The sequence below is a fragment of the Lysinibacillus sp. NPDC093216 genome, from assembly GCF_050280325.1.
Classification (GTDB): domain Bacteria; phylum Bacillota; class Bacilli; order Bacillales_A; family Planococcaceae; genus Lysinibacillus.
In genome coordinates, this window is the sequence record NZ_JBNNVB010000020.1 from 57672 (window position 1) to 105269 (window position 47598).

A 47598-nucleotide genomic window follows, 5' to 3' on the forward strand; every position below is an offset into this window, starting at 1 on the left:
GTTATTTTCATCACGATTAATACCAACATCTATAACAACTGCTCCTTCTTTAACGTGTTCCTTCGTAATAAAGTTTGCACGTCCAACTGCCGCAATTAATATATCTGCTTGTTTAGTGAATGAAGGTAGATTCGGTGTTTTGGAATGCGTATATGTAACGGTTGCATCTTTTTGTAGTAGTAGTTGTCCCATTGGTTTACCCACGATATGACTACGCCCCACGATGACCGCGTGCTTTCCTGCTACTTCAATTCCTGAATATTCAAGAAGTTTCATTACGCCAAACGGTGTACAAGGCAAAAATGTTTCTTGGCCAAGCATCATTTTCCCAACGCTTACTGGTGAGAAGCCATCAACGTCTTTTTCCACAGCAATTGTGGCAATAACAATATCCTCATCAATATGTTTTGGGAGTGGTAATTGTACTAAAATACCATGAATATCTTCACGATTATTTAATAATTCGATTTGTGCTAATAATGAATCCTGTGTAGTTTCTTCTGGCAGTTTGATTAACTCAGAAAACATACCAATCGCTTCACAAGATTTTTGCTTATTTCTCACATATGTAGCCGAGGCTTGGTTGTCTCCTACTAAAACAACCGCTAAGCCTGGTGTTAATCCTTGCTCTTTTAAACGCGTTACTCGCTCTGCTACTGAATTACGAATTTCTTGACCAATTTCTTTACCATTAATAATTGCACTTGACATAGACCTTAGTTACTCCTTCCAATTCAACACATTTTATTGTTCTGTAAATTTAGAAAGTACGCCATTAACAAATTTCGACGAGCCATCGTCGCCAAATGTTTTGCATAACTCGATTGCTTCATTAAGTACTACTCTTTTTGGTGTTTCTGGCATGTATAAAATCTCGTATACAGCTAGACGTAAAACCGTTCTTTCAATTTTAGGTAAACGGGCAAGTGACCACTTTTCAAGATGCTGCTCTATAGTAGCATCGATTTCCTCTAAATGTTCAACTGTTCCAGTAACAATCTTTTCGTAGAAGACATTTGTTGGTTGTCCTTTAATATGACCCATTGCTTCTTCTACTGTTAGTTCAGTATTGTCTAGCTGAAACAAAACTTGCAACGCTTTTTCGCGTGCCTCATGTCGTTTCATGTAAAGCTCTCCTTCTTAAGTGGCATTAAGGTTTATAATAGCATAAATTCGTGAGAGAAACACGAATTCAAGCAAGTTTTAAATAATCTGATACCTTTTTCAAGCAACTTTTTGCTTATTTTAACACCCTGCAATTAACTTTTCTAAGAAATATATTGAAATTAAAAATCAACCTTTATTGTTTAAATACCAAGAATGTTATAATTAAGGAAATTAAACATCATTTTTCAGGTGTTCATTACGCATTATGAAGTTATATGTACAAGCCGTAAAAGAACGAACGCAAATCCCGCCTATTTTACTGCGATATTTGTAAATATAAAATTCATTTTGATGCGATATAAAACTTCTTTAGCTCTTACCAGTAAGGGCATTTTATGAATGAACGTAGAGAAATAAATATGCCTGCTCCATTGACATCGTATGAAAGAAATATATAACACTTTGTATAACCGCGAACGAATACTTCCACACTTATAAAAAGTTAAAACAAATCTTTTGACTCTATAGTTACTATAGGGTTTATTGTATTACTTGGAAATATTCTAGTAGACTTTGATTCATGTATCGTGAAAGATTGAAGGAGAACAATATGAATAAGCAACAACTTTTAACTTTAAGTATTTTATTATCGAATTTATTCATTGCCTTTTTAGGTATTGGTTTAGTTATACCTGTGCTACCAACACTTATGAATGAGCTGAAAATTTCAGGCTCTGTCGTTGGTTATATGGTGGCCGCATTTGCTATCACTCAACTTATCGTCTCGCCGATTTCTGGTAAAATGGTGGATAACATTGGCCGTAAAATTATGATCGTTGCGGGTCTTTTTATATTCGGTTTTTCAGAGCTATTATTCGGGCTTGGACGCACAGTTGAAATACTCTTTATCTCACGTATGTTAGGTGGTATCAGTGCTGCTTTCATCATGCCTGCGGTAACTGCATATATCGCTGACATTACAACCCTGTCACAACGTCCAAAGGCATTAGGTTACATGAGCGCAGCGATTAGTACTGGCTTTATTATCGGACCAGGTATCGGTGGATTTTTGGCCGAATTCGGAACGCGCTTACCGTTTTATGCTGCTGGTATACTCGGATTTTTAGCAGCGCTCTTGTCATTCTTTTTACTAAAAGAACCGACACGTGCTGCCGATGATGAACAGTCTGCACCATCAATTTTAGGCAGTATGAAGCGTATTTTTAGCCCACTATACCTTATTCCATTCGTGCTTATTTTCGTATTATCATTTGGTTTAGCTGCATTTGAATCGTTATTTAGCCTATTTGTGGATCATAAATTCGCATTTACACCTTCAGATATCGCGATTATTATTACGGGAAGTGGAGTAGTCGGGGCTCTTGCTCAGCTAGTTTTATTCGATTGGCTAACAAAGAAAATGGGCGAGATTAATCTTATCCGTTATTCACTCGTCCTATCTGCTGTTTTAACATTTGCTATGACATTTGTAAGCCACTATTTCGCAATATTATTTGTCACATTCTTTATTTTCGTCGGCTTCGATTTAATTCGTCCTGCCGTTACCTCTTATTTATCAAAAATAGCTGGTAATGAACAAGGGTTCGTTGGTGGCATGAACTCCATGTTTACAAGTCTTGGTAATATCTTCGGCCCTATTTTAGGTGGAGTATTGTTCGATATCAATTTGAACTACCCATATTACTTTGCGACAATTGTTTTAACACTCGGTGTTATCCTTGCTTTGTTCTGGAGAAAACCAAAGCATATTGAAATATAATAAAATAGCAATACTAATCACTGCTGATCAATTTCCATTAATAACGTAAAAAGAAGGATTGCCCTATAGGCAACCCTTCTTTTTATTCTTGTACGGCTACTTCTTCTTTTTCAAAGTGAATACCTGTAATGTGTACATTCACTTCTGCTGTTTCAAGTGCTGTCATATTATAAATCGCTTGGCGAATTTGAGTTTGTACTTCCTTCGCCACTTTCGGAATTGTATAGCCGTATTTTACAGAGCAAAATACATCAATGGCAATCTCACCAGTTTCAGTAACACCCGATTTAATGCCCTTATTGTGAACTTTTTTACCGAAGCGTTCTACTACGCCAGTAGCAATATTACCACGAGTGGCCGCGACCCCTTCTACCTCGTTCACTGCGATTCCAGCAACAACCTCGATTACTTCCGCTGCTACTTCAATTTTCCCAAGTTCTTCTTTTCCAGAAGGCGTTGGTTGTACGAAAGATTGTCCTACTTTCTCTGCCATACAAATATCATCCTTTCCCTTACACATCACAAACAAATGCTGTACTTACGCTTATTATACTATAAAAAGGGAGGTTTGGCTTCGTAAAGCAGATTTAATTTATATGAGACAGATTTATGTCTATATATTTAAAAAGTTGGGCGATAAAAATGAAAAGCGAAAACAACCGCTACCTCACAATGAATTTTCCACTTCCCTCTTTGTAAAATAATCAAATTTAACTTACAGAAGATTGAATCCTCCTACTAGCCATTTTTCACTCGGAAACCTGACGTTGATTTTATCACCTACGACTTCTTATTCCGATAATCAACATCCCAAAATATTTCATTTTTTCCATTTTGATTTCAATAAACAATCATAATACACTATAATTCTCTTATATACGGATTTTCTGAATAATTAAGAAATATGTAGGAGAAGGAATTGAACAACATGGATATTTTTACGTTTATATTAGTATTAATTTTAGTTTTCACAGGTTTAGCAATAGAAAGAATTATGAAGGATATACGGGAACAAAATAAAGAAATTATTGAAATATTGAAGAAGAACAACCGAGATACAGAAGAAAATACAAGCAATTAAATTGAACATTTATTCTAAGTTTCTGCGTATGAAATTAACTCTAGAAAATTTAAATAAATTGCAGAGTCAATGTATTTTCACAAACAAAACCGCTTTTAAGCGAGATCGATAAATATAAAAAGTTGGGCGATAAATCCAAAATTTTAATCGTTAAATTCAAATAACCTCTCGATAAAAATTGAAAAGCGAAGAAATCTTCGTAGGTTTCTTCAGTATGGGGGAATTAGATTTGTTTATTGTCAATGTTGAAGGGGCTATAAGAAAAGATGATAAGTGGATAATTGTTGAAAGAAGTAAAAAAGAAGAACATGCGGGTGGATTACTTTCACTTGTTGGAGGAAAAGTAGATATTGAAGGAATTTCATCAAATATATTAGAAAAAACTTTAAAAAGAGAAGTTTTTGAAGAAATTGGTATTAAAATTAAAGAGAATTTAAAATATATACATAGCACTTCATTTGTAACAAATAAAGGTGAAAACGTTGTTGATATTATTTTCCTCTGTGAATATGAATCAGGTGATATTTTTGTTAAACAACCTGAAGAAGTAGAAAAAGTATTTTTATTAGCTACGGAAGAAATACTTAACAACCCTCAAGCTCCTAAATTTTTAAAAGAGTATATCAAATATGCTGAATTAGCACTGTTCTAAAGTAGGTGAAATAATGGGGAAATAAAAGTAGCAGTATAAAAAACATAATGTTTTCGAATTACTCTAAAGGGAGCAATTTTTTCCTTACGTTGTGCAATAATAGCTCCCTTTAATGAACTACCTAATCTACTTCTAAAGCGAAGGCGTAGAAAGCGTCGCCACGAGATAAATTCGCTTCCTTTTCATCCTTCCACCATACACCATATGAATAATAATAAACTCCACGTTGTGTTGGTGCGGTAAAACGATTGTCTTTCACCATTACTTCAGTTTCCTTTTTATCACTTATTAGGACAAGATTAAATTCATTTGGTTTTGGTTCGTATTCCATCACAAGAGTTATATTTTTACCAGATTTAACTTTTATAGGTTTTTTACCTTCTAATAGTTCAACTGGTCCAGCGGTATCAACGCATTTATTTGGCCAACAATAGGTACCGAGTGTAGTTTCAAATTTTTTATTATCAATTTCTATATAGACTTTTGGAGGCTTTCCTCCTGGCAATCCATTAGTATTTGAACACCCCATTAAGGTGAGTCCAAAAAGAGCTGCTAAATATAAAAAATATTTCTTCTTCATGCACATCCCCCTCAATATTTGGCGAACTCATTTATACTACGTTACAAAACAATTTTTATATTTTCTGATCCGTTTCATATTTTTTTGTTTTATCACATGGACATGTATCATTTCTTCGATATATGCATTTTTATTAATTTGATTCATATATTGTTAATTTGTAAACAATCAGCTTTTTCCCCTTTCTTTTTCTATATATTCTCTAATTGCAATAATCGTTCGTCTAAAATAATCTCGTCCTATAAATCTACGCCTGAATAAAACCTCCTGACTAGTAAAAGTCAGAAAGTATAAGAAATAGACGTTAGCGCTTTATTCCGTTGTTAACGAATCAATTCCTTGCTTGTCCCCAAAACATCATTCTCTTCTAGGAAATTCGTATTGAATTGAGCTGATTTAAAGACGTCATTGTTCATTAATTCTGCTTTCTGATACTTATCAAAGACTGATTAAACTTGACTGACTCTTCCCACTGGGGAAAATGACTTGAGTTTTCGAACCAAATGAGTTTTTTTGTCGTTTTTATCGTGTGATAGTAATCCTCTACTAATGAAGAAGAAACATGCTGATCATGACGCCCCTCAAAAAACGTAATAGGGACATCGAAACTCTTGTATTCTCTAAAATCAATTTCCATGAGCTCTTGCCACAAATATTGTATAGATTGTAGACTACCTTTTTCGCGATTGATTAAATCTTTAAATGTGTACTTTGATGAAAAAATGAAATCCCTTACCAGTTGGTTGTAATTGCTTTTCCCATATAAAGAATGTCTGTATCGAACCACTAATTTAGTAACAAATAATAAATCGTTTAACCAATCTTTTTGAGTCAATGAAAGGTCAATATTTTCCAATCGCTGAACAATCTTTTTTTTATTTTGTTCTCGACTTTCTTTCAAAACAAAATCATATTGACACTGCAATCCTTTTTTCATGTTAACTACTTGACCACATCCAAAATAACTATGTACTAATTGTGGATATTTTTTAATGAAAATTAAGCCTAGGACACTTCCCCATGAGTGACCTAAAAGGTAAACTTTCTCTTGTTTAAACGTTTCTAACAAATAATGAATTAAACTGTATAAGTCTTCTATATAAGTTTCAATAGTTATTTGTTCCTCTTCCGAAAAAGTATAGTAAGATTTCCCCGCCCCTCTTTGTTCCCAGACTACAACATTAAACGTTTTTCCAAGTTCTGAGTTATATTTATAAATCAGTGGTAAAGCGGCATCACCTGGACCACCGTGCAAATACACTAAAAGAGGCAGATCGTTATCTTCACCAAAAATAGAAATAAATTGTTCTGAAGAGCCTATTTTTATATAGTTTGACACTTGAGTTTTCATTTTCTTCTCCTTCCTTACTATCGATTTGTTCCAACTTGTAATTACCGCGTTGTTTAAAATAAGGAACAATTTAGTTTTTGAATTATGGCTCTTCATCAAAATGTATGCTTGACTGTATATTCCGTTACAGGTGAATGCTTTCCGTCGGCACAGCTTTGCTTTCGGAACTAAAACTCGCCACCATTGCAAGTACATATTTTGATGTTGGCCTGAATTATATTTATTGTATCATTTTTCCAAAAAAAATATTTTATTTAAGCGTTAAAAAGTACATTAGTATATAAAAAATAAGCCGATCAATAATCGACTTATTAAACACCCTAATTGAATAAGTGAGAGTCTACATTACCACGCTTCTCACTTTATTAACTTATATAAATTATTGTGAATATGTAGTGTTACTGTCTCTTTTCAACAAATAACAAAATTAGTGTTGCTAATGGGCCTAACAAAAGAGAAAGTAAAAACCAATTGAACCCTGTTCTATTCTTCCCTTGTGCAAGTGCAGCATTTATCAACGCCAATGTACCCCAACCTACGACATATTGATTATCCATCATCTGTCCCCCTATTTCATTTAACCATACTGCACCGTTAGTGTAGATTTCTTCATAAATTTGATTATAACACATCCAAATAACATGCTTCATAAAAGGTGGCAATACTGTTAAATCAAATAAGCCTGACCTCGAATTCTGCTTACGAGTAATATAAACCATTACAACCTCCATAACTACCTAGCCTCTCACAATTCCGATATCTCCAAGACAAAAGCATTCTTATTAGTATGTAAGCCTAGCTTTATGCGTACTTGGTCTACTGATAAATTTCGTGTATGCACCGTCAATCACTCTCCTTAATTCGGAGTATAATGCCCTTGACACAACATGATAATCGGCTGTCATGACTTTTATTTTGGGCTATTAAAACGAGTTATGAGCTTGTGGGGATTCCTGCGCTTATTTTTTTAACGCAAAACTGACGTAAGTTAATCGGGATAACTAAATTCTATATATTGCTCATGACTACCAACTATCCACTTAAACGATCTCGATACGTCTGACAGCGTTGAATAAGTGAGGTAACTAAAGAATGATAATTTCACCAGAGTATTCTCTTAAATGTTCAATGGCTAATGTCACTGCACCTTCTTCTGTCTCAATTAAACTCAATCCTATCTTTATTGGACTCCAAAATTCATATCCGCAGTCTTCTTGCCACATATATACTTCTGTTGTATAAAGACCATCCCTCCTTTTTATAATTTGAACTTTATATTGATTACTTGGAGACATCATTTCCTTTATCATCTGTTCCATCGTTTCACCATCTTTACAAATATTAATGTGTATATTATAACTATTATTCTTCAAAATGTTTAAAAGCTGTGCGCAAGTTCCGAACACCAGAATGCACCTGTCAGAATAAAGGGCTTTGGGGTCACGCTCTTTCAACGCAAAAAAGAACGACCAACAAACGAGATTTAATTCTTTCGTTGATCGTTTTGTTATCGTTTTATTCCTTCACGTCCAAGCAATCGATAAATTGTTCCTTTTCCGGCTTTGTAAGTCTTGCGAATGTCAACAATTGAAACGCCGTATTGATAATCCTTAATGATTGCGTTGCGTCTGACTTCTTCTTCTTCGCCTTCAACTAACTTCGTTTACGCTCTTTAAACTTTCCTTTAGCTTTAGACCCCTTTATTCAAATTAATCATGAATAATAATCCTGTTTACCTTGATAAGAATAATACGATAAAATATGTTAGGCCAACTTCAAATTTGCACAAGGAAATATTCAACAGTTATACATAGGAAGTGAAGAATTGTATTATATAGTACTCTCAATAGGATTAATACTCGCTCTCTCGCAAGCTATATCATTAATTTTTATGTATCAAGACAAAGAATTGCTATCTTTCGATGGATTTAAGTCTCTTTTTGGTTTTTTAGTAGGTGTTACGTTATTAGTGATTACCCTACCGAGTCTAAAATCTATTATCCAAAAAGATTATGACGTTATTAGTGGAGAGTGTACGATCGAAGTTGGTTCATTCGGACGCCGTACATCAGCAACTTTTGAAATGATCGAAACTGGTGAACAATATACCTCATTCGATATTCCTGAACTGGATGCTTATGGTATGTCAATTCCTTACTATTGTAAGGTGTCAGTTGCAAAAGAAAATATGTTTACAAAAGACAATATGTTTACTATGGGTTACGAAATTTACGATGTAAAATCCCGAAAATTAATATTAAAAAATGACTAGAGACGAATGCAAACGTCTCTAGTTTTTTTTAATCACTATTGGCACAAAGACCGTGTATGGGATTGTTGGCAAATGAAATGCTTGGAGATAATTTTAAAAAAGAGCAATGCATTAGCGATTTTGATGCCCTTCTCCTGACTACTCCCACAGCTAAAGCAGTGGGGTTCTTATGTACTTAAGAGAAGCGTTACAAAGCTCTCCACAGATGGTGTTGCCATGTCCTGTGTACAACATCTTTGATTTATCCTCTGTTCCATAAGACTTTCTTATTTACACAACCGATGTTGTGTTGGCAATAAGTTTTAACGAAGGCAGGTAGCTCTACCTACGAAGGAATACCCCTCAATTACAAACAAATCTTGTTTGCGAATACGCACAGGAAGGGTTAATCCATTCCAATAGACAATATTCTCTTTAAATCGAATGCCTGCTTTATTAGATTTCCCTTCTACAGAATGAAGCATTCCGTAACGTTTAAAGTGTTCTTTACTCCCTTTAAATAGAACATCTTGAACCGCTTTCCAGACAGTAGAGGCGATCTTCTGAGAAGTATTGCTATCTATATGTTTTTTATAGTTATGTTGATGCTTTTTAATATACGCATGCAGTTGATATTCACTTAACCCAAAAGATTGACGAATGTTATCTAATTCTTTTGCAGTCTGCTTCAACTCTTTTGAATCATTCGATTTTTTCGCTTTTTGGTAGCAACGTAATTGTTTTCGATAGTGTTTTGATTCTTGCATTAAAGTATATTGTTTTACTGCATAAGACAAAGTTGTATTATAGAGTGTACGGGCAATTTCAAAACGTTTTAATAGAATATCCTTTTGCCATGTATCTATAAGTAACTTGAGTTCTATAACAAAACAATCTTTCTTCCCTTTCGTCATTACCCGTCACTCCTTTCTTTTTTTGATTATTTACAATATACAATATAAACATATGTTCTATAAAGAAAAAAGCACTTCATTCCTTCCAATCTCTGAAGAAGTGGGCTTCCAGAAGCTCAATTCTGTGACGTCCACTAAAAATTTTGGAGGTGCAATTAGCTCTTTGTCATCCTGTTGAAATGCTCCATTAAAGTTTGGTATCTGTATGCCTCCTGTAAAGTCATTCAAATCAAATATCCCTGTTCTCTGTATATTTTGGGACATAAAAAAACCTCCTAACTAATAAAAGTTAGGAGGTAATAAAATTAAGAACTTTGATGGGTGTTCTATTCCCTAAATCCACAAATCACAATTACTTGCTTTTCCCCAAAACATCATTCTCTTCTAGGAACTTCGTATTGAATTGCGCTGATTTGAACACGTCATTGTTCATCAATGCTTGGTGGAACGGAATTGTTGTATTGATCCCAGGACCAGATACTTCAAATTCGCTAAGCGCACGATTCATTTTCGCGATCGCTTCTTCACGTGTATTGGCATGAACAATTAGTTTCGCAACCATTGAGTCATAGTATGGTGGGATTGTATAGCCAGCATATACAGCAGAGTCAATACGTACACCGTAGCCACCTGGAGTTACGTAAGTATCTACAGTACCAGCTGATGGCATGAAGTTTTTATAAGCATTTTCTGCGTTAATACGGCATTCAATTGCCCAACCATTTAATTGTATATCATCTTGAGTGAAAGGAAGTTTTTCACCAGATGCAATTTTTAATTGTTGTTGTACAAGATCCACACCAGAAATCATTTCAGTTACTGGGTGTTCTACTTGGATACGAGTATTCATCTCCATGAAGTAGAATTTATCTTCTTGATAGTCATAAATAAACTCGATTGTTCCGGCACCTTCATAGTTACAAGCTTCAGCAGCTTTAACGGCAGCGGCACCCATTTCAGCACGACGCTCAGAAGATAGCGCTGGAGATGGAGCTTCCTCTACTAATTTCTGCATACGGCGTTGAACGGTACAGTCACGTTCACCTAAATGTACAACGTTACCATAGCCATCCGCTAATACTTGGATTTCACAGTGACGGAAGTACTCGATGAATTTTTCTAAATATACGCCTGGGTTACCGAATGCTGCAGCAGCCTCTTTTTGCGTAATTTCAATGCCTTTTACAAGGTCTTCTTCTGTACGAGCTACACGGATACCTTTACCGCCACCACCAGCAGTTGCTTTGATGATCACAGGGTAACCAATTTTAGCAGCCCATTCTTTACCTGTTTCGATATCTGGAACAATACCAGTACCCGGAACAAGTGGAACACCTGCTGCTTCCATTGTTGTACGTGCAACGTCTTTAATACCCATAATTTTAATAGAATCAGATGAAGGTCCAATGAACTTAATGCCTGCGTTTTCACAAGCCTCAGCGAAGTCAGCGTTTTCAGATACAAAACCGTAACCTGGGTGGATACCGTCTGCACCAGTTTTTTCTGCTACGCTAAGTAAAGCTGGGAAGCTAAGATATGAATCTTTTGAAAGCTTTGGCCCGATACAATATGCTTCGTCTGCTAATTTCACATGTAATGCGTCAGCGTCTGCTTCTGAGTATACGGCAACAGATTGAATGCCTAACTCTTTACAAGCACGAATAATACGCACAGCGATTTCGCCGCGGTTTGCAATTAAAACTTTTTTCATGGTTGTGCACTCCTTACTCAGCTTTTACAAGGAATAATGGTTGACCGTATTCTACTAATTCACCGTCTTTAACAAGTACTTCAACGATTTCCCCTTGAACTTCTGCTTCAATTTCGTTGAATAGTTTCATAGCTTCTACGATACATACGATTGTTTCATCACCAACTTTGTCCCCCACTTTAACGTAAGCTGGTGAATCTGGATTTGGAGATTGATAAAAAGTTCCAACCATCGGTGACACAATTTTATGTAACGATGGGTCGTTATTTGCTGGTGCTGCAGCTGGTGCTTCTTCAGCTTTTGCTGGAGTAGCTGGTGCTACAGGAGCTGCTACAGGCGCAGACTGTTGTACAACAGGTGCAACTACTACTTTTTTAGGTGCTACAGTATCAGTAACAACAACACCATTCTTTTTTAATTTAACTTTTGCGCCATCTACTTCGTAAACGAACTCGTCAATCGAAGAAGAATCTACTAATTTAATAATTTCGCGAATTTCTTGAATTTTGAACATTTCTAACTCTCCTTATGAAATAAAATCTACTACAAATACTATTTTATATTTTTTTCGAACAATTTGAAATACTTTAATGCAAATTAAGTAAATATGAACAAAATAAAAGGCTTTCCTTTACTAAACGAAAGCCTTTTCATTATACTGATATATAACAACAGTTTCAAATAAACAGAAAATTCCTCTTTTTCTCTCTATTTTTAATAGTTATTCGCGCTGAATTTTACTTGGACGTCATTTGCGCCTTCCATCTCTGTTTTTACCAAGTAAATAATTTCATTTGCTTGAGCTTTTGATAGCTCCTCAGCCATAACAGTTACCTGTACTTTATCACCATCTGCTCGAACAAACGCATCGGAGTAACCTGAAGATTTAATAAGCATTTCTAACATTGCTTCAGAGGATTCTTGTTTTATAAGGTTATCCATTTCATTATAAGCTTCACTTTTTTGTTCTGCTGTGTAATCTTTTGAACCGATCTTCTGCTCTAATTGCAAACGAAGCTGGCTTCTTTCATCACTAACTTGCATGCGCATTTCTTCAAATAAATGACTTGGAGAAGATACTTCCTTCGTCTCTCCCTCTTTCGTTGCTTCTTGATCAGTCACACCCGTTACCGCAGTTTGCTGTAATGCGTCATCTGTGAAAATAGTTAGTCCATTAAATTGTTTTGCTGGATCAACCAAATAATACACTGAGATAACCGCTACTAGACTTAATAATGTCATAAACCAAACTGTTCTTCTACGTACGCGCATTTACTTTTCCTCCTTATTCTCCATTGGAACGATAATAATTCGATGAATCGGCAATTGCATTACTTGACTAACAACAGCACGAATTTCATTTTTCACAAAGATATCTGATGCTCCTTCTGAAACAATTAGCATCCCTGTTACTTCTTTCGTGCCTTGTTCAGTTCCTCGAAAATATTGACTGAATAGTTTATTGTCATCCTTCTCAGCTGTCATATCTCCGTAATAAAAATAGACTTTAACCTCCCCAACACCTTTCATAGCCTTTAGTGTTTGTTCAAGTTTTTCTTCACTGGTCATCGAAGTTACTTGCCCATTCGTTGTACCCGTTTGATACATTGGTAAAATGATGAAAATTCCCACGGAGGCAGCAATAAGCATTAAGACTAGAAATGACGTTGATTTTTTTCGTTTCTTTTCCACATCACTTGTACATTGCCTCCTTTCATCTTCTCTTTTTCAAGTGTATGTACGCTTGTTTCCTCCTATGAATTGATAAATGGAATCTTTAATAGCAATTGCAAAAATACTAACGTAATAACAAGCTTTGTAAGTGAAATTATTTCTTTATCTTCTGTTAAAAACACAAATATCTGACAGATAAAGAGCATCGCTAATAAAAGAATCAATCTATCTCCCCCCAGCCATAACTTGCACAAAAACGATGAGGAATAAACAAGAAAACATAAATGAAAAAGCAATTAGAAATGATACAGCACATAAGGTAAATAGAGATTTACTAACATGATCAAGTAGTTTACAAATATCATCAAAAGCAATCGGTTCTAAAATAGCAGCTAACATTTTCAACGAATACGCACTGACAACAAGCTGAACTGTTGGAATAAACGACACGGTAATAACCGCTATAAAAGCAGAAATACTAGTAATAGAAGAGGAAAATTGTGTCATATGCTGGAACATCGAAAAACTATCTACTATAAAGGAACCAACAACCGGAATATTTTCCTCTATTAATTTCTTCACAGGCTCTGCAACAGCTGCATTGACACTAAATGCGGCCACGCCACTCGCCGACATTAAAATGATGTAACAAATTACAGATGCCGAGACGATGCTCATAATGGTAAAACGAATCAATTCGGCAATTCTCGTAAACGAAATTTCTTTAACAATGACACTGCAGACATCAAACACAATGGCAAAAAGCACTCCTGGAATAAGCCATTTACTACTAATAATCGTTAAGACTTGTACAAAGAAAAGTAAAAAAGGCTGCCAAGAAGCAATCGCTGTAATACTGCTAGATAAAAGAAAACTTGAAGTAAGAATGGGATAAAATGCAGTAAATATATGTGCAAGTCCCTGTGCTATTTCGTCTATCAAATTAAATGAACTCACAACAACTGGTCCTATAGTCGCCAGTACAATAAGAAAAAAAAGTATCCTTGTCCCTTTTTCAAATTCTGGTAAAATCATATTAACAATCAAAATAATAATGACATAGCCACACAAAATAAGCGTCATCTTCAGCAATAGAAAAAATGGATCCGTTAAAAACGAAAATATTTGCTCCAGCAATGTCTTCGCCCCTTAGTTTAGCCGTTGTAAAATGGCCGACACCTCCTGTAAAACAGCCAAAAATTCCTTAAACCAGTACAACAAAATAACAATCTTGACCCCATCGTAGACAATATGCCCGAGTACTTTATAGCTTTGTTCTACAAGTAAAAAAGACACCCATTGCCCTACATAAAAAAGGCTAGCACTTACTACAATTGCTTTTGCATAAGGCAAAAAAGCTAATGTCTCAAGCAATTGCTTGATGAATGGCAATAGGAGTGTAGAAAACAGCATACTAAACAGCAAAAACGAAAACATTACACTAATCAGCGCATGGAGTGGCTTTATGACTTCTTTTATAAGCAATAATAAAAGCAGCATGACAACAGCTACAATGACAATTTCCATTTACATTACCCAGAAGAGGTCAGCCATTGAAAGAATGTAAGGATTTCATTGAAAAATAGACGTAAAAATCGCAGTAATTCCGCTGTCATATATAAGTAGGCAATGAAAAATAGGAAAAATGAAAATTCTTTTTTTCCTGTTTGATCAAAGAAGACATGAAGAAGCGCAACTACTAGTCCCACTCCAGCGACTCTTAATACGTCTTGTAATTCCATTTCATACGCCCCCTCGTGTACAGCAATATATGTTGCTACCCCAAAAAAAAGACCTCTATACATACGTATAGAGATCTTAGTATTTTTATGAAATTAATGATGCCTTGGCAAACCTACGTCCGGGATTGGAAATAAGTTACAGTAGCTTTTCAATGATGCTTTTCACAGAACCTGGTTGTTTCACTAAATAGCTCTTTTCACCCATCCACATCGATAAATATTCGGCTTTGCTCTGTTTTGCACTTTCTTTACGAATAGTTGTAGTTAGATCATTTTGCAATGGATAAGGTGCTACAACAGCATCCTTCATACGTTCCGTAAAAGCATTTGCTAAGCCTCTTGCTGGTTTACCAGAAAAAGCACGAGTAATCGTCGTCTGCTGCGCTTTCGATTCAAGCAAGGCATTTTTATAAAGAGGTGAAATTTCACACTCATCTGCTACTAATAACGCTGTACCAATTTGAACCGCTTGAGCACCTATTGCTAGTGCTTTACTTACATCTTCCTTTGTGACAATGCCCCCAGCACCAATAATCGGTATGGAAATTTGTCCTACTACTTGCTGCAGTAAATCATGCAAATCAATTAATTGCATTGGTTCAGTGAAAGAACCACGATGACCACCGGCTTCACCACCCTGAAGGACAACAGCTTGCATCCCTGCTTGTTCTACACGCTTCGCTTCCTCTAATGTAGTAGCTGTACCAATAACATAAACATTGTTGTCCTTTAAACGATGAATCACATCTGCTGAAGGAATGCCAAACGTAAAGGAACAAATGGCTACATTTTCATCAAGAACAGCTTGTACTTGTTCTTCAAATACTTCCTTGGACGTGACACTTTGTACAGGCGAAAGCCCAAGCTCATCATAAAACGGTTGTAAAGCCATTCGAGCTTTTTGAAGTACATCGATATCAATACGTGGCTCTTCCTGTACAAATAAATTAACAGCAAATGGCTTTTTCGTTAGCTTTTTAACTTCCTGAATAAAACTTTTTGTTTGCTTGCCATCTAAATAGCCTGCTCCAATCGAGCCTAAAATACCTTCCTCTGCACAGGCAGCCACAAATTTTGGCGTAGTTACACCAGCCATTGGCGCCTGTATTATTGGAGACGTGGTCTCAAAAATTGTTTGTAACATAGCATTCACTCCTTACTATTATTGTAAACAACTTTTCCAAATATGACCACATACCAAATGGTAGAAACTACTTTTTATAAAAATAGTAAAGGTCGCTATTTCTCTATCTATTGTCACAAAAAATAACTTTATATGTATAGAATACGAGCAGATATTTTTTGTACCGAAAGCGTAGCGACAGGTACAGATGTTTTGACACCCCTGAAAGAAGTTAAATAAAAACCTACCCTTTTGTTAAAAAAGAGTAGGCTGAATGTTTTTATTTATTACGCACGAGAAACGTAAGAAGCTTCTTCTGTATTGATGATTAACTTGTCACCTTGGTTTACGAAGAATGGCACTTGTACAATAAGACCTGTTTCAAGAGTTGCAGGTTTTGTACCACCAGAAGCTGTATCACCTTTAATACCAGGCTCTGTTTCTGTTACTTCTAGCTCAACAGTATTTGGTAATTCAACACCTAGCATTTCACTTTGGTATGATTGAATATGAACTTCCATGTTTTCTTTTAGGAATTTTAATTCATATTCAATTGCAGCTGAAGCAAGTTCAGTTTGCTCATATGATTCTAAGTCCATGAAAACATGCTCGTCACCTTGTGCATAAAGGTATTGCATTTTACGGTTATCGATTTGTGCTTTTTCAACTTTCTCACCAGCACGGAAAGTTTTTTCATTTACTGAACCGTTACGTAAGTTACGTAATTTAGAGCGTACGAACGCAGCACCTTTACCTGGTTTAACGTGTTGGAAATCTAACACGCGATATAATTGGCCATCTACAACAATTGTTAGACCTGTACGGAAATCGTTTACTGAAATCATTTGTGTTCCTCCATAGTTTATAAAATAATAAGTTCTTTTGACGAATGAGTTAGCAGTTCATTACCTGTCTCTGTGATTAAAATATCGTCCTCGATACGTACACCACCGATTCCCGGTAAATACACTCCTGGTTCAATCGTTACGGCCATACCTGGCTCTAGCACCGCTTCTGAACGCATTGATAAGCCAGGGCCTTCATGTACTTCAAGACCAATCCCATGTCCTAATGAATGACCAAATGCCGTGCCATATCCTTTTTCTGTTAAGTAGTTACGTGCAATCGCATCTGCTTGTATCCCTGTGAAGCCAGGCCCAACCTTTTCAAGTGCTAAGAGCTGGGAAGCAAGGACTGCGTTGTACATATCCACTAATTTTTCAGATGGCTCGCCAACTGCCACAGTACGTGTAATATCCGAGATATAGCCATTGTACAGTGCTCCATAGTCTAATGTGACAAAGTCGCCTTTTTCAATCACTTTATTCGTTGCAACGCCATGTGGTAAAGCTGAGCGAAGACCAGACGCAACAATTATATCAAACGAGGATTGAGTTGCTCCTTGTTTACGCATGAAAAATTCTAATTCATTCGAAACCTCAAGCTCTGTTTTACCAGGCTTAATGAAGTTTAAGATATGTGTATATGCGTGATCAGCAATTTCACACGCAACCTTAATAATATTAATCTCTTGTTGCGTCTTAATCAAGCGAATTTTTTCAATTAGCCCAGAAATCGGCACTAAATCAGCTTGAATTTTATTTTTATACAGCTCATACGTGCCATAGCTAACAGTATCTTTCTCAAAGCCCAATAATTTGATGCCCATATTTTTTACTTGTGTTGCAATTTCTTCAATGATCGTCGCCTCATGCTTTACAATTCGGAAGTCCTGTACTTGCGCAGCTGCTTGCTCTGTATAACGAAAATCCGTGATAAACACAGCATCATTTTGAGACACAATCGCTACGCCCGCTGTTCCTGTAAAACCAGTCATATAACGACGATTGTACTCGTTTGTAATTAAAATACCGTCAATATTTTGTTCCTGAAGTGCCTTACGTAGCTTTTGTAATTTCATCATAATCAATTCTCCCTCTCAATAAATGTGCGTAGTGCCAGTTCATAGCCTTTCGTACCTAGTCCACTGATTTGACCAAGGCATGCCGGAGCGAGATAAGAATGATGACGGAAAGCCTCACGTTTATGGATATTTGAAATATGTACTTCTATAACCGGCACAGAAATCCCTGCAATTGCATCATGTAACGCAATGCTTGTATGGGTATATGCACCGGGATTAAAGATTATACCATCATATTTTTCGTCCTCTGCTTCATGTACCCAATCAACAAGTACCCCTTCATGATTAGATTGACGAAACTCGACAGTTGCACCTAAAGACGCCGCAAGATTCTGAACATTGTTTTTCACATCTTCTAATGTTTCATACCCATAAATATGTGGCTCTCGTTTACCTAGTCGATTTAAGTTAGGTCCATTCAAACATAATAACTTCACGCATATTCGCCTCTTTCTATGTACTTGCCATTATTTTATCATACAAGGCGCAGACAGCAACTAATTTCCTTTTTGTGCTGTGTGTTCCTTTTGATGAAAATTCGCAGTTTCAAGCAAGAAACGTAATAGACAAATAACAATGACCATGAAAGGGATTGATAGTTTTTTAAAGGAAGAAGATTGTAAAGGCAAATCCAGAACAATCCATTCTAATGTGATGGACAAAAATAGGCCAAGTAGAAAAGAAGATAGCACAGCTGGGATAATATAGACATATCTCAATGTAATAAATAATAAAAATCCAATAAAAAATAAGACTAGGATGAGAAAGCTCCATTGAAATAGTTTTGAGCTACCTTCAAATATATCCCACTTCTTATAAAAACCTATTGGATTCCATTTAATGAGTTGAAAGTATTCAAGTCCCTTTAAACACAATGCTAAAACAAGTGCACTGACGAGCGATGTTATACTAGCTACTTTCAAGTAAAATCCTCCTAACTTGTACCACGAGTTTATTTTCAAACGTTAATCATTTCCTAAACTGTACGATTAGTGTAACCATATAGAAATTTTACTATGCGTAACTCTAGAGGTTTTTCACTAAATTTAGTACAATGGTACAGTTGAAATATATAAAGAGAGTGGTGTTAGCCTTGAGCAATTCACCTGTATACGGGGGACAAGCACAATTAGAAGGTGTAATGTTCGGAGGAAAGGAACATACGGTTACCGCTATTCGCCGTAACGATGATTCCATTGATTATTATCATTTTAAAAAAGTTCAAAACCCTATTTTACAAAAGCTTAAAAAAATTCCATTGGTACGGGGCGTTGTAGCACTGATTGAATCAGCTGGTTTAGGCTCTCGCCACATGCAATTTTCAGGGGACCGTTTCGACGTTACACCTGGCGAAGAAGAAGAGCATAAAGAGGAAGGCTCGAGACTTCAAATGATTTTAGGCGTTGCAGTTGTAGGTATTCTTACCTTTTTATTCAGTAAATTTGCCTTTACATTAATTCCAGTATTTATTGCGGATTTTTTCTCTAAATGGATAGAAGGCAAAACTGGTCAAATTTTACTTGAAAGTGGCATTAAGTTAGTTTTACTACTTTCCTATTTATATTTTATATCTTTAACGCCACTAATTAAACGAGTATTCCAATATCATGGTGCAGAACATAAGGTTATCAATTGCTATGAAGCTGGTATGGACGTAACAGTGGAAAATGTGCAAGCACAATCACGCTTACACTATCGTTGCGGTAGTAGTTTTATGCTGTTCACTGTGTTCGTAGGCATGTTTTTATATTTCTTCGTGCCAACTGATCCACTTTGGTTACGCATTTTGGACCGTATTCTATTAATTCCAGTTGTTCTTGGTATATCATTTGAAGTACTTCAAGCGACAAATGCGTGCCGTAATATTCCCGTGTTACGCTTCCTGGGCTATCCAGGCTTATGGCTGCAATTACTAACAACACGTGAGCCTAAGGATGAGCAAGTAGAAGTAGCCATCGCATCCTTCAATATGCTGCTTCAAGTTGAACAGCAACCAGAAATCGCAGCTACTTTAAATCATGATTAAAAATTAAGGGCAAGTCCAACTGATGAGTTTGGTTGGACTTGCCCTTTTTTATAGTTTTTACAATGGCTGTACAGAAATTATTTGTTGCTTTGCTTTCTCGTACTCCGCTTCCAATGTTATGAGTATTTCACGAACCGATTCTCGCTTGATAACATTTGTGATACCATGACCCGCCGACCAAATATCTCGCCATGCTTTTACATTGACAAGATGTGTCAAATCAACATCCTCTCTTGGCTTCAATGTCGCTGGATCAATGCCTTCCTTCAATAAAGATGGAATTAACACATTAACATGGACACCGCTAAAGGCATCGGTATATAAAATATCAGAGGTATCACTGTCAATTACCATATTTTTGTACTCCTCAGGTGCATTTCCTTCATCACAAGCTAAAAAACGAGTACCCATATAAGCATAGTCTGCCCCCATTATTTGAGCAGCTAATACGTCTGCACCGCTAGAGATGGAACCTGATAAAATAATTGTCCCCGTAAAGAATTTCTTTACGGCAGATACAAAGCCAAATGGGTTCAGTTGCCCACCATGCCCACCAGCACCTGCACAAACAAGAATTAGTCCGTCTACACCCGTTGCAGCAGACTTTTCTGCATGCTTGACGTTCGCAACATCTGCATAGACCCTCCCACCATAGCCATGTACAATGTCCAAAACTCTCTTTGGATTACCGAGTGACGTAATGACAATTGGTGGCTGAAACTGTTCAATTAACTGTATATCTTCCTCAAAACGTGTATTCGCTACAGGATGACATATTAAGTTGACTGCCCATTGCTCAGTCGGTAGTGCCTTTTTTATTTCTTCTAGCCACTCAGCACATGTTGAAGCGGGTCTTGCGTTTAATAATGGAAATGAACCGATAGCCCCTGCTCTACTAGCTTCAATAACCATCTTAGGGTTAGAAACTAAAAACATCGGAGCTACTATAATTGGTAAACTAAACATACACTCTCCCCCTCTATACTTAAATATTTCGAGAGATTTCCTGAAAATCCTACTAAAAAAATTTAAATTTTAGTTCTGACCCCACATCTTACGTTGAAATGACAAGGACCCATCTCCCCTCTCAAAGGTGGGAGACTTCCGTAGCTAGGGTTTGTCTAAATGAAGATAAAAAAAGTACCTATCCGTCTTGTTAACGATATAGATGGTTACTTTGAAATAAAGTTCGATCAAAAATACCCCACAACCAGTATTTTACGATAAATAAAAAGAATCCATTTTGAACATAGATAGATCAAAATGGATTCTTATCCAGAAGAATTAATTATCAGTTTTATAAAAAAGTTTGATCATTTTCTACCTGCGTCCTTCACAATCGCGCCCTTTAATGGATATCATATTATTTTTATTATGTGGTTTTGTTGAAGAACATTGCTTAAGCGTAATTCAACATAAGCACCCGTTGGTGGCAAGATAATCCGTATAGGCAATTTTTAATGACGGTTATGGGTATAGTAAATCCGTTAGACGTGATCTAATTCGAATACGTCAACGTGAAGGAATTAATTTAGCGAAATAGGAAAGAAAAAACCGCAGAAGAGTTAAAAAGTATCTTAGGCATGCCGGGATTAACTATGTATTGAGTCGGATTAAATCAGGTTTTTGATGTGATTAGCGGAAGAGGGAAATCAAGAAGAGACTTGGATATTTTCACCAAGTTCTTTAATATTGCACAAAAACAGACACGAAGATATAATTATATTACAATTGTCGTCTACAAAATGTGCATAGTAATCCTATTTTATAATTTAATTATATCGCACTGGTAAGCTCTTGTCAAATATTTTTTCTCAATAAAATGGTTAGGAGAGATGCAGAATGAATTCTTTAGTTCTTGGTTTTCAGGAAATGGATAAAACACAGCTTTTGCTCGTTGGTGGAAAAGGGTCAAATTTAGGGGAATTATCAAAAATCGAAGGAATACAAGTACCAGAGGGATTTTGTGTTACAACGGTGGGTTATCAAAAAGCCATCGAACAAAACGAAACGTTTCAAATATTGTTGGACCAACTATTAACGCTAAAAGTAGAGGATCGAGATCAAGTTGGCGAAATCAGCAGGAAGATTCGACAAATCATTATGGAAGTAGAAATCCCTTCGGACGTTGTAAATTCAGTTGCACACACACTCTCTCAGCTAGGTGATGACCATGCTTACGCAGTGCGTTCTAGTGCGACTGCTGAAGATTTACCACATGCCTCTTTTGCTGGTCAACAAGACTCCTATTTAAATATCATCGGCAAAGATTCCATCTTGCAGCATATTCGCAAATGTTGGGCTTCCCTATTTACGGATCGCGCGGTAATCTACCGTATGCAAAATGGATTTGACCACAGTCAAGTGTATTTATCCGTTATCATACAACGGATGGTTTTCCCACAAGCATCAGGGATTTTATTTACCGCTGATCCGATAACTTCTAACCGAAAACTGCTATCAATCAATGCCAGTTTTGGACTCGGAGAAGCACTGGTCTCTGGCTTGGTCTCTCCCGATTGTTATAAAGTACAGGAAGATAAAATCGTCGATAAAATGATAGCAACCAAGAAATTAGCTATCTATAGCCTAAAAGGAGGAGGAACAGAGACACAACAGATCGATCCGAATCAGCAAAAGACACAAACACTTACCGATCAACAGATTTTACAACTAGCACGCATCGGCAGACAGATCGAAGCTTATTTTGATTGCCCACAAGATATCGAATGGTGTTTGGTTGATGATACATTTTATATTGTCCAAAGTCGCCCAATCACGACCCTTTTCCCCATCCCTAAAGCGAATGATCAAGAAAACCACGTCTATATATCTGTCGGTCACCAACAAATGATGACCGATCCTATGAAACCATTGGGATTGTCTTTTTTTCTGTTAACGACTTCTGCGCCCATGCGTAAAGCAGGCGGAAGGTTGTTTGTTGATGTTACGCATCAACTAGCTTTACCGGTCAGTAGAAACAATTTATTAAATGCTATGGGACAACACGATCCGCTCATGAAAGACGCACTTATGAACATCATTGAGCGTGGAGATTTTATAAAATCGTTACCGAATGATATTAAAGCACCGAGTCCCAACAGAGGCAATACAGATACGCTAGCACAAATTGAAAACAATCCATCAATCGTTTCTGAATTGATTAAGCGAAATCAAACATCCATAGAAGAGTTAAAACAAAACATCCAAACGAAATCAGGAATAGATTTATTTGATTTTATTCTAGAAGATATTCAGGAATTAAAGAAGTTTTTATTTGACCCACAAAGTTCAGCTGTATTTATGGCTGCTATAAATGCTTCAATATGGATTAATGAAAAAATGAACGAGTGGTTAGGTGAAAAAAACGTAGCAGACACGCTTTCTCAATCTGTACCAAATAATATTACTTCGGAAATGGGTCTAGCACTATTAGATGTCGCAGATGTGATCCGTCCTTATCCAGAAGTAATTGCATATTTACAACACACAAAAGATGATACCTTTTTGGATGAACTAGTTAAATTCAATGGTGGACAGGAAGCTAGAGACGCTTTCTATGTTTTTCTCAACAAATACGGAATGCGATGTGCTGGAGAAATCGATATTACGAAACCTCGTTGGAGTGAAAAACCGATTACACTTGTCCCCATGATTCTTAACAATATCAAAAACTTGCAGCCTAATGCCAGCACTCGGAAATTTGAGCAAGGGCGACAGGAAGCTTTGAAAAAAGAACAAGAGTTATTAGAGCGATTGAAGCAATTACCGGATGGTGAACAAAAAGCCAAAGAAACAAAACGAATGATCAGCCTAATCCGAAATTTCATCGGTTATCGCGAGTATCCAAAATACGGCATGATTAATCGCTACTTCGTTTATAAGCAGGCTTTACTGAAAGAAGCCGGACAACTCGTACAAGCCAACGTTATTCATGAAAAAGAAGATATATACTATCTCACTTTTGAAGAACTTCGTGAAATCGTACACACAAATAAACTAGATTACCAGATCATCAGCGAGCGAAAAGACGAGTACAAATTATATGAAAGAATTACTCCCCCACGCGTTATCACGTCTGATGGTGAAATCATTGTAGGTGAATACAAACGAGAAAATCTCCCAGCCAAAGCTATTGTAGGGCTGCCTGTTTCTTCTGGAGTTATCGAGGGACGCGCTCGTGTCATCTTAAACATGGAAGATGCCGATATAGAAGAAGGAGATATATTAGTTACCTCCTTTACTGACCCTAGCTGGACACCATTGTTTGTATCCATAAAAGGTCTAGTTACCGAAGTTGGTGGACTGATGACCCATGGAGCAGTTATCGCGCGTGAATATGGCTTACCAGCAGTTGTTGGGGTGGAAAATGCCATTAAACTGATTAAAGACGGGCAACGAATTCGCGTACATGGAACAGAAGGGTATATTGAAATATTGTAATAACTAAAAACGTCAAGTAAGAGCCTCTGTCTTAATGGACGGCAATCGGCTTTGTGCTTAGGCCTCCCCCTCAAAGGTGGGGGTACTTCCGTAGTTAGCTTTTGTCTAAATGAAGATAAAAAAAGTGTCTATCCGTCATTTTGACGAGATAGACACTTTTTCATTATTTTATAGGCCACATTTCAACTGTGCAGCACAGTTTGTACATGTATTACAGCCACCAATTTCTTCAACAGTTCCTTTACGGCATACAGGACAAGTATTCCCTACATCCGAACCAATAACTGTTGTCGATTCTAATGCTTGAATCGTATCTACTAATACAACAGGACGCTTCGTTGGTACTTCTACTAATTCTTCTTCAAATGATAGTTGATCCATATCATTTTCTTCAGCTTTTAGTGTCAGTACTTGTGAATCACGGCTACCATCTACATAGACCGTACCACCTTTAGCGCCACCTTTATATAAGCGCTCGTATACTTTTTCAACTTGTTGTACTGTATAACCTTTTGGTGCGTTTACAGTTTTTGAAATAGATGAATCGATCCATTTTTGGATGATACATTGTACATCAGCATGTGCTTCTGGTTTTAACTCCATAGCCGTAACGAACCATTCAGGAAGTTCATTCTCATTAGCTTCTGGATGACGTCCTAAATATTCTTGTACGATTTCTGCTTTTACCTCGATGAATTTACCTAAACGACCAGAACGGTAATATGTGAATGAGAAGTATGGCTCAAGACCTGTTGCCACACCAACCATCGTACCAGTAGAACCAGTTGGAGCTACTGTCAGTAAATGTGAGTTGCGAATACCAGTTGCTAAAATTTGTTCTTTAATGTGTGCAGGCATTTTTTGCATAAAGCCTGTTTCAGTAAATGCTTTACGTAAACGTGCTGTCTCTTCCTCAGTTGCTCCTACAAGGAATGGGAAGCTACCGCGTTCTTTTGCAAGCTCCGTTGACGTCTCATACGCAGTTTCAGCAATCGTTTTAAAGATTTCATCAACTAGCTCATTACCCGCTTCTGAGCCATATTCTTTCTCACAATAAATTAGTAAGTCCGCTAAGCCCATTACACCCAAGCCAACACGACGCTCTCCAAGAGCTTGTACACGGTTTTCTTCTAAGAAGTATGGTGTAGCATCAATAACATTATCTTGCATACGAACACCAACACGAACTGTTTCACGTAGTGCTTCATAATCAATTGTTTGATCTTCCTTATTCGCAAACTGTGCTAAGTTCACAGCCGCTAAGTTACACACAGAATATGGTGCAAGTGGTTGTTCCCCACACGGATTTGTCGCTACAACGCTTTGACCATAAGCTTTTGCGTTTGTCATGTCATTAGCGTTGTCGATGAAGAAAATACCTGGCTCTGCAGAGTATGTTGCACAAACGTTGATTAAATTCCATAATTCCTTCGCTTTAATCGTGCGGTAAGTGCGTACTTTATAGCCCATTTTCTCCCATTCGCGTACATCTCCAACTTTATGCCATTCACTGTTGTAAATAGCCATCTCTTCTTTTGTATATTCTTCAACAGCTGGGAAACGAAGCTCAAAGTCAGCGTCATTTTCTACAGCTTGCATAAATTCTTTTGTTAATGTTACAGAAATATTTGCACCAGTTAAAAACTCTTGATTGTGAACAGTATAAGTACCACCATCACGAAGTTTGTTTTCTGCTTCACGAATAATAGCCGTATCAAAACCGCCTAAGCCTTCGATACCTTTATAGTTAACAATACCTTGGTACATAGCTTCCTCTTGAGATGAAAGAGGCTTAAAGTTTAATTTTTCTTTTGCTAGACGAATAATTGAATTATCCGTTGTATTTTCGATTAGGTATCGAAGAATACGTGGATTTTGCATTTTCGAAATAATAAATTCCACGATATCAGGATGCCAATCTGCCAGCATAATCATTTGTGCCGATTTCTTACGCGGGTTCGCTATACCCACTCTCTATGTCACCATAGAAGTTGAGACCATATCTTACATCTTATTAGATGTCCTCGCACTTCGGAGTGGCTTCACTCCTACTCTACTCACTTCCGCTAACATAGCGTGCTTTCGATGGTCGTTGAACCTTCCTCTCTGAAAGAGGCTTGGCTGCTGATTGTCTTTATCCCACTGCTATTTTCAAGCATTCACGCTTACCGTTTCCAGTTACGTTGTAGCTAGCAGTGCATTTATAATGCGTTTTTTAACATTTTCAAAATCACTTTTTATCTCATCTTCCCAGAAACGAAGTAAAGTGTACCCGTGAGCCGCTGCAATTCGATTTTTTTCAATATCCCTGGCTTTTATCCTCTTTTGAACTTCATAAAAAGTGGAATAAAATTTTGGATTCCTATGCCAAAAATCGCCATCACACTCAATTAGAATATTTGTTCCTAATAGTAGAAAATCAAATTGTGCTCCTTCAAAGATGAAGGAATATTTGTAGGGAATTGATTGTTCAACTAAGAAATGCTCTAAAGCTCTTTCAATACTAGTTTTTCTAAATGTTTCCCTCTCTAGTTGCTTTAATGCAGCTTGTCGAATCTTTTCGATGGTTTCTTCACTATAAACCCCTGTCTTACCGCTATTCCATGAAGGAGTTCCATTTATTTTTCTAGTTTTAGCTGTTTTTGAAATGATATTTTCAAAATGAACCTTCTTTTGTTCATCCGGCATTTCATTATGCCATTTTCCTGTATTTTGTGATCGAAGCCTACTCGCACACTCTTTACTACAAGTTTTAGTCTGCCGATGTTTTTCATCGAATAGTTTTCCACAAATTACACAAGTTAAAGGCTCACCTTTTCCTCGACAGCTTCTACTACAAAATTGATTGGGAATACCACGCCTCAATTTAACCTCTTTATTACATAAAATATATTGGCAGGTAACCATTTCTATTGGATAAAAATAAGATATTAAATAATTATCTAACGTTAAGTTATGCTCATTTTTCAAATGAGACGTATACCAACCTTGTTTATTATGATTTATTGTAAAACCACATATTAAACAAGTCTGTGGCTGTTTCGCATCATAAACATCCATAATTCCCACCTCGATTAAAGTGACAATATTTCCGTTAAAGAGTTTCCAGCAATTCACGAGGTTTGTTTACGCAGAAGCACCTAGATTATGCTTACCTCTGCGGCTACCACCTTGTTCAACAAGATGAGTCAGCTTCGCAATATCATCTAACCATGATACAGAGCCAGATGATTTACCATTTACACCACGTGCTAAAGTGTTACGTGGACGCAATGTCGAACCATTTGTCCCTACACCACCACCGCGGCTCATAATTTCCATTACTTGCTTACGGTGATCACTAATTCCTTCACGTGAATCTGCTACAAATGGCATTACGTAACAGTTGAAGAACGTTACATCTGTTTCAGATCCTGCTCCGTAAATAACTCGTCCAGCTGGAATGAATTTTAATGATACTAACTGCTCATAAAATTTCTCAAACCATTCTTGGCGTTTCTCTGGTGTTTTTTCAACAGAAGCAAGTCCTGTTGCATTTCGTTTTGCGATTTGTTCATAAAATATTTCAAGAGGCTTTTCTAGCACGTCAATTGAACGCGTAATCACACCCGTTTCTTGCTCTTTCGGATCATCTAAAGCACTACGGTAATCTTCCTCAATCAAAATTTCTGCTGTTTTTGTAGACATATCAAGCTTTTGGATTGTCCCTAAACCACGTGCAGGGAATTTTGGATCTGACTTCACTGTTAATACGACGAAATCACCGGCTTTTAACGTTTTCTTCTCCGTATCCTTAAACGAGTAGCGATCGATCATCACAAGTCTAGATACACCTTTATGCGTTATGTGCATATTAGGTGTTACAGGATGAACCTGTGGAAATTGTTCAATATCTTTGTTTAACTGTTCAAATTTGTTTACTTCGGGTTGATGATTTGTAAGTACCATCGTTTTGCCTCCCTTGTTTTCTGCATTACAATAATAAATACACAATATCATGTGTCGTTAAACACTACATATTGTGTATGTTTCTTTAAAAAAGATACTATATATAGTTTTTTAATTCAACTCTTGCAATTTCGAATAGAATCCGAACTGCTTGTTATTACAAGGGTTGAACGATAAAAAAATATTTTTCTTATACCATTTTTTATTTTTTGAAGTTCCAATCATCACATGCATATTTTTTTTCTTCTAGTGCATGTACATATTCTAATTGCTCCTCAGAAAGTGTAAATGGTTTTAAATCAATTTGCAACGATTTTGCAAAACCATCACGAAAAGCTGTCACACATTGTTCAATAGTCACTGGTTCTTTGACAAGGTTATTGATAGCAACCGCTTTCTCTGGCATCTTTCTACGCATGCGGTCCTTCGCTTCTTCACTTGAAAAATTGAAAACAGACAATAATTTCTCCTGATCTAAATCAAGTAAAATAGCTCCGTGCTGTAAAATAACACCTTTTTGACGAGTTTGTGCACTACCCGCTACTTTTTTACCTTCTACAACAAGCTCATACCAGCTTGGCGCATCAAAGCAAACTGCGCTTTTTGGTTTCTTTAAGTCTGCTCTTTGTTCTTCTGTATCAGGTACACTAAAATAAGCATCCATACCTAGATTATGAAAACCTTTCAATATACCTTCACTTAACACTCTATACGCCTCTGTCACTGATTCAGGCATATTTGGATAGCTTTCTGAAACAATGACACTATATGTCAATTCATGTTCATGTAAAACAGCTCTACCACCTGTTGGACGACGAACAAAGCCTAGTCCTTGTTCTCGTACCGCTTCTAGATTAATATCTCTTTTCGCCTGCTGGAAATAGCCAATCGAAAGTGTTGCTGGCTCCCACTCATAAAAACGAATAACTGGTGGAATTAAACCTTCACTATGCCAATCAAGTAATGCTTCATCTAATGCCATATTAAAAGAAGGGCTACATTTCCCTGAATTTAGAAAATACCAAGTTGTCATATTTTCATCTCCTACAAATATTTAATTAAACTTTAGCGAAAGTGTACAAAATAAGTCACCTTATATATGGCATTCATTTTAACAAATGTTATCCAATTCTTTGTTATGAGCCAAAAATAATGCTTCTCAAAATTTTGACACTCTGCTTTAAGTTCTATTCTTTATGAAAGTATCCACCACCCTAATCCAAGAAAATAGTGGAAAGATACTGTGACAGTTCACTAATAAAATCCATATAAATAGAGATAAATTAATTCTAGCCACAATCTAATTTATTTTATCAAACTCATTGGACTATCGCTAGCGCATCTTTTATAATAATAAAGAAGATAGAAAGGGGTAAGAAATTTTGTTGAACATACTTATCACAATCGGTGTTATTTTAGTAGTTGTAATTGCTTATATCGGCATTAACGCCCTACGACTAAAAAAAGCCGTAACAAACCTAACACAAGAACAATTTATTGAAGGCTATCGTAAAGCACAGCTTATCGACGTACGTGAACAAAAAGAATTTGATGCTGGTCACATCCTTGGTGCACGCAATGTTCCTTCAACTACTCTACGTCAACGTCACAAAGAAATCCGCCCAGATTTACCAGTATATTTATACTGTCAAAATACAGGCCGTAGCTCACGTGCTGCTTTATTTCTTAAAAAACGTGGCTACAACCAAATTTACCAACTTCAAGGCGGCTTCCGTACTTGGACAGGTAAAATAAAGTCCAAAAAACAAAATTAAAAAATCAATAAGACATTAGTGACTAATATAAATAAATCTACTCACGGAAACAAAGTAAATTTATTTATATTTACCTATATCACATTGTTTAAACTAAAAGAAACCATCTCAAATGACTATGAGATGGTTTACTTTTTGCAAAAAATTCTGAGTTTCTACTATATTATATATTTTGTTTAATGTCTGACAAGTTAGTTGGAGTAAGTTAAAGCAACGAAAGATACATACTCTCTTTCACATTCCTTTACCAAAATGCGAGCCGCTTCCTAAGCTAGTTCCAATTTTCATCTCTTCCAACTCCATATACCGCGAATTAAAACATTATCCTTAAATTTACATATGTCTAAAAATACTATTTTTCGTAAAGTATTTACCTAGATGAACTCCATTCTTCTTTTTTTCTGAAAATGTCTGAAATTTATCCTTGAATAATTAAGTAGGCACTGATAGGATTTATAATATCTTAAAATAATGTCATACAGACATACAATATAAGCTATGAATGCTATGGATAACACTATAGCAGGAGCAGTTCTGGAGAGAGCGCATTTTGCGTCGCCGAAGGGTTCACTATCTCAGGCAAAAGGACAGAGGAGTAATATCAACTTTCAACATGAAAGCTATACCACACGAATGTTTTCTTTTTTTACATACAACATCCGCAATTGGTATTTGTTATTCTGTCATTTACGAGACTAGTGTCACTACTAGTCTCTTTTTTTATTTTCCAGTCATAGTTTTTACGTATCTTTGAGGGGGATTAACGTGGAACAACAACAATTAAAACGTGAATTAAAAAATCGCCATGTGCAGCTCATAGCGATTGGTGGAACAATCGGTACTGGTTTATTTTTAGGATCAGGCAAAGCCATTGCTTTAGCGGGACCTTCCATTATCTTTGCTTATCTCATTGTCGGAACCGCCTTATTTTTTGTTATGCGGGCATTAGGTGAACTATTATTATCGAATGCTGGCTATACATCGTTTACTGATTTTGCATCCGAATACATAGGACCTTGGGCAGGTTACATCACTGGCTGGACATACTGGTTCTGCTGGATCATGACCGCTATGGCAGATATTATTGCTGTCGGCGTTTATGTACAATATTGGTTTGATATACCACAATGGGTGCCTGCAATTGGCTGTTTAGTACTGTTATTAATGTTGAATTTATTAACTGTAAAACTATTTGGCGAACTAGAATTTTGGTTTGCACTTATAAAAGTCATTACAATTGTGGCACTGATTGTGATTGGAGTATTCATGTTATTTACAGGTTTTCAAACAAGCTCTGGCACAGTTTCTGTTGAAAATCTTTGGGCACATGGCGGGTTATTCCCGAACGGCTTACACGGTTTCCTAATGGCATTCCAAATGGTTGTTTTCGCTTTTGTTGGTGTCGAGTTAGTAGGGGTTTCTGCTGCTGAAACAGCCAATCCTAAAAAAAATATTCCTTCTGCCATTAACAAAATTCCATTACGCATTTTATTATTCTACGTAGGGGCATTATTTGTTATTTTATGCATTAATCCTTGGAATGAAATGTCTGCCTCTAGTAGTCCATTTGTACAAGTATTTACACTAGCTGGTATTCCAATTGCTGCAGGTATTATTAATTTTGTCGTACTTACATCTGCCGCTTCTGCCGGTAATAGTGGTTTATTTTCTACTAGCCGTATGCTTTTTAATCTTGGGAACAACAAGCAAGCTTCGCCAAAGTTTGCAAAGCTCAATAAAAACAGTGTGCCAAGTAACGCACTCGTTGTTTCTGCAATTGTAGTTTCCGCTGGTGCATTACTAAGTAAATTAATGCCTGAAAACGCCTTTAGTGTTGTTACAACGATTAGTGCTATTTGCTTTATATGGGTATGGAGTATTATATTAATCTCTCATATCATTTATAAACGTAAAAATCGCGCACTTCATGAAGCATCGATTTTCAAGGCACCTTTTACTCCGTTCGTGAACTATTTAGTACTTGCCTTCTTTGCTTTTCTATTAGTAGTCATGTTCATTTCAGAGGCAACACGTACCGCATTACTGTTAACACCAATTTGGTTTATCATACTAATGATTATTTATAAAATGAAAAGAAAGAACTAATACGGTAAAATGAATTGTCCCGAATAGTGACACTTTTAAAGAAAGTGTACCTATTCAGGGCTTTATTTATTGTGCGAAAGCGAAGTAAAATCACAAAAAAGATGACTACGTCCATTTACGAAGTCATCTTTCATATTGATTAAAAAATATTCATATTCCACTCGGTAGCAATATGCTTGAGTAAATTCACTCCGGCTACACTGTTCCCAATGTCATCAATTGCTGGTCCATAAATGCCTATACCACAGCCGGTAGGAAAAGGTGAATCTAAGCCTGCGTGACTTGGTACAGCCGCCAAAATTGCCCCAGAGACACCACTTTTAGCGGGTAATCCTATAAATGCCGCAAATTTCCCAGAAGCATTATACATACCGCAAGTAACCATCAATGCCTTCGCTAATTTTGCTACTTGTTTAGGGAAGAGCTGTTTATTTAAATGAGGATGATAGCCATCATTGGCAATGACTAAACCAATCATTGCCAAATCCGAAACATTTACTTCAATAGCACATTGTTTCAAATATACCTCTAATGCTTCTTCTACAGGACAATTTAAAAAGCCCGAATCCATTAAATAATAGGCTAATGAACGGTTTCGATTTGCAGTTTGCCACTCAGATTGATAAACCTCTTCATTAACCTTTAATTCCTTGCCAACGATTTGTTCTAAAAATTGAAGGATTTTTGAAACCTTCTCTTGCGGAGAATTTCCATCAAGCATAGAGGATACTGTAATTGCACCTGCATTAATCATTGGATTAAAAGGTTTTCCAGGTTGATGGCTCTCTAGACGAATAATTGAATTGAAGGTGTCACCTGTAGGTTCAACATCTACTCGTTCTAAAACATAAGGTAGCCCTCGTTCCATACACGCTAAAATAAATGTAACGACTTTTGAAACACTTTGCAGGGTAAATAGTTCAGTTGTCTCTCCGGCTTTCATTTCCTCATTATTAGTACCGATAATCGAAATCGCTAATTGATTTGGATCTTTTTCCGCTAAAGCGGGAATATAGCTTGCGCATTTCCCCTCTTTTGCGTAAGGACGAAACTGTTTCACCCATTCTGCCGCAAGCTGATTATTATGATTGATATGTTCTGTCGGCATTTTGTGATCTCCTTTCAAAAAACGGCATTTTTACGCCATAACTACTCAATAAATACACTTTACTAAGAAAAAAACTTAATAATAGGCAAAAACAGAGTCTCCATAGTTTACCCTACGAAGACTCTATTTGGTATAACTTTTTAAAGACTTTTTAAAGTTTTCGAGGCTTAGCCTTCTGGAATTAGCGAAACATAAGTCTCCCCATCCAGACGTTCCTACCACTCTTTTTTAGCTTCTTCAATAAGTACTGGATTGTCAATTAAATCAACAGCAGTCTATTTCATAAGTTGGTATTCCTAAATCACTAAGTATGTCACCCCTGCAAATGGTTGAACGACATTTGGAGACGATCCTCCTATGTTTGTAACCGCATAATGCGTGCTTCTGGAATGATATGCTCATGTAAATAGTTTACCCCAACATTCATGAGTTCAACTGCATCTAATGCACTTCTTCCTAAATGTGATGTGGCTGCTTCTCGCTAAGCTTAAAAGTAGCTGCATAGTTTGCTAGAGAGGTGTAAGTCAAAACAGATGTAAAAGTACCAGGATGATAAGATATTGCATCATTGACATCATCAAAAATACCAGCTTTCTCCATATAAGCTTTACCTGAACCATTTTCCTCTCTCCAATCAACTTATCCACATGACATCCTTTTAACATAATGTCATTCAACTTTTGAATTTCATCGGAACATTTTTTTGTTTTATCAACCAACTTTTGAATTTTATCGACTAACTTTCACGTTTTATCACCCAACTTTTAATTTTTATCGACATCCACCTTCCAGGCACACACACTAAAACCCCGAATAAATTCGTTATTCGGGGTTTTAGTTTAAACTATTTTTTATAAATCGTTTGCATACATTTTATTATATAAAATTTCTAATTTTTTCGAGAGCTTACCGTAAGCAGTTTGCCAAGTTTTACGAGCTGCTGCATTCTCTTCTGTCGAAGGTACATAAAGAGCATGTACATCGGCTACCTTTTTCAAATCACTCTCGGCCTGTGTTAGCTTAGAATAATTTTTTACGATGCTCTTTTCTGAAGCACTAAGGCCATCATATGCTGTACGAATTTCTTTTACTTTAGTCTCCAAATCATCAATATATTCACCATTTACAAGGAGTGAATTAATTGATTCTACTAACTTCAAAGCACTTTCATTAGACTGTTGTTGACCTTGATCCTTATCGATAATGGATTGTCGTATTTCTGGACTGACTAAACTCATTTGTTTTGATGTTAGCTTATAAAAAGCTTTAATGACAGTTGTTGGGTTATTAGTAAATGATTTTTCATACGTCTTCATAAATGATTCTACTTTTTTCACATCGGAAACCGCTGTTGTTAAGATAGACGCATTCGTAATACGTTTTTTATCACTAGAGCTCAGCTTATTATATTGCGTTGAAAGCTCATTAATTTTTTCTATTGAAACTGTATACGTATCATTTGAGACAATTTTTGCAATTTCATTATTTAACTTTGTGATATCTGGTGCATTAACATCTTCTAAACGATGGTTAAGCAAGTCTTCATATTGCTGTTTTGCTAGAAACTGTTGATTTGCAGGTAGCTTTGCATAAGCAGTTTGTACTGTTTGAATTTTTTTCGCTTGTTTCGTAGCATCTGTTTCTTCTCTTGCAGTTTGCACTTTTTTATGGAATGACTTAACACCAGAAAGATCTTTACTAGCCGCTGTTAATAAATAATAGTTTGTTACGTACTTTCGTCCAGCGGAAGATAAGTTTTTATATTTTGTTGTTGCTGCATTAACAGCACTTTCGAATTGGGTAAACGTATATTTCGTTACATCAGTAAGCTTATCAACATCAGCCTTTAAAGCCAATGCAGCAGCTTTATCAGCAGGTTCCTTACCATTTAAATCAACCGTAATAGTCGGGGTATTTAATAAAAAATCGTTTGCATTATAAACAAGTGATTGTTGTAGACTAGTTAACTTATTATAAGCTTTCAATACATTAGTGTAATTAGTTTTCAACTTACTTTCAGCTACCCCTGGCGTTACTGATAGCTTTTGATAGGCGTCCATGTCCTTAATAATTTTTTCAGCTGCTTTAAAATCCTTTTGCAGGGTTACCATGCTATCATATCCGACAATTTTAGCCGCTGAATTTTTCGTTAAGCCCTTATATTCATTAATAATACGGTTTACATTATTAACATGACTTTGCCAAGAAGTTACTGACGGATCAATTGGGTAACTGTCATCCACATCGCCTACATAATTGTCAATCTCGATATTTAATCTGTCAATTTGACTGTTTTCTGCGTTTTCTGCTTGAAGTAATGTACTAATATATTTTGCTGGTACAAGTTGAAGTTGTTTATAAGTTAACTTTTCATAAGACGTACGAATTGATTTTGCTGTTGTCACCTGTTTGCTAGGCGAATCATTTTGTGACAGCTTATCGAAAAGTTTAATAAATTGTTCAATCTTTTTAATATCCGACTTAGCATCACTTAAAATTGTTTGATTTTGAACAGTTGCTCGGTAAGTTTGAGATAATTTTGCTATATCCTTTTCAATTGTTTCAACTGCTGTTTGTAAAGATTCTATGCTAGTAGGTACATACGTAACAAAAGAATTTTTATATGCTAACAATTCTACAATTGCCTGATTTAGTCTTCTAACTTCTTTAAATTCTTCGATATGTGACGGATCTATCAAAATGTTTTTAATACTATTGTATAAAGCATCATTTATATCTAAACTACGTTGTAATAAATCAAACTTATCATAGGACTCATCGATTTCTTTTAAATATTTCGGTAGGTCTTTTTCATTAACCTCTTTTACCTTATCTACTTTCTCATTTAACTTGCTAATTAAATCTACATCTGCAGCTGCTCTCTTTAATACGTCATAATTTGTCACATTCGCCTTTGCTGCAGTTGATAGTGCCTGATATTTACTTTCTAATGCCGTTACTTCTGCTTTAAAAGATTCTAAACTTTTTACATTATATTTGTTGTCATTTATTAGTAAAGTTTTTATTTCCTTAATCATTGACTCAGATGGTTCGTTAGATACTGTTACCACACTAGAAAACTCAGATTCTACGAAAGCAGTTCCTACCTTTGCCTTTACATTAACCATTATATCTGTGATGCCAATACTTAAAGCATTATTAGGAATTCGGTATGTGTCGTTAGTAGCTCCATCAATTATTGTGAAGGATTCACCTACTTTATAAAACCATTGATAGCTATATGTAATCTGACTGCTTTTCAACTTTGCTCCGGCATCATCGGTTACAATCGCACCTGCGACTTGTACCAATTCACCAGGTACTGCATAATTTGAACTACTATCAATTCTTGGCGCAGTTATTGAAAGTTTTAGTTCATTAATCGAACGGGGTTCACTCTTATACTTATCGCCATTTGTTGTAGTCGCTTCCACGAAAACTGCTTTGCCTGCCGCTTCTACTGGTATTGTAAATGACGCTGTTGTGGCACCAGAGATTGGTTTATTCGTTGAATCGTTAGAACCATCTACATAATACCACTGATAGCCTTTAACAATCGAATTTGCTGGTAAGTTTTCAATAGAAGCTTTTAAAGTTTCATTTACTGTATTTTGTCCTGTGATGGAAACTGTATTGGCTGCTGCTCCTGCAACTGTTGGTACAATAAGAGCTACTGGGATAGCTGCTGCTGTCAAAAATAATTTTTTATTCAAATTTTCATACCTCCTCTATCATCTATTGAATTATATCGGTTACATTTTTAATAATTCTCTTCATTTTATTGAATATTTCTAAAAAGTGTATTTCCTCCCTATTTCAATAACGAAAATAATAATATTTTGATTATCTATTGATTTTAATACTACTTATTTCCCCTTCCACATTTTCACAGCAAATGTCATTCACTTGGGATAATGAGATCCAAAACGACGAAACAAAAGAGATCATTGAATGAATTTGATTCAAAAAATTAACCTGAACAATATTGTAAGTAATGAGAATTAAGGAGCATAATAACCGTTTTACAATCCTGCAAAGAAGGTTTCCAGTTTCAAGAAATATATGTATAATACAACTATTATTAGGATATTAATAGGGAACAAGGAGCTTGATGGTATTATGGAAAATCTTTATGAACCTAGTTTAACAAACAATGAAGTAGACAGGACAAGAAGCTACGAGATTGGTAATCTATTTTTTGTTGCTATGTTTGGTGGTATTTTTGCCATTACCATACTAGGTATACAAAACGCTAAATGGCTAAAAATCGAGAAAAAATACATACAGTTGTTAACGATTATTAGTATTGTACTTATTATTGCGAAGCTTGCAATCGTTTACGCAATTGGTCAACAACTAATCCTCATAGATGAAAAGTATATTAAATTAGTTGGCCGACTATTTGGGGTTGCCTGTTTTTTCATTTTCTTCGTTTTTTTAGACGAGCCATATAAAGAACATTTAGCAGTAGATGGTGTTGCTGAATCATTATGGAAGCCAGGGTTTATCGCAATCATCTTCTCTGGCTTAATCGATGCTTTGATTACGTTATTCTTACTAGCACTATAGGAGGTATATTATGAGTGAATTCGAAGAATATGATGAATATGAAGAACCATCCTTTGAAGTTATCAATCATTATTTTAATATAGGGAAATATCCCCAAGTTATCGAGCTTATTAACGAGGAATTACAAGACAATATTGAAAATAGCGGGCTTTGGTATATGTTAGCTTACAGTAACTATGCAATAAATGAATTTGACGAAGCTGAAGAACAATTTCATGAAGCCATGAGATTAGGATTCGATGAGGAACTCATATTTTATTTTCTCGGCCATCTATACATGGAAACGGAGCGATGGCAAGAAGCAGAAAAAGCCTTTCTTGAATCACTTCGCTTAAATCCAAATAATGCAGAAACACATGCAAGCTATGCTGTTTTAATGAAACAAACAGGATATCGTAATAAATCAAAGTTATTAATCAATAAAGCATTAGAATTAGATCCAGAAAATTCATATGTGTTACGTAGAAACTTTATTTTACAAGGTGTACATGGAAGTAAAGAACAACAAATCCTTGCATTAGAACAATATATGAATTCAGCAGATAGTGAAGTTGCAAAATTGTTGCACCTTGGAATAAATGCCTCCTTCCGAAATAATGAAAAAGAAGCGAAAGAATATTACAGACAAGCCTTTCTTTTAAATCCTGAGGATCAAACATTACTATCTATATTAGAAGAGATGGAAATTACAACTCACCCTCTGCTAGCGCCTAATCGTTTTATGGAACGTTTAGGGGGTCCCTCTATCATGTGGCTTGTAGGGATTGGGCTAACCTTTTTATTAATAGCATTAGGGTTTGATAGTCTAGCCATGCTGTTTTTAAAATGCTATGTAGTACTTGCACTCTATACATGGATATCAGTTCCTTTGACAAAAGGGCTAAGAAAAATAAGGGGTTATCGATATGGATAAAATTAAATGGTTACAGCAAATGGTGGAACAAAGCCCAACTGACCCTCAAGCACATTACTGGCTTGGAAAAGAGCTTGCTGAAAACGATCGCTGGCTAGAAGCTGTACAATCGTATTCAACAGGAATTTCTCTCTGTACAGATGATACACTACGTATGGAAATTATTAATGAATTAACAAAAACGAGTATACAACTTCAGCAAACGAAGTCAATGGATATCCAATCACCAGTTATTCAGCAGAAAAGTCCTGATTTAGATGAAATGATTGAGACTACTGAAGACATTGCCGCTTCAGCAGAAGAATTGCTTGAAAGAGAAGTCAAAAGTGAAGAAACTGAGTCGGATCAATTAATAGACTTTACACCTAGGTTAAAAATTATTGATGGTAAAGCCCCTAAAACAGTAAAAAAAGGTAAGGAACAAATCACTTTTACAGATGTTGCTGGGCTTGATGACTTAAAAAAGACCATTACTTTACGTATTATTAGCCCATTTTATAACAAAGGTCTATTTGCTAAGTTTCGAAAAAAAGTTGGCGGCGGCGTTCTTCTCTATGGTCCCCCGGGTTGTGGAAAAACATTTATCGCCAAGGCAACCGCTGGTGAATGTAAGGCTAATTTCTATCCTGTTCATATTACAGACATATTAAATCGCTATATTGGAGAAAGTGAACAAAATTTAAAAGCTGCTTTTGATAAAGCGCGTTTTCAAAAGCCAAGTATTATGTTTTTTGATGAAGTAGATACGATTGGTATGAGTCGGTCTAAAGCTTCTGAATATACTCGAGGAATCATCGACACATTCCTTACAGAGTTAGAGGGAATTGATACAAGCACAGATGAAGTGCTTATTATGGCTGCTACAAATACCCCTTGGGATATCGATAATGCCTTAAAGCGCCCTGGTCGATTCGACCGTCTCATCTTTGTCGCTCCACCAGATAAAAAAGCGAGAGAGCAAATTTTTAAATTGAAGCTAGCGGGAAGATATGCTGAAGAAATAGATGTAGCAACACTAGCTGCTCAAACTGAATTTTTCTCAGGTGCAGACATTGAAAATATGATTGAATTAGCTACTGAAAATGTACTTGCTGAAATTTTAGCAACCGGTGATGAACGTCCAATCACAACTAATGATTTATTACACGTTTTAGAAGAGATACAACCATCTACATTAGATTGGTTACGTACTGCAAAAAACTACGTGAAATACGCAAATCAATCAGGGTTATACAATGATGTTGAAAAATATCTACGTACCCATGCTAAACGCATTTAAAGAATGACTTCAAAGAGGCATCTCCATTGTTATTTGGGATGCCTCTTTCACATGTATGTTACTATCAATTATGCCTCGGCACAGGGTCTAGAACAGGCAATTCAATGGCGTTTAGTATATCTAAAAAATGGGTGCTGTTTTCAAAATTCCAGTAGATATAATCTTCTTCTTGTTCAATTTGATAATTACCCTGTACTATCGTTTCAGAAATAAATAGTAGGAATTCTGATAATTGATTTGCTATCACATACTTTATTTCCTCATCACGCCCAAAATTGATGACTTGCCCTATTCGCCCTTTCTTATCTGGATCGAGATCTATGCCGATATTATTGCCACCAAAATCTTTACTAATAGGTATCCACTTACGATTGATACCCCTCTCTTTTATGTATCCAGTTGGGACGGAATAAGAAGCACCTTCCAATGCAAATTTCTCTTCTAGCTGTGCCCATACATGCCATTCCTGTAAAACATCATCTAATGGTAAAAACTGCATTCCAAAAAACAAACCCGGCCCATCTTCGTTCTCTCCATTATGCAAAAGATAAAGCTCCCTTAATTCATCAGGAAATTTAATACCCATCTCAATTTCAGCCTTCTGTATCTCTTCCTCAGAAGCTGGTGGATTTAAAAAAGGTGAAAATAATTGGTCTAATTGAACCTTTAATTTGTTCATTATCAACTGAATCATCGTCGTTTACCTCCTTTTTTAAATAGTTTCTTCATTTAAAGCGATTTTTATAAATTCAAACAGACCATCTGCATCAATTGTTCGATCTCCCCAATCATGCCAAAAATACAACACTTGACCCACTACTCCTTTTTCTGTTGGATCTGTATCAAGACAAAGATAATCGCCTCCACCATTTTCAGCAATCGGAATCCATTTTTCATTCCAAAGCGTTGGTTTTACCTCAACAGCATACTCTGTATCTGAAAGCAAATCATCTGGATCAAACTCCTCCTGTAGAAACTTCCAATTGTCAATAATTTCCGAAATAGGAGAAAGTGTTAAATTCCTAACAAAGGGCTGTACACCTTGCGACCAGACTTGCCCATTACATATACGATAAAAACTTTTCATCTCTTCTGGAAGAGTAATACCTAATGTAGTTTCGATTAGTTGAAATTCTTCAGCTGTTGCACCAGGCTGAAGGTTTAATGCTTCTATACCATTCACTTCTAACTTCGAATTTTTTTCAATTATACGATTCCATAGAATTTCAGCTTCACTTTTCACTTGTTATCCCTCTCATTTTAATTATTAATTGAATTCCTTAACACTAATCAATTATGCCCCGGCATAATTGCGTCCGGAGGATTTAGGCCGACACGATGTCCGTCACTCAGGCGTTTTCACAGGATGTGAAGTACTTAGCCTGAGTTCCTCTATTTCAGCGAGTTTGAATACCCGCTGAAAGAAGTTAAACACTTACTCTAATCTCGTTGTATTTTTCTTGCCTGATGAGTCGCTAAATCCGCATATCTTGTAGGGATTGGTAAACGGCTGTCTTTTTCAATAAAATGCATCGTTATATTAGTTGCCGTATCTAAATCAATCTCGTTACCACATGACACAAATATCGGTTTAACATCCTTTCTACTTCTTAGAGCACGACCATACACTTCCCCATCAATCACAATATCAGTAAACGCTCCAGTTATATTTTCCGGCATTATAAAATCTGCGTTCTCTATTTTATAATAAGTTTTAGCAACTCCAATTGTCGGTTTTTCCAAGAAAAATGAGGCATGTGTAGCAATGCCCATATGACGACTATGTAAATAACCATTTCCATCAAACATATAAATGTCTGGATCCGTTCTCAACTTTTTAACAGCCTCTAATACAAGAGGCAATTCACGAAAGGCTAAAAACCCAGAAATATATGGAATTGTGATTTCATTTATGTACTCAACTTGTTCAACGATTTTTTTGGAACTAAAATCAATAACTTGAATGCAACAAGCTCCATATTCTTTATTATTTTCGCCCCAATAGGCAATATCCACCCCTGCAACGAGCTGAATTTGATCATTAGAAAAATTGTTTTGTAGGGAAATACGCTTCCTCAATTCATTTTGTTGCGATGTATAATTCAGGATCATTTCTTCCATTTTCATGAAGATATCATCTCCTCTCTATTATCATGATACATAAATAACAGTGTTTGTTATAGGAAATATAGCAACCAAAAGCAAAAACCTCCAATCCATACACGTACCGTGAATGCTGCACAATACGAAAAGTACCGGAAAGTATCTTCGGTTTCACGCTAAGCACATTTAATGAATAAAATCAAAGAGGCATCTTAACTAATGAGTTGCCTCTTTCTAAAGTTTCAAAATATAATATTGATGCTCTATCTATTGCTTATAAAGCATATAAGTTTTTTCATAACAATCGACGTACTGCACACACTCTATTTCGCCTGATAATGAATAATAAAATATCAATCGTTCATAAATCATCTCTGTTAAAAAAGTGCTTTTCGTAGCGTCATGACTAATTGGTATAAGCTTAAATTTATATACTGCTCCATACATCTTAGGGACCGTTAGATAAAGCTCTTCATTTTTAATTGAAATAGTAAGTACTTTATTTTCCATTAAATATTGCCCCACGATAGATTCTTTCTTTGTGAATGCTATCGGAACTCTAGGTGCCGGTGAAGATACATTTTTATCAAAAGTGTTTTTTGCAATCTCTCTACTTAAGTGCATGACAGGTGTAACATTCATATTACTTAAAAAGATAATCGTAACTTGGTCATCAACAAATCTAAGGAAATCACTTGAATAACCGCTAATATCTCCAAAATGATGCACACATTTTTTCCCCATTACTTCAGAGACCATCCAGCCACACGCATAGGATCCAAGATTTGGAGTCAACATTTTCTCTGTTAATTCTTTGCGAAGTATTTTGGATGATGTTAATGCCTGATCCCAAATAAATAGGTCCTCTGTTGTTGAATATAAACCGTAGGAACCTAATGGGAATGACATATCCGCATACGCTGAATGAATGGGTTCTTCCCAAAATGAATAACCAGAAGCTAAACCTGGAACAAGCTTCACCCCATCATCACAGCCTGTATGATACATACCTAATGGATGACATATATGCTGCTGTATATAATCTGCATAAGACATGTCTGAAACTTCTTCAATAATAGCCGTTAACAACGCATACGCTGAATTCGAATAGCCAAATTTACTACCAGGTTCAAACTCTAATTCCCTTTCTTTAAAGGAATCAATTAACTGATCTAATGTTGATGGCAATCTCATTGTGCGAAACCAAAAATCAGGGGCATTTGTATAATTAGGTATTCCAGAACTATTAGTTAAACAATGAAATATTGTTATCTGTTGACCATTCGGATAATCTTGTAGATATTTTCCTACACAATCATTTATATTCAACTTTTGCTTTTCATGCAATTGAAATATTGCCATCGCTGTAAATGCTTTCGTGAGCGACCCTATACGAAATTTAGTTGTGGGTACATTGGGAATGCTATGCTCCCAATTCGCCATACCAAACCCTCTGTTTAAAAGAATATTCTCATTAGATGCAATTAATAAAGTACCATTCAAATAACCGTTTCGATTATAAGAATCTACCCAATTATTTAACCGTTCTTCTAATAGCATGTGAGTTTCTCCTTACTAAAATGAATAATCATTCTTTAATTTTTTTACCTGATGAGTTGCCAAATCCGCATATCTTGAAGTTCTATATACTTCAATGCAAAACCTCCCAATCCAACTCGCACTGTAATTTCTACACAATACGAGAAGATTAGGAGGTGTTTAAATGGTTCATATCTTTCTTTCTATTCATATATTATCCTCTACTAAGAGTTGGCTTTCTATTATAAGTATCGTAGTCATAGGGATGAGTATGATTTCCTTCATTTATCTTAATTCGAATGGACATTCCTTCTCCTACATTGGTATTGATAGAAAACTGGCCATTAAAAGCATGTACCCTCTCTTGCATTCCCCTGATTCCCATTGAATCAGAAACAATAATTCCATCCATTTGGCATCCTACACCATCGTCTAAATAAATAATTTCAAAGCCATCGTCTGTTTCTAACAAATGAATTTCGACAGTGTTGGCATACGAGTGTCTTAATGCATTGTTTAACAACTCTTGAAAAAGCCGATAAATCATCAAGTTTAAACGCTCATCTTCTAAATATAGACGATCAATTGTGTAAACTAAAACAAAATTCGCACGCTTATGAACTTTTTGAATAAGCTTCTCAAGTGCAGCATTTAAGCCTAGTGTATCTAATAATGGCGGCTTCAAATTTTCACAGTAGCCTCTTAAATCATTCAACGATGCAATCATATGATCATGAATCTTAGAAAGGTTCACCTGAATATCCGTTGTCCTCTTCGCATGAATACATACATCCATTTCTCGAGCAATATGTAGCTGCTCTTGTAAAACCGTATCATGAAGCTCTTGAGCTAATTGATATTTTTCTTGTTCAAATCGTAGCCAAAGAAGCTTATTGAGCCATGGTAGCTGACTTTTATCAGCCTCTTTCATATGCTTTAACTGTTCTAATAGACCTTCCACCATTTTCGTATTTTCAATAAAATTATTTACATATAAAAGTAATAATTCAAGCCATAATAACTCCTCATCCTTTAAATAAATCGATTTATTATGGTCTACGACTAGTATTCTTTTATAATTTACATCTTGGTGGATAAAAGCTATATAAAAATGCTCCGTTTTCTTTATATCCCCCATGTGGAGATTCTCAAGTAATATTTCGTCCATTTGATTTTGAGTATAGTCTTTTGATGTACTTGTGGAAGTAACTTGATGTGTTTGCAAATCATAGGTTAATACGTAAACATGTTTAATCTCAAGGTGTAAAGCAATTTCTTGAACAAATTTATCTAGCAAGTCTTCAATCTTCACGACCCTACCTATACTATCAACTGTCGTATACAATCGATGGATATAATCCCCTTTTGTTGAAAAAAGAATTTTTCGCTTATGATAATCTATTTTCTCTTTAATATAGAAAAGTGCTATTAATGATAAGAAGGCAAAAAAGAATAATTCCGCCATTCTTGAAATAGACAAATCAGTAATTACATACAGACCTATTAATAACCAAATCGTAAAAACAAATGAAAAATTAAAGTAATAGCGTAAACGGGTAATAAAGTATTCCATATCAAATATACGTTCAGTGAGCTGTGTACATATAAAGCTATATGGTATGAACATTAAAAATAAGGAGCATATTTCGGCAGAAAGTATATATTTATAGGAAATAATCTCAGGTATGGCAAACAAAAAAAGGAATGGTAAGAATGGGATAATAATACTTAGTAAAAAAATTTTCAATTGAGGGGTCTTATATTTTGAATAACCTATCCCTAAAATACAAAGAATTATTATTAATAAAATAAAAAATAACCACAAGGTAAAATTAGAGAATAAAGTATTTGTAGATGGGAAGATGATACTAAAAATACTAAGAAAAACTATAATTAAAGGTAGTATATATAGTATTTTAATGTTGTGAATTAATAACCATTTTAAATTCAAGAATAAAAAATAATTTCTTAAAAAGTGAATCAAGAGAACAAGACAAAGTAGCATACTACTTCGATTCACAACTGTTCCAACACTATCTAATCTTCCTGATGCACCGATACTAACATAAGCTAATGATACTGATAGAATAAACAGAATAAGTAAATTTATTAGACTCGAGTTCTTTTGTTTCTTGTATAAATAGAGAGAAATAATTAGACTTAACAAATAATAACATGCTGGTAAAAAAAATATATAGAAAAGTTGTTCAGGAATGTCAAATGGTTTTATTTGTATATTAATTAATCGTCTATCTTCTTGTTTCTCCAACGTTAACTCTTTAGCTACCCTAATTACAGGATCATATTTAATAATATTTAATTCATTAATATTATTACCATCAACTTCTAAAATAATATCCCCAGCTGAGATATTTTGCTTATTTGCCCACTCCTTAAAATATGGTTCTATTATTAGCCATTGTCCATTCTCTTCTTTTAATTTAATTCCCAAATAAGGCGTGCTATAAGTAACATAAAGCAAATAGCTTCCAAAGATGAGATAAGTACTTATAGCAAGCCATAGCCAATTATTTTTTAAAAAGTTTAGTGCCAAAAGCCGCTTTCTAAACATGTTTCTTCATCATCAAATGATGTTATGATTGCCTTCTGCTCAAGCTCAGTCATACCAACTAGAGAAGCTTTTTTTTCTTTTATCAAAGTTACCATCGACGGATTTTGCTCTAAATATTGAATCACGCTAATCATAAAATCTCCTCATTTCATTTATTTTTTATAGTTACACTTTCTGGGGTACTCATTATATTGAGCTCCAACTTTAATTTACCAATTCTTTTACAAGGAATTAATAACCATAAATGTAACTACAACTCCATTATACTATCGTTTTACTATTAATCAACAATATTTTCTAGAATTCGCCAAATAAACAATAGATTACGCAGCATTTTCACACAATGTACTAATTTTCCAAATATTCAACCTCAATAACTAAATTCCATTTCAAAAATTTAAAATATTAAAAAGCGTATTCCTTCTACTCTTATAAAATTGGAATACGCCAATGTTTTTATATTTTATCTTTTTTAAAAGGAACTACTTTAAGTACTTGTCCAATTTCCCCCAATGATTCAATTTGCCTTATAGCTTGATAGTAAGGGTATTCATTAACAAGTTCACAAGGAAGTGTTTTAGAACATTTTAGTAAATCAAAAGTAGATATCTTTAAGTACAAAACATTTTTTATTTTGACTAAATCTTTTAATCCCCCAATGGGTGAAGCTGTTAACACAATGCTACAAGTTTCAATAGAGTCATCTAACTCCTTTAACTCACTAACACAACCGCTACCAATCCAACTGTTAAAGTCTAAGGGAATAATAGTTGCATTTTGTGTATTCATATCTCCGCAATCCAAGACGAATATCTTACTCTCTTTAGCATTTAGTTCCATTAAAAAAACATTGCCGCCACCATCATCGCCAATAGCAACGTAACCTTTTGCATACTCATTTACTTCCCAGGTTTCGTTTCTCTCTATAAGATCCTCAGTACCATAAATCAACACACCACCTGCAATGGAAAAGCCATTAGCGTTTTTTAGTAAGCTTCTATACGGAACAGGTAGTCTAATGTTCATTTTATCTTCTAGACTACCGATTTCCTTCTCACTTGCTGGGACATTTTTAATTAAATCGGAAATATTATTTAAATGAAACATTGTTCACCACCTTATAATCTAAATCATCTGCTGGATTTCTTTTCATAACTTTTTTCTTCTAAATTAATTATTATTAAACTATTTATAAATGAGTTAATTTCATAATTCTAATCCCTTTAGCATCAGGGGTTCTGAAACAATAAAAAACGGGCACCTCCCCAAATTCGGTATAATGGTAGCGACGAAACTAACATACTGAATGAGGTGAATGCCCTATGAC

At 35.6% G+C, this 47598-nt stretch carries 44 protein-coding genes, 4 pseudogenes and 1 riboswitch (1 of these 49 cut by a window edge); of the genes and pseudogenes, 11 read left to right on the forward strand and 37 right to left on the reverse strand.

Going from position 1 to position 47598, the window contains the following annotated elements; genetic code table 11:
* Together folD and nusB are read right to left on the reverse strand one after the other, a co-directional pair.
* Positions 1-711 carry the 5' portion of a bifunctional methylenetetrahydrofolate dehydrogenase/methenyltetrahydrofolate cyclohydrolase FolD gene (gene folD / locus ACQKOG_RS19260; RefSeq protein ID WP_370079865.1) on the reverse strand. 156 nt of this gene lie to the left of the window's left edge, so 711 of the gene's 867 nt are visible here — the first part of the coding sequence; it begins with the start codon at positions 709-711; the stop codon falls past the left edge of the window.
* 33 nt (positions 712-744) lie between these two features.
* A complete protein-coding gene (gene nusB, locus ACQKOG_RS19265; protein WP_142507174.1) occupies positions 745-1125 on the reverse strand; it encodes a transcription antitermination factor NusB in 381 nt (126 codons plus the stop codon).
* Positions 1126-1717: 592 nt separating this feature from the next.
* Here nusB and ACQKOG_RS19270 point away from each other — a divergent pair.
* Positions 1718-2887: an MFS transporter gene (locus tag ACQKOG_RS19270; protein WP_370079863.1), complete on the forward strand. Its 1170-nt coding sequence runs from the start codon at positions 1718-1720 to the stop codon at positions 2885-2887.
* An 82-nt stretch (positions 2888-2969) separates the two neighbouring features.
* Here the strand turns inward: ACQKOG_RS19270 and ACQKOG_RS19275 are convergent, their stop codons facing one another.
* A complete protein-coding gene (locus ACQKOG_RS19275; protein WP_132356667.1) occupies positions 2970-3380 on the reverse strand; it encodes an Asp23/Gls24 family envelope stress response protein in 411 nt (136 codons plus the stop codon).
* A gap of 426 nt (positions 3381-3806) precedes the next feature.
* On the opposite strand from ACQKOG_RS19275, the gene ACQKOG_RS19280 reads away from it, so the two are divergent.
* A complete protein-coding gene (locus tag ACQKOG_RS19280; RefSeq protein ID WP_370079917.1) occupies positions 3807-3968 on the forward strand; it encodes a hypothetical protein in 162 nt (53 codons plus the stop codon).
* A gap of 229 nt (positions 3969-4197) precedes the next feature.
* Entirely contained in the window at positions 4198-4620 is a 423-nt protein-coding gene (locus ACQKOG_RS19285) for an NUDIX hydrolase (protein ID WP_370079913.1), read from the forward strand.
* A 121-nt stretch (positions 4621-4741) separates the two neighbouring features.
* Here ACQKOG_RS19285 and ACQKOG_RS19290 read toward each other — a convergent pair whose 3' ends face one another.
* From ACQKOG_RS19290 to ACQKOG_RS19305, 4 genes are all read right to left on the reverse strand, one after another.
* Positions 4742-5200, reverse strand: coding sequence for a hypothetical protein (locus tag ACQKOG_RS19290; protein ID WP_370079861.1), 459 nt, complete (start codon positions 5198-5200; stop codon positions 4742-4744).
* 415 nt (positions 5201-5615) lie between these two features.
* Positions 5616-6551: an alpha/beta fold hydrolase gene (locus ACQKOG_RS19295; protein WP_427447976.1), complete on the reverse strand. Its 936-nt coding sequence runs from the start codon at positions 6549-6551 to the stop codon at positions 5616-5618.
* Between the two features lie 398 nt (positions 6552-6949).
* Positions 6950-7270 (reverse strand): hypothetical protein, encoded by a 321-nt coding sequence (locus tag ACQKOG_RS19300; RefSeq protein WP_370079915.1) that lies wholly within the window; start codon positions 7268-7270, stop codon positions 6950-6952.
* 366 nt (positions 7271-7636) lie between these two features.
* The gene (locus ACQKOG_RS19305) at positions 7637-7870 is read right to left on the reverse strand and encodes a hypothetical protein (protein ID WP_370079911.1); all 234 of its coding nucleotides are present in this window, start codon (positions 7868-7870) and stop codon (positions 7637-7639) included.
* Between the two features lie 506 nt (positions 7871-8376).
* Here ACQKOG_RS19305 and ACQKOG_RS19310 point away from each other — a divergent pair.
* Entirely contained in the window at positions 8377-8823 is a 447-nt protein-coding gene (locus ACQKOG_RS19310) for a hypothetical protein (protein ID WP_370079857.1), read from the forward strand.
* A 302-nt stretch (positions 8824-9125) separates the two neighbouring features.
* On the opposite strand, the gene ACQKOG_RS19315 is transcribed toward ACQKOG_RS19310, so the two are convergent.
* The 15 genes from ACQKOG_RS19315 to ACQKOG_RS19385 form a co-directional block, all read right to left on the reverse strand.
* On the reverse strand, positions 9126-9716 hold the full coding sequence (locus tag ACQKOG_RS19315) for a hypothetical protein (protein ID WP_370079855.1): 591 nt from the start codon (positions 9714-9716) through the stop codon (positions 9126-9128).
* Between the two features lie 57 nt (positions 9717-9773).
* A complete protein-coding gene (locus tag ACQKOG_RS19320) occupies positions 9774-9980 on the reverse strand; it encodes a hypothetical protein (RefSeq protein ID WP_427447978.1) in 207 nt (68 codons plus the stop codon).
* A gap of 88 nt (positions 9981-10068) precedes the next feature.
* Positions 10069-11427, reverse strand: a complete 1359-nt coding sequence (gene accC / locus ACQKOG_RS19325) for an acetyl-CoA carboxylase biotin carboxylase subunit (protein WP_370079851.1) — start codon at positions 11425-11427, stop codon at positions 10069-10071.
* 13 nt (positions 11428-11440) lie between these two features.
* Entirely contained in the window at positions 11441-11941 is a 501-nt protein-coding gene (gene accB, locus ACQKOG_RS19330; protein ID WP_427447980.1) for an acetyl-CoA carboxylase biotin carboxyl carrier protein, read from the reverse strand.
* A 200-nt stretch (positions 11942-12141) separates the two neighbouring features.
* Positions 12142-12699 (reverse strand): SpoIIIAH-like family protein, encoded by a 558-nt coding sequence (locus ACQKOG_RS19335; RefSeq protein WP_370079847.1) that lies wholly within the window; start codon positions 12697-12699, stop codon positions 12142-12144.
* The gene (locus ACQKOG_RS19340) at positions 12700-13119 is read right to left on the reverse strand and encodes a hypothetical protein (RefSeq protein ID WP_427447982.1); all 420 of its coding nucleotides are present in this window, start codon (positions 13117-13119) and stop codon (positions 12700-12702) included.
* A gap of 62 nt (positions 13120-13181) precedes the next feature.
* Positions 13182-13325, reverse strand: coding sequence for a hypothetical protein (locus tag ACQKOG_RS19345; protein ID WP_199777723.1), 144 nt, complete (start codon positions 13323-13325; stop codon positions 13182-13184).
* A 1-nt stretch (position 13326) separates the two neighbouring features.
* Complete coding sequence (locus ACQKOG_RS19350) at positions 13327-14238, reverse strand: stage III sporulation protein AE (protein ID WP_402874669.1); 912 nt, start codon at positions 14236-14238, stop codon at positions 13327-13329.
* Between the two features lie 12 nt (positions 14239-14250).
* A complete protein-coding gene (locus tag ACQKOG_RS19355; protein ID WP_370079841.1) occupies positions 14251-14628 on the reverse strand; it encodes a hypothetical protein in 378 nt (125 codons plus the stop codon).
* Positions 14629-14633: 5 nt separating this feature from the next.
* Complete coding sequence (locus ACQKOG_RS19360; RefSeq protein ID WP_012295089.1) at positions 14634-14843, reverse strand: hypothetical protein; 210 nt, start codon at positions 14841-14843, stop codon at positions 14634-14636.
* A 136-nt stretch (positions 14844-14979) separates the two neighbouring features.
* Entirely contained in the window at positions 14980-15987 is a 1008-nt protein-coding gene (locus ACQKOG_RS19365) for an NAD(P)H-dependent flavin oxidoreductase (protein WP_402874672.1), read from the reverse strand.
* 266 nt (positions 15988-16253) lie between these two features.
* Complete coding sequence (gene efp, locus ACQKOG_RS19370; protein ID WP_370079837.1) at positions 16254-16811, reverse strand: elongation factor P; 558 nt, start codon at positions 16809-16811, stop codon at positions 16254-16256.
* Positions 16812-16828: 17 nt separating this feature from the next.
* Positions 16829-17890, reverse strand: a complete 1062-nt coding sequence (locus ACQKOG_RS19375; protein WP_402874675.1) for a M24 family metallopeptidase — start codon at positions 17888-17890, stop codon at positions 16829-16831.
* Between the two features lie 2 nt (positions 17891-17892).
* Positions 17893-18327: a type II 3-dehydroquinate dehydratase gene (gene aroQ / locus ACQKOG_RS19380; RefSeq protein ID WP_053483682.1), complete on the reverse strand. Its 435-nt coding sequence runs from the start codon at positions 18325-18327 to the stop codon at positions 17893-17895.
* Positions 18328-18387: 60 nt separating this feature from the next.
* Positions 18388-18813, reverse strand: a complete 426-nt coding sequence (locus tag ACQKOG_RS19385) for a hypothetical protein (protein ID WP_370079833.1) — start codon at positions 18811-18813, stop codon at positions 18388-18390.
* 170 nt (positions 18814-18983) lie between these two features.
* Here ACQKOG_RS19385 and ACQKOG_RS19390 point away from each other — a divergent pair, with 170 nt between their 5' ends.
* A complete protein-coding gene (locus ACQKOG_RS19390; RefSeq protein WP_402874681.1) occupies positions 18984-19916 on the forward strand; it encodes a DUF1385 domain-containing protein in 933 nt (310 codons plus the stop codon).
* A gap of 57 nt (positions 19917-19973) precedes the next feature.
* Here the strand turns inward: ACQKOG_RS19390 and ACQKOG_RS19395 are convergent, their stop codons facing one another.
* Positions 19974-20882, reverse strand: a complete 909-nt coding sequence (locus ACQKOG_RS19395; RefSeq protein ID WP_370079829.1) for an NAD(P)H-dependent flavin oxidoreductase — start codon at positions 20880-20882, stop codon at positions 19974-19976.
* Positions 20883-21758: 876 nt separating this feature from the next.
* Between ACQKOG_RS19395 and ppsA the strand changes: the two genes are divergently transcribed.
* The gene (ppsA, locus tag ACQKOG_RS19400; RefSeq protein WP_427447987.1) at positions 21759-24359 is read left to right on the forward strand and encodes a phosphoenolpyruvate synthase; all 2601 of its coding nucleotides are present in this window, start codon (positions 21759-21761) and stop codon (positions 24357-24359) included.
* 168 nt (positions 24360-24527) lie between these two features.
* Here the strand turns inward: ppsA and ACQKOG_RS19405 are convergent.
* The 4 genes and pseudogenes from ACQKOG_RS19405 to ACQKOG_RS19420 all read right to left on the reverse strand — a co-directional run.
* Positions 24528-26309: pseudogene (locus ACQKOG_RS19405) on the reverse strand (vitamin B12-dependent ribonucleotide reductase); the annotation flags it as partial.
* 228 nt (positions 26310-26537) lie between these two features.
* Entirely contained in the window at positions 26538-27419 is an 882-nt protein-coding gene (locus ACQKOG_RS19410; RefSeq protein ID WP_370079825.1) for an endonuclease domain-containing protein, read from the reverse strand.
* A 93-nt stretch (positions 27420-27512) separates the two neighbouring features.
* A pseudogene (locus tag ACQKOG_RS19415) lies at positions 27513-28307 on the reverse strand (ribonucleotide reductase N-terminal alpha domain-containing protein); the annotation flags it as partial.
* Positions 28308-28509: 202 nt separating this feature from the next.
* On the reverse strand, positions 28510-29340 hold the full coding sequence (locus tag ACQKOG_RS19420) for a lipoate--protein ligase family protein (RefSeq protein ID WP_402874690.1): 831 nt from the start codon (positions 29338-29340) through the stop codon (positions 28510-28512).
* 352 nt (positions 29341-29692) lie between these two features.
* Between ACQKOG_RS19420 and ACQKOG_RS19425 the strand changes: the two genes are divergently transcribed.
* Both ACQKOG_RS19425 and ACQKOG_RS19430 read left to right on the forward strand, forming a co-directional pair.
* Positions 29693-30082, forward strand: coding sequence for a rhodanese-like domain-containing protein (locus ACQKOG_RS19425; protein WP_132357268.1), 390 nt, complete (start codon positions 29693-29695; stop codon positions 30080-30082).
* Between the two features lie 524 nt (positions 30083-30606).
* Positions 30607-30683, forward strand: a riboswitch (glycine riboswitch).
* Positions 30684-30847: 164 nt separating this feature from the next.
* The gene (locus ACQKOG_RS19430; protein WP_370079821.1) at positions 30848-32188 is read left to right on the forward strand and encodes an amino acid permease; all 1341 of its coding nucleotides are present in this window, start codon (positions 30848-30850) and stop codon (positions 32186-32188) included.
* Positions 32189-32327: 139 nt separating this feature from the next.
* Here the strand turns inward: ACQKOG_RS19430 and ACQKOG_RS19435 are convergent, their stop codons facing one another.
* From ACQKOG_RS19435 to ACQKOG_RS19445, 3 genes and pseudogenes are all read right to left on the reverse strand, one after another.
* On the reverse strand, positions 32328-33296 hold the full coding sequence (locus ACQKOG_RS19435) for a glutaminase (protein ID WP_370079819.1): 969 nt from the start codon (positions 33294-33296) through the stop codon (positions 32328-32330).
* A 302-nt stretch (positions 33297-33598) separates the two neighbouring features.
* A pseudogene (locus ACQKOG_RS19440) lies at positions 33599-33923 on the reverse strand (amidohydrolase); the annotation flags it as partial.
* Positions 33924-34147: 224 nt separating this feature from the next.
* Positions 34148-37009, reverse strand: coding sequence for a hypothetical protein (locus ACQKOG_RS19445; protein ID WP_427447990.1), 2862 nt, complete (start codon positions 37007-37009; stop codon positions 34148-34150).
* A gap of 406 nt (positions 37010-37415) precedes the next feature.
* Between ACQKOG_RS19445 and ACQKOG_RS19450 the strand changes: the two genes are divergently transcribed.
* The 3 genes from ACQKOG_RS19450 to ACQKOG_RS19460 are packed head-to-tail and all read left to right on the forward strand — an operon-like array spanning position 37416 to position 40057.
* Positions 37416-37865 (forward strand): hypothetical protein, encoded by a 450-nt coding sequence (locus ACQKOG_RS19450; protein ID WP_370079816.1) that lies wholly within the window; start codon positions 37416-37418, stop codon positions 37863-37865.
* 10 nt (positions 37866-37875) lie between these two features.
* On the forward strand, positions 37876-38778 hold the full coding sequence (locus tag ACQKOG_RS19455; RefSeq protein ID WP_370079815.1) for a tetratricopeptide repeat protein: 903 nt from the start codon (positions 37876-37878) through the stop codon (positions 38776-38778).
* Positions 38771-40057, forward strand: a complete 1287-nt coding sequence (locus ACQKOG_RS19460) for an AAA family ATPase (RefSeq protein WP_415732098.1) — start codon at positions 38771-38773, stop codon at positions 40055-40057. The genes ACQKOG_RS19455 and ACQKOG_RS19460 overlap by 8 nt, the downstream gene beginning before the upstream one ends.
* Before the next feature lie 82 nt (positions 40058-40139).
* Here the strand turns inward: ACQKOG_RS19460 and ACQKOG_RS19465 are convergent.
* The 7 genes and pseudogenes from ACQKOG_RS19465 to ACQKOG_RS19495 form a co-directional block, all read right to left on the reverse strand.
* Positions 40140-40751: pseudogene (locus ACQKOG_RS19465) on the reverse strand (SMI1/KNR4 family protein); the annotation flags it as partial.
* Between the two features lie 18 nt (positions 40752-40769).
* Positions 40770-41300, reverse strand: a complete 531-nt coding sequence (locus ACQKOG_RS19470; protein WP_427447993.1) for an SMI1/KNR4 family protein — start codon at positions 41298-41300, stop codon at positions 40770-40772.
* 197 nt (positions 41301-41497) lie between these two features.
* On the reverse strand, positions 41498-42184 hold the full coding sequence (locus ACQKOG_RS19475) for an endonuclease V (protein ID WP_427447995.1): 687 nt from the start codon (positions 42182-42184) through the stop codon (positions 41498-41500).
* 243 nt (positions 42185-42427) lie between these two features.
* Positions 42428-43720, reverse strand: coding sequence for a serine hydrolase domain-containing protein (locus ACQKOG_RS19480; RefSeq protein ID WP_427447997.1), 1293 nt, complete (start codon positions 43718-43720; stop codon positions 42428-42430).
* 193 nt (positions 43721-43913) lie between these two features.
* Entirely contained in the window at positions 43914-46253 is a 2340-nt protein-coding gene (locus ACQKOG_RS19485) for an ATP-binding protein (protein WP_427447999.1), read from the reverse strand.
* Positions 46244-46405 carry a competence pheromone ComX gene (comX, locus tag ACQKOG_RS19490; protein WP_402874713.1) on the reverse strand — a complete coding sequence of 54 codons (162 nt, stop codon included), beginning with the start codon at positions 46403-46405 and terminating at the stop codon, positions 46244-46246. The genes ACQKOG_RS19485 and comX overlap by 10 nt, the downstream gene beginning before the upstream one ends.
* A gap of 322 nt (positions 46406-46727) precedes the next feature.
* Positions 46728-47378 carry an SMI1/KNR4 family protein gene (locus ACQKOG_RS19495; protein ID WP_427448001.1) on the reverse strand — a complete coding sequence of 217 codons (651 nt, stop codon included), beginning with the start codon at positions 47376-47378 and terminating at the stop codon, positions 46728-46730.
* Positions 47379-47598: the final 220 nt, after the last annotated feature.

Coding starts and splice junctions, on each gene's coding strand:
- nusB (WP_142507174.1), bottom strand. CDS start 1,125: ATGAAACGACATGAGGCACGCGAAAAAGCGTTGCAAGTTTTGTTTCAG.
- ACQKOG_RS19270 (WP_370079863.1), top strand. CDS start 1,718: ATGAATAAGCAACAACTTTTAACTTTAAGTATTTTATTATCGAATTTA.
- ACQKOG_RS19275 (WP_132356667.1), bottom strand. CDS start 3,380: ATGGCAGAGAAAGTAGGACAATCTTTCGTACAACCAACGCCTTCTGGA.
- ACQKOG_RS19290 (WP_370079861.1), bottom strand. CDS start 5,200: ATGAAGAAGAAATATTTTTTATATTTAGCAGCTCTTTTTGGACTCACC.
- ACQKOG_RS19295 (WP_427447976.1), bottom strand. CDS start 6,551: ATGAAAACTCAAGTGTCAAACTATATAAAAATAGGCTCTTCAGAACAA.
- ACQKOG_RS19300 (WP_370079915.1), bottom strand. CDS start 7,270: ATGGTTTATATTACTCGTAAGCAGAATTCGAGGTCAGGCTTATTTGAT.
- ACQKOG_RS19305 (WP_370079911.1), bottom strand. CDS start 7,870: ATGGAACAGATGATAAAGGAAATGATGTCTCCAAGTAATCAATATAAA.
- ACQKOG_RS19315 (WP_370079855.1), bottom strand. CDS start 9,716: ATGACGAAAGGGAAGAAAGATTGTTTTGTTATAGAACTCAAGTTACTT.
- ACQKOG_RS19320 (WP_427447978.1), bottom strand. CDS start 9,980: ATGTCCCAAAATATACAGAGAACAGGGATATTTGATTTGAATGACTTT.
- accC (WP_370079851.1), bottom strand. CDS start 11,427: ATGAAAAAAGTTTTAATTGCAAACCGCGGCGAAATCGCTGTGCGTATT.
- accB (WP_427447980.1), bottom strand. CDS start 11,941: ATGTTCAAAATTCAAGAAATTCGCGAAATTATTAAATTAGTAGATTCT.
- ACQKOG_RS19335 (WP_370079847.1), bottom strand. CDS start 12,699: ATGCGCGTACGTAGAAGAACAGTTTGGTTTATGACATTATTAAGTCTA.
- ACQKOG_RS19355 (WP_370079841.1), bottom strand. CDS start 14,628: ATGGAAATTGTCATTGTAGCTGTTGTCATGCTGCTTTTATTATTGCTT.
- ACQKOG_RS19360 (WP_012295089.1), bottom strand. CDS start 14,843: ATGGAATTACAAGACGTATTAAGAGTCGCTGGAGTGGGACTAGTAGTT.
- ACQKOG_RS19365 (WP_402874672.1), bottom strand. CDS start 15,987: ATGTTACAAACAATTTTTGAGACCACGTCTCCAATAATACAGGCGCCA.
- efp (WP_370079837.1), bottom strand. CDS start 16,811: ATGATTTCAGTAAACGATTTCCGTACAGGTCTAACAATTGTTGTAGAT.
- ACQKOG_RS19375 (WP_402874675.1), bottom strand. CDS start 17,890: ATGATGAAATTACAAAAGCTACGTAAGGCACTTCAGGAACAAAATATT.
- ACQKOG_RS19395 (WP_370079829.1), bottom strand. CDS start 20,882: ATGTTTAGTTTACCAATTATAGTAGCTCCGATGTTTTTAGTTTCTAAC.
- ppsA (WP_427447987.1), top strand. CDS start 21,759: ATGAATTCTTTAGTTCTTGGTTTTCAGGAAATGGATAAAACACAGCTT.
- ACQKOG_RS19410 (WP_370079825.1), bottom strand. CDS start 27,419: ATGGATGTTTATGATGCGAAACAGCCACAGACTTGTTTAATATGTGGT.
- ACQKOG_RS19420 (WP_402874690.1), bottom strand. CDS start 29,340: ATGACAACTTGGTATTTTCTAAATTCAGGGAAATGTAGCCCTTCTTTT.
- ACQKOG_RS19435 (WP_370079819.1), bottom strand. CDS start 33,296: ATGCCGACAGAACATATCAATCATAATAATCAGCTTGCGGCAGAATGG.
- ACQKOG_RS19450 (WP_370079816.1), top strand. CDS start 37,416: ATGGAAAATCTTTATGAACCTAGTTTAACAAACAATGAAGTAGACAGG.
- ACQKOG_RS19455 (WP_370079815.1), top strand. CDS start 37,876: ATGAGTGAATTCGAAGAATATGATGAATATGAAGAACCATCCTTTGAA.
- ACQKOG_RS19460 (WP_415732098.1), top strand. CDS start 38,771: ATGGATAAAATTAAATGGTTACAGCAAATGGTGGAACAAAGCCCAACT.
- ACQKOG_RS19475 (WP_427447995.1), bottom strand. CDS start 42,184: ATGAAAATGGAAGAAATGATCCTGAATTATACATCGCAACAAAATGAA.
- ACQKOG_RS19480 (WP_427447997.1), bottom strand. CDS start 43,720: ATGCTATTAGAAGAACGGTTAAATAATTGGGTAGATTCTTATAATCGA.
- comX (WP_402874713.1), bottom strand. CDS start 46,405: ATGATTAGCGTGATTCAATATTTAGAGCAAAATCCGTCGATGGTAACT.
- ACQKOG_RS19495 (WP_427448001.1), bottom strand. CDS start 47,378: ATGTTTCATTTAAATAATATTTCCGATTTAATTAAAAATGTCCCAGCA.